We start from the raw sequence: 57,671 nt of genomic DNA, 5'->3' as shown, positions 1-57,671 counted from the left end.
CCTACTTTCATATACCCGGGCTTTGAAACCTAGCTGAAATGCGTATACGCCTTCGAAACGAGCAGAAACCACTTGTTTCTGCGAAGTCTATCTTCTAAATAGCTTTCCTTAGAGCCCAAGAGATTTCAAACATAAGACATGCTGGCAGAAAGGTTGTCCTTTTACCCTTTTTGTCGGATTGGCTTATGAATCGGCCCCTAGGTGCAAAAGCTAGACACCGTCTAATTCATCGCTATACGAATTCCAAATTTCTCACTATATTACTAAATCAATTAAAGGCAACAAAGTACGAATCCTTTTTCTATTTATTATAACGGTTTCAGTAGAAATTTAAAACAAAGAGCCATTAGAAAATCCCCAATGGCTAATAGAAAAAATATAATTAGTTTTTAAAACCAACTTTTATACTGAAACTTTCACCTCTTGATAAGAACGAATGACTTCCTCCGTTTGGCATTCAAATACTCGATGGATCTCTCTTAACTCTTTTTTCATATTAGCTATTTCCATTTGTAGACTTTCCAGCTCTGTCTCCTGCTGGAGCAATTTTAGCTCTTCTTCGATTTCTTCACAACGCTCCAGCTCACTTTGCAAATATAATAGTTTTTCCATTGTTTGCATTTGTTCTGTCACTAAAAGGTCAAAGCTTTTCATCATTCAAGTATCACCGTCCTGTTTGTTTTATCTGTATTATGTATTCTCTCACTTATGCACGATTCCTTTGACTACTTCTGTTGAGCCAAAGGAAGTTTTGTCGAAAGGAATGTGGATTTTTCACATACTCATTATTGCCCTAATCGATAAAACTAAACGAATAAATAAAAAAAGGCACCCTTCCGAATGAAGAGCGCCTTTTTGGTATTACTGACCTTGACGGCCTGAATTTTTCGCTTTACGAGCTTCTGCTTGTTGGTTTTGTTGTCTTACCTCTTGTGCATTTGTTTCGCTAGCAAATTCTGTTCCGAATTGACCAGCGCCAGCTCCTGCACCTGCTGATTGAGCATTTTGTTGTCTTACTTCTTGAATGTTCGTTCCAGCTTGAGTTTGGTTTGGTTGTTTTGCCATTGTTATCACCTCCACGCCTATTAATTTGTCCAAGCGCAGAGGAAATATCCACAAATTTTTAAAAATTAATTTCGAGTTAACAGTGCAAATTCCTGCAAGCATCCGTATTTCTCATGAATGTATAAAGCCTGCTCTGCTGCCGGTTTAAGTTCGAATTCGGTTGCTGCTGATGCCAGCTTGACTCGTTCAGACTTGATTCCTCTTAAGTCCGCGAGAGACTAATTAAACAAGCAATGATATTCCCCCGTCAACAATAATAGTTTGGCCGCGAATCATGCTTGACTCATCTGCTAAGAGGAACATAACGGCATTGACCATATCATCAATTTCAACCATTCTTCCTGCTGGCGTTTTCTCTCTTGCCTCAGCCAGCAATTCTTCACGGTTAGGAAAATGCTTTAATGCTTCTGTATCAACTGCTCCACCTGAAACAGCATTCACCGTAATGTTTTTAGAGGCTAATTCGACTGCTAAATATCTCGTTAACGCTTCTAACGCTGCCTTTGATACCCCAACAACTGTATAATTTTCTAAATATCTGATTGAACCTAAAGAGCTGATGCTGACAATTTTTCCGCCATTATTTTTTTCCATTAGTTTTGCCGCTTCCTGCGCACAAAACAAAAGTGCTTTGCTATTAATATTCATTGTCCAATTCCAGTGAGATTCTTCAAGCTCCATCACAGGCCTTTGAACGCCTGATGCTGCATTATTAACAAATACATCCAGTCTGCCAAACTCACGCTCAATTTCCTCGAATAGGAATTTAATTTTTTCCACATCACCCACATTCGCTTTTACTGGTAACGCTTTTCTGCCAAGTGCTTCAATTTCCGCAGCTGTTTCTAACGCTGCCGTTTTGCTTCGCGCATAATTTATAACGATATCATACCCTTCTTTTGCCAGCCTTAATGCCGTGGCCTTTCCAATACCTCTGCTGCTGCCTGTTACTAAAGCTACTTTTTGTGTCATGTAAAAAATCCTTTCTATCGCGATCTCATTATTTAAACTCTCTTTTGCCCATTTTATCTTTTCCATGTATACCAAGCAATCCAGTTCATAACAATAAGAGTAACATTGTTTTGAAAGGAAGTTGCTTATGTATAATGGGCGAGATATGACTGAATTATCGATGATGGCAAAGGCGGATTGGAATAATGATGAGCTTGCTTTCTTTCATCATTCTTTCCAGCAAATTGTCCCCTATTTGAATGCGGAAGGTCAAGCCATTCAAAAAGAAATCGTTGAAGAAATTCAAAATCGGGGTGGATTAAAAAATCTTAAGAACGAATGAAAAGGGGGTAACACCCTTTTCATTCTGCTTCACTTTCAAGAAACTGCTGAAGGATTTTTTGATGGGATACCGAAAACGTGAATTCCTTCATTTCTTCCGCAGTAACTAACCTTAAATCCTCTGCTTCCTTTTTCATAAAATGAACTTTTCCTTTGTAAGCATTAATATTCCAAGTCAAATGTGAAAATACATGCTCAATTTGTCCAATCATTTCACTAATCTGTATGTCCGTTTTGTATAATTCCTTTACTGCATCCTGTAATTGTTCTTTTTCATTCATATGTGGCAGGAGCACCTCTATATTGGGAAACTCCCAAAGGTTTGCTAGCAGCCCTTCACTCGGTCTTTTATGAATTAGAAATTTTCCTTCGCTATTTGTCAGCACCGCAGCTACAATCTGAACATGCCGATGTTTTTTTGTTCTCGTCTTCACAGGCAGTTCGTTTTCTGTTCCTTCATGAAAAGCATGGCAATGCTCTCGAACCGGGCATAACAAACAGCTAGGGGATGTGGGTGTACAAATTAAGGCACCCAACTCCATTAGTGCCTGATTAAAAAAGGATGGATTGCTGCGGGAAATTAGCTTTCTTACTGCCTCTTCAAAAACCTTTCTTGAGGAGGCTTTAGCAATATCCTCCCAAATAGATAAAATTCTTGAAAGAACACGCATCACATTTCCATCAACAGCTGGTTCAGGAATGCCGTATGCAATGCTTAAAATAGCACCGGCTGTATAGGGTCCTACACCTTTTAAAGATGAAATCTCTTTAGGATTATTTGGCACTTTCCCATCGTATTTTTCATGAACCTCTTTTACCGCTGATTGGAGGTTTCTGACCCTTGAATAATAGCCAAGTCCTTCCCATGCCTTTAAAACCTTCTCTTCATCTGCATTCGCAAGGGCCTCAATCGTTGGAAATTGTTCAATAAAATTGAGAAAATAGGGTATAACAGTATCAACACGTGTTTGCTGCAGCATGATTTCAGATACCCATACTTTATAGGGATCCCGGTCCTTTCTCCATGGAAGATCCCTTTGTTCAGCTTCAAACCAGCCGATTAAGTCTTGCTGAAATCCTGCTATATCTATCTTGTTCAACTGGCTTATTTCGTTTTTTATCAAAATTTTGCTCCTCCATCTTTCTTTGGATATCAATTTAAAAATTACTCTTTTCTTCACTAGTGTTTCATGAGAAACACAGCTAAAATTATAAATAAGAGTTGAAAAGTAATTTTTCGGTCCCTTTTAGTACATCCTTTAAATGAAGGAGGTCATTCCCCTTGGACACAGGTACACATATTGTTATGGGACTTGCACTAGCGGGCATTTCGACATTAGATCCGGTTGTTGCAGAAAGTACTGCCGCAACAACTAGCGTCATGATTGGAACGATTATCGGTTCACAAATACCTGATATTGATACAATTTTAAAATTAAAAAATAATGCTGTTTATATTCGAAATCATCGTGGGATCACCCACTCTATACCAGCTGTTCTCCTTTGGCCGATAGCCTTAACAGCAGCCATATATCCATTTTTCCCTGAGACAAATTTACTCCATCTTTGGATATGGACCTTTATTGCTGTTTTTCTTCATGTGTTTGTTGATATCTTTAATGCGTATGGCACACAAGCATTGCGGCCATTTTCTTCAAAATGGGTCGCACTAGGTGTCATTAACACATTTGACCCGTATATTTTCGGGATTCATATTATCGGCCTGCTCATATGGGCACTTGGCGCAAATCCAGGATATACCTTTATTTCGATTTACGCCATTTTATTTATCTATTATATCTTACGTTTTATCGCACAGCGTAAAGTTTTGAAGGAAGTTAAAAAAATGATTCCTGACGCAACTGAAATAATCATTGCGCCGACAATGAAATTTAAACAGTGGCGTATTGCAGTGATGAATAAACATCAATTTTTTGTCGGACGTGCGATCGATAGCAAGGTTTGTATTTTAGATCAGTTCAATCGTGTTCCCGTACCAGAAACACCTGTATTAGAAGCCGCAAAAAAAGATAAAAACTTATCCGCCTTTTTATCATTTTCACCAGTCTATCGCTGGGAAATTGACGAATATGATGACTATTATGAAGTTCGATTCATTGATCTTCGCTACCGAAGCAATGATTACTATCCATTCGTTGCGGTCGTCCAATTAGATCATCAATTAGAAATATTAACGTCGTATACTGGATGGATTTTTAGTGAAGAAAAGCTGCGGAAAAAACTAGAAATCATTCCGGGTTAAATAGAGCAGGCTGTCTCGCTTGAGACAGCCGGTTTTAATGCATCAGAAAGTATAACTTTGAAGTTAGAGAATTGTCTAGCACAAACGTCCTATCGCCTATCAAACTTCAGGCTCCCTCCGCAACGATTGCGTCAACATCGGTTCGCTCTCGCTCACCGTGTTTCCTTTATCGAAAGAACCGGTCCTTCCAGTTTGCACGGCGATGACCAAGGCGCCTCCGCTTTTCTCAATGCAGCTTGCTTTGATCCTCTGTAAGCAAATGCTTATACTTCGGATTTTGAGCCACAAATTCATGAAGCTTATCCCCATAATACTCAATCCATTGCCTTACTACCTTTTCAGTCATCTCGCTCCCTTTATACTCCCTGCCCGCTTTTGCATGCGTCGCCTCAAAATCTTCCCATAAAAGCTCCACCCATGTTTGTGCTTGATTCGCTGAAAGCTGATCGTTTAATTCAAGCAAACGTTCGAATAATCTCTTCTGATACTCATTCATTGCTTCCACCTCATTTCCATTAACTATCTATCATACCTTTATAAGAACAGCAAATACTATATTTACGTGAGATGCATGAATGCTTTCACGGTTTTAAAGAAGGTCTAGGAGGTGCGTATATGCGAAACAAAGCAAAGAACTTCCCAAACCAAAACAATAATAAATTTGAGGGCGAGCCCCGTGCAAAGGCAGAATACAATTCCCTGCGGGCAAATGGGACCATTAATACCCATCCACAGGAAAGAATGCGGGCTTCAAACAACCGCGACAGCGATACACCTGATTTTTAACCATTCGTCTGTAGCACACAGAAGGTTCTTTTAAAATTGAGGAGGAATGATGATGGGAAAATTTACGAATTATTTGGATAAAAGTAAATTCACCTCTCCGCATTTCAACCCAAAGCATTCGAATTCACAGGCTAATGGCGAAACGACACAAACGCAAAACCTGATTATTTTAAAACGGCAAATAAGAAAGAATTCTTAGTGAGATAAGGGGATGGCTCCAGTCATCCTCTTTCTTATTATTTTTTTAGCATCGAGATCGGAATCGCCTCTTCCGCTTTATCTCCATTTAAGCGGAACCCCCACGCAAATACTCCGTTCATATAGTCGATCTTAAAGTATGCGCCTGGATCACCTTCAATTTCATAAAGCTCTCCTGGTTTATAATCATCTGGATCTAATAAATAGGATTTTGCCATCACTGCCTTTCTTTCCATAACAGCAAACTCATTTACCATCCCCATTTGTTCGGCTTTTCTTGCCTTTTCGTTTAAACGGGCTATCTCCTGCTGCAGCTCATATTTTGACATTTCACTATATCTCTTTTCAGACATGACTCATCACCCTTTCCATCTTTTCCTTATAGGTGTAACATTAAAATTGTAAATATACTTTTCATGAACATATTAAGTATATTGAATTGTGAGCGCTTAGAAAAGCCTTAAGTTATTACATAAAGGAGCAAACAAATGAAATCAATTATCATCACAGGTGCAGGGTCTGGTTTAGGAAAAGAGCTGGCATTAAGATACAGCAGACAAGGATACCATCTTCTATTAATAGGAAGAACATTAGAAAAATTAAAGGATGTGCAAAAACAAATCCAAGCTGAAAATGGACAGGCTGATTCCTTTACAGTGGATGTTAGCAGCCCTTCTGAAATTCAAGCATTTATTAGCAATGCAGCAGAAGAATTCAGCCTTTACGGTGTAATCAACAATGCAGGAATCGGGCATTTTGGACCATTGGAAAAAATGTCCCATGCGGAAATAGAGGAAATGCTGCACATAAATGTACTAGGTACGATTTACATGTCGCAAGCAGTCTTGCCATACCTTGTTAAAAATAATGAAGGATTAGTAATGAATATTGTTTCGACTGCTGGTCTTCGCGGAAAAATAAATGAATCCGCTTATGCTGCTAGTAAGTTTGCTGTTCGAGGATTTACGGAAAGCTTACAGATCGAGTATGCGCATACAGGTATTCATGTAAAAGCGGTCTACATGGGGGGAATGGATACGCCATTTTGGGATCATAATAATTTCATTAAGGATAAATCCGGGCTTCGTTCCCCAGCTGAAATTGCCGATAAGATTTTGGCGAATATTGAAAAGGATGCCATTATCATTGAATCGGATAAGTAGTTTTTAGAAATATAAAATCACATGGCGCAACCATGTGATTTTATATTTCTTTAAATTCGGTTAAAACCTGTTCAATTAATTCAAATGCAAAACCTTTTCGGAACAGCGTTTGTTTCATCTTCTGCTCATATTCGAAGCCTTCCAGGCTAGCATATTTACGATGGGCTTTTTCTGCATGTTTGCGCAAAGCTGCCATTTCTTCATCCTCAGCTTTTTCCATCTCCATTTCTGATAGAGCAGTCTGAATGGTACTTAAAGAAAATCCCTTTCGAAAAAGCATTTGTTCAAGCTTTTGTTTCATAACGCGTGAAGAATCGCGTGTATTTTTTTGGACAAACTTCTCGCAAAGCTTAATCGCTGTTTCTAACTCTTGTTCAAAAGGATACTCCTTTAAAGCACGTTCGATTAGATTTTCCGTTATTCCCTTCTCTCTTAATTCCCTTCGAATTAAGTCTGTCCCTTTATCTGTCGTATTCATCGCTGTTCTTACAAAGGCAATCGCAAATTCTTCATCATTTAAAAAGCAGTACTCATACAATTTATGAATCACCTCTTGAATGATGCTTTCATCTACCTCTTTATCCTTTAGCGCTTTTCTAACCTCTGCTTCAGACCGCATTCTTCTCGCTAAATACTGAATCGCTAAGTTGTATGATTTTCTAATATCATCTTGATAGGAAATTTCAGAAAGTGAAAAGTCATCCAGCTCCATCCCTTTTTTGAGCTGATGCTTAATCAGCACATCCTCATCCACACTAAATGCATATTTTTCGTCTAAAAAAACATTGTAACGGTCCGTCTTTTTCTGCTGAACTGTAATTTTGGTTATCGTAGGCATTTTCTTCACCTCCTCTTTAATGTATCACATTTGAAAAAGGGTTTCTGACTTAACCTATCGAAAGTATATAAACAAATTAGTCAGAGCTGTAAGGAGGAATAGAAATGAAAATAGCAGTGACCGGTGGTACAGGTTTTGTCGGTCGTGCGTTAACGAAGGATTTTATCCGGAATGGACACGAGGTATATATTTTAACGAGAAAAATAAATGCAAATGAAAATAAAAAACAGTTAACCTATGTTCAGTGGCTTAATGAAGGGGACCGGCCGTGGGAAGTTCTAGAAGGTGTAGATGTGTTCATCAATCTTGCGGGCGAATCGATCAATAGTGGCAGATGGTCAGAGAATCGAAAGAAAAGAATTTTGGAAAGCAGGATTTCAGCAACAAATGAAGTTGAAAAAATACTTAGCAGGCTCAAAAAAAAGCCTGACGTATTCATACAGGCGAGTGCTGTCGGCTTTTACGGCATATCAGATTCGGAAATTTTCACCGAATACTCAAGCGAAGCAGGCGATGATTTTCTTGCAAGAACGGTTCAAAAATGGGAAGCAACCGCTTGGAAAGTTGAAGATTTAGGCATTCGAACCGTTTATTGCCGATTTGGCATTATTCTCGATAATTTAGACGGTGCCTTGCCACGAATAGCCCTGCCTTATAAAGCTTTTATTGGCGGCACGGTCGGAACCGGGAATCAATGGGTTTCATGGATTCATCTGAAGGATGTTGTAAATGGAATGATGTTTGCTGTTTCAAATAAACAAGTGAAAGGCCCTGTTAACTTTACGGCACCAAATCCAGTGAAGATGAAAGAATTTGGACGGACACTAGGAAAGGTTTTACATCGACCTCATTGGATGCCAGCACCTCGTTTGGCATTAAAAATTGCACTGGGGGAAATGAGTATTCTCGTATCCGAAGGACAAAAGGTGCTGCCTCAAAAGCTTTTAGCAAATGGATACTCATTTTTATACGAAGACTTAAAACATGCATTAGAGGATATTTATTAGTTCGAAAAATTTCAATTGGCTGTATCAATCCTATTTAATAAGGGAAAAATAAGGAAGATGTGAAAAAAACCTTATTTAGAAAGGATGATCGCAGTGGATAAAAAAACAAAAAATAAAAAGAAACGCACATTATCAAGCATGCAAGAGGTCCTCTATGAACGCGAATTTCAACGTGCCGACCGTGCAGGCGGGTATGTCGACAATAAAGCAAAACATTAATTGCCAATCATAAAGTCCCTTTTTACGGAAAAAATAAACGTACGGAATCAATAAGCATTCCGTACGTTTATCTTTGAAAGGGGTTTTTATGAATGGGTCGTTCACGTGGACAAAGATCTCGGGATAAAAACAAAGCATCGCTTCCACAAGTTCCACAAAATATGAAATCTGATGGAATTGACGAAGAATACTCAGCCGAGTTAGCCGATCAAGCCGATCTAGAAGCGCAAGCTCGCGCCAATGCTGCCAATCAAAGAGTAAAAGGAAAGCAAAGAAGAAGTTGAGTGCTGAAATAAAAAAAGAAGCAAGTTCCCTTTGCCAGGAGCTTGCTTCTTATCTATTAGTGATTATGTGCAATTTCTTTATTCCCTTTTTTTCCAATAAGGTTCTTCACATATGGGATAGCAAAGCGGTCAACACCCCAGAAATATGCTCCGCTGCCTGTAAAGAGTAGGATAATTGCTGCTGTATAAAGGATTGGATTAGTGCTGACAGTTCCTGCTAATAAGAAGTTAAGGTTCATAAATGCGCCTGCAATTAAAGCAGGGATTGTTGCTGCTCCAAGAATTAAACCGAGTCCTACTAAAACTTCACCGTATGCAACTAATGTGCTAAATAAATCTGCATTTGGTAATGCAATGTTTTCTAGAAATCCAGCATACCATCCTTGCACTGCGGGATTTTCACCAGCTGCTTTTGCAATCGCGCCTTGCATAAATCCACTGGCATCAAAACCGTCAACAACCTTATGCCATCCTCCTTGAATCCATTGAATCCCTAGCCAAATTCGCAAAATTGTCCATGCTACCGCTGCTTGAGGAGTTTTCCACCATTTCATATTAATCATCTCCTGTTTTTGTGAATTATTTCACAATTCAACTTAAAAATTTTTACCCCAACTTAGGGTTCAAGCCGGCCAGCTTCTTTTGTAGAAAGCTTTTAAAAACCTTCGCCTATTTGTGAAGCATTTCACTTTCTTTCTACACTTTTAATATACGCTATTCTTACTCAATTGACAATCTACTTCACCAATTCTTCACAAAAGGTTATGAGAATTTGAATAACTTGTGAACAGGCATGTGTCCACAATCATGTGGATACATGCAAAAATAGTCTAATTTATCTTTTATTGTTAATAAGTTTGTGGGTAAACCAATACAACCTGTGAAAATGAACAATTTCACAGGTTTTTTATCTTTTATCGAGATGCTTTTCATTTAGCGGGCAGCTATTACAAATTTATCGAGCATTTGCATCGATTTATCTTGCATTTCGATCGATTTATCTAGCATTTACATCGGTTTATCTTGCATTCTAGCTTTTATCTAGCAGTTCGATCAGTTTATCTTGCATTCTAACTATTTTATCTAACAGTTCAATCAGTTTATCTAGCTTTTACATCGGTTTATCTTGCATTCTAACTTTTATCTAGCAGTTCGATCAGTTTATCTAGCATTCTAACTATTTTATCTAGCAATTCATTAAATTTATCGAACAATCTAATCATTATCTTGCAGCTCGATCAGTTTAATTTGCATTCTTCGTTTATATCCCTGATGTATATGCCTTTCCATGCAATTGATAGTAAAATCCTTTTTTCTCTAGTAAGGTAACATGATTGCCTTCTTCAATAATCCTTCCTTCGTCTAGGATAAATATCCGATCTGCATTTTGGATTGTGTTTAATCGATGGGCAATGACAAAGCTTGTTCTTCCCTTCATTAATTTCTGCAAAGCGGCTTGTATCTTCAATTCTGTGACCGTGTCAATACTGCTCGTTGCTTCATCTAAAATTAAGATTGAAGGATTGGCAAGAAAGGCTCTTGCGATGGATAGCAGCTGCTTTTGCCCTTGGCTGATGCTGCTTCCCTCCTGGCTCAAAACAGTGTCGTAGCCATCTGGAAGCCTCACAATAAAGGAATGGGCATTGGCCAGCTTGGCTGCTTCGACAACTTCCTCATCGCTCGCATCCAGTCTTCCATAGCGTATATTCTCGCGAACCGTTCCCTGAAACATAAACGAATCCTGCAAAACAAAGCCCATATGTTTACGCAGGCTTTCTTTTTTCACTTTTGAAAGATCATGCCCATCAATATAAATACTCCCGCTGTCCACATCATAGAAGCGTGAAAGCAGATTGATCATCGTTGTTTTTCCTGCACCTGTAGGTCCGACAAATGCGGCGGTTTCACCCGGATACACATGGAGGTCGATATTCTTAACTGTTTTGCTTTTCTCTTCATAGGAAAAGGTCACATTCCTAAATTCTACTTCTCCTTTTATTTGCGGGAGCTCCTGTAGCAAGCCTTCATTTTTGAATTCTTCCTCTTCATCTAAGATCTCAAATACTCGTTCTGCACCTGCTATAGCGGATAAAAGGGTATTAAATTGATTCGCAAGATCATTTAAAGGACGGGTAAATTGACGCGAATACTCAACAAAAATAACAATCACACCGATTGAAATCATCTCATTTAAAGCGAGGATTCCTCCAATCCCTGCAATAATGGCAAAGCTCAAATTATTTAAGACATTCATTAGCTTTGGAATATAGCCAGAATAGGTTTGTGCCCAAAAGCCTGCCGATTTTAATCGTTCACTCTTTTCCAAAAATTCAACGGTGACCTTCTTCTCTTGTGAAAACGTCTTAATAATTCGCTGTCCTGAAATCGTTTCTTCAATAAATCCATTCAATTCACCCAGATTTCGCTGCTGTTCTTTAAACAATGGGCCCGTCCGTTTCGTAATCCACTTCATGCCGAAAAACATGAGAGGAACAATCATCAAGGTTAATAAGGTCAGCAGCGGGCTTAGCCAAAGCATGACAGCCACTGTTCCAATAAGGGTAAGTAGGCTTGAAAAAATTTGAATAACAGAGCTATTCAGTGTGGAACTGACATTCTCAATATCATTTGTAATCCTGCTCATCAATTCGCCATGCTGACGTTTATCAAAAAAAGGAATCGGCAGCTTATGCAAATGCTGAAATAGCCGCATCCTCATTGTATAGACGGTATGCTGTGCGATCCCAATCATCCAGTAGTTTTGAAACCAGATGGATAGGGAGTAGAAAACATAAATCACTCCGAGACTAACTAGTAAAGTAAGGAACCCATCCATCTTTCTCGTAACAATATAATCGTCAATCGCCATGCCAACTAAATATGGGCCAAGCAATCCTAAGGCAGAACTAATGAAAACCATAAATAAAACAAGAAATAATAGCCCTCTATTCGAAGAAAGAAACTGCCAGATTCTTTTTAAAGTAGCTAAGTAATTCTTTGACTTTTGTTTTTTACTTTGTGTTCCCTTGACGTTCAAATGACTAATCTTTTTATATTGAAAAGGTCTGATTATCTCTTTAAGCATGGTTTCTGCTCTCCTCTCTCGATTGGGAGCTGAAAATTGCATGATAAAGTTTTGAGGTTTCAAGCAAAGAGTCATGTGTCCCTTTAGCTAATAATCTTCCACTCTCTAAAAGGAGAATCTGATCCGCTTCCATTGCCGTACTAATTTTCTGTGTGATGATTAGTGTTGTGCATGTATAAGCTTTTAACGCCTGAAGCAATTTTGCCTCTGTTCTTTGATCTAATGCACTCGTGCTGTCATCCAGCAGAAGTATTTTAGGCTGTCTAACCAGCGCCCGCGCGATAGAAAGCCGCTGCTTCTGCCCGCCTGAAAGGTTAACCCCTTTTTGTCCTAGATTAGTTTCAAACTGATTCGGTAATTTCATAATCGTGTCATATATTTGTGCATCTTTTGCTGCTTCCACAATATCTTCCATAGAAGCATCCTCTTTGCCCCACTCGATGTTTTCCTTTACACTCCCGGAAAATAACAAAGCTTCCTGCGGGACAAATCCGATTTGCTTTCGCAAATTCTCCATCTTCATCTCGCGAACATCTATGCCATCGATTAATACTTGTCCGCTACTCACATCATATAGCCGCGGGATAAGCTGAAAAAGCGAGGTTTTCCCTGATCCAGTCGCACCAAGAATTGCGACCGTTTGGCCCGGCTGAACAGTAAAGCTCAATTCATCAATCGCAGCCGTTTCGGTTCCAGGATATTGAAACATCACATTCTTAAACTCAATTTTTCCTTCCTTCACAGCTAACGCATGATCAGCATCCTTTCGATCAAGAAGATCAACCGGCGTTTCCATTACCTCCACTATTCGGTTGGCAGAAGCCCTAGCACGTGAAAAAGCCATAATGATAAAAGAAAAGATGGAGAAGGCAGCCGTCATCCGAGTAGCATAATTAACAATCGCAACTACTTCCCCTACCTTTACCTCGCCTGTGTTCAGCTGCATATTCCCAAACCAAAGAACGCCGATAATGCTTATATTCATAATCAATAACAATACTGGCATCGTTACTTCCATAATTCTTAGTGCTGTAGCCGTCCGATCCTTTAAATCTTTGTTTGCCTTCGCAAAACGGCTCACTTCATATTTCCGCCTGATAAAAGCCTTTATGAGACGAATGCCTGTCAGCGTTTCCCTCATCACACCATTCACTGAGTCTAATTTTTCCTGAACATTTTTAAATAATGCTCCCCCTTTATTCATCACCCAGATTAGAAAAACAAATAAAAAGGGAATCACTGCAGATAAAATCAATGCAAGCTTCACATTCACAATGAACGCCATCAGCAACCCACCAATAATTAGCAAAGGTGCGCGAAGCATAATCCTTAAACTCATAAAAACGGTGTTTTGAATTTGCGTAATATCATTGGTCATTCTTGTAATTAAGGAGGATGCCGGGAAGTGATTAAAGTTCGCAAAAGAAAAGGATTGAACTTTGTCAAATAACGCCTTCCTGACATCAAATCCAAAGCTTTGACTTACATGGGCTGCATAAAAGGAGTTCATCACCCCTGCTGCAAAAGAGAGAAATGAGAACCCTACCATTAAACCGCCCCATTTCATTACAGCGGACAAATCGTTCACTAGGATGCCGTCATCAATTATCTTTGCCATAAAAAGCGGCTGAACGAGCTCTACCCCAAGCTCTGTCAGCATTAATATAAGTGCAGTGATGACCGCAATCCGATATGGTTTTAGATAGGTAATGACCTTTAACATTTGTTATCCTCCAAGCTGTTTTTCCTTCGAATCCCTAAATAAATGATTAGTATTATCATATCCCTTTTTACGGAATTTTTAAATAATTTATTTAAAGACAGGTGAAAATAAGAAGGGCTGCTTATTTCCAAATAACCTGCTCGCCTATTTGATTCATATTTTTCTTTACATTTATAGCATAAGAAGTCGCTGGGACAAAAGGTTTTCAGCAAATGAAAAAACCGAACTATTATTTGAAACTCTATTTTAGAGCTTCAGAGTAGTTCGGTTTTTATTGTTTTTTACGTGTTTAGTAAATTATTCGGATTTACAAGTGGATCATTTAGTTTTGTCCCAACCCCTATACACACACCTATTATTAACCAGACTTCTTCCCCAGATATGCTTCCATAATCCGTGGATCATTCAGCAATTCTTGCGCTTTTCCATCTGCAACAATTTTTCCGATTTCCAATACATAACCGTAATCCGATATTTTTAACGCTTGTCTTGCATTTTGTTCAACAAGCAGGACCGTTGTGCCTGTTTCATTAATTTCTTTAATAATTTTAAAAATATCGGCGACAATGAGCGGTGCGAGTCCCATGGATGGCTCATCAAGCAGCAACAGTTTCGGCCGGCTTAGGATGGCTCTCGCAATCGCCAGCATTTGCTGCTGACCGCCTGATAATGTTCCTCCGAGCTGTTTTTCTCTTTCTTTTAAAATTGGAAATCTCTCTAGTACTTTTTCTAGGTCTTGGCCAATCTCGTTATCCTTCCGGTGGTAAGCACCCATTTCCAGATTTTCCATGACTGTCATGCCTGCCAATATTTGCCGGCCTTCTGGGACAAGGGCAATGCCTTTCCGTAAAAGCTGATCCGGTCTTAATCCAGTTACATCTTCCCCAAGAAATTCAATCTTTCCTTGCTGTGGTTTTAATAGTCCAGCAACAGTCTTCATCGTCGTTGTTTTCCCTGCACCATTCGCTCCAAGAATGGTCACAATGCTTCCCTCTTCCACTTGCAGGTCAATATTTTTTAATACCTGGATATTTCCGTAATAGGCATGAATGCCGCTTACTTTAAGCATATAGCTCATCCTCCTCACTGCCGAGGTATGCTTCAATTACCGCAGGATTATTCTGAATTTCAGCAGGCGTTCCTTCTGCGATTTTCTTTCCAAAATTGAGAACAGCAATCCGGTCGCATAGCTTCATCACAAGCGGCATATCATGTTCAATAAGCAGCACCGTAATCCCCTTGGATTGAATTTTTTTGATAAGCTGGAATAAATCACTTGTTTCCGTTTCATTCATCCCTGCAGCAGGCTCATCAAGGAGAAGCAGCTGTGGATCGCTTGCCATCGCTCTAGCAATCTCCAATCTTCTTTGCTGCCCGTATGCCAAATTTTCAGCGGCCACATTCCCGTAATCCATCAAGCCAACAAATTCGAGCAGTTCATTCGCTTTCGTACGAATTTTCGCTTCTTCCTTCCGCTGAAATTTCGTCCCAAAAACGCTGCTGAATACACCTGATTTTGTCCGGCAATGCTCCCCTACCATGACATTTTCTTTGGCTGTCATTTGTGGGAACAGCCTTATATTTTGGAATGTCCGGCATATTCCCTTTTTCGTGATTTGATGAGATTTAAGCCCCTTAATATTTTCACCTAAAAAAATAATATCACCTGAAGTTAATGGAAACATGGATGTAATTAAGTTAAACATCGTCGTTTTCCCCGCACCGTTCGGTCCAATGAGCCCAAATATTTCTCCCTTTTTGATTGAAAACGAGACATCAGACACCGCACTAAGACCGCCGAAGTTTTTACATACTTTTTGTATTTCCAGTACCATGCTTTTGCCCCCTTTTCCTGCCTTTTGACTTTACCCAATTAAGAATATTTACATCGATTAATCCTTGTGGGCGAACAGCCATCAAAATGATTATAATTAGACCGTAAATCATATAGCGATACTCGCTAATAAATCGCAGAACCTCAGGCATTAACGTTAAAAAGAACGCGCCAAATATTGGTCCCCAAATCACTTCACTGCCCCCAAAAACAACAAAGATCAAAATTTCAACAGCCCTATGGTAAGCAAAATCAGCAGGGCTTATGTAAGCAAGAACATGTGCATATAGTGCACCCGCAAATCCTGAAAGCAATGCGCCTTGCGCAAAAGCAAGGACCTTATAATACGTAATATTAATTCCCATCGATTCTGCCGCTTTTTCGTCAAGCTTAATTGCTGCAAAGGCACGTCCTACACGTGATCGATGCTGTCTCCTAAAGAACCAAATAACGCCAATTGTGATGATGAATAAAAGGAGAAAAATCGATAAAAAAATAAATTGGTTATTTTGCAAACCAAGTACCTTTGGGTCAAACCCAAAGCCTTTTAACACTCTTAATATTTCCCGACCAATATGTGGAATGCCTGATATCCCTACTGATCCTTTCGTTAATGATTCCCAATTGATAAAGACCACTCGGATGACCTCTCCAAATCCAAGGGTCACAATTGCCAAATAGACACCTTGCAGTCTTAACGTTGGGATGCCGATTAATATCCCTAATAATGCCGCCACCAGTGCCCCGGCAATAATTCCTAATACAATGGGCAAATCAAAATGAATGGTTAAAAGAGCCGATGTGTACGCCCCTATTCCCATAAACCCTGCATTTGCAAGTGATAGCTGTCCAGTTGATAAAGTGATATAAACACTGATTCCTAGAATGATATTGATCAAAATAAAGGAAGCAACTTGAAAATGATATGGATTAATTAGTTCTGCTAGCATTGGCTCACCTTCTTACGTTGAAATTTTTTGGCCAAATAATCCTTGAGGCCGAATCAGGAGAATGACGATTATGGCCAAGAAGGCAATGGCATCTCGGTAGCCAGAATCTCCGTAAACAACGATGAAGGTTTCTGCCAAGCCAAGGATCAGTCCTCCTGCCATCGCTCCTTTCACATTGCCCATGCCGCCAAGGATGATGATCGCAAGTCCCTTTAATCCCATTGATAATCCCATTTGCGGGGTAACAGAATTAAAGGCCATCCCCACAAGAATACCGGCAATTCCACCCATTGCTGATGCAATGATGACGGTCATTGTAATAATTCTTTTCGTATCTACACCAAGAAGGCTTGCTGTTTCAAGATTTTCTGCTGTCGCTCGTAAAGCTTTGCCTGCTTTCGTTTTTCCTAGCCAGAAAGAAAGAGACATCATCAAAATGACTGAAATAACAAAGATAACAATTTGAACTAAGTAGATCGTAATGGACCCAATTTGAAAATTGATTTCAGCGAATGACGCACGAAAAGGATGATTTCCTGCACCAAATAGATGGTGGGAGAGATTTTCCAGTAAAATAGAGACCCCGATTGTACTTATCAAAGGTGCCAGATGCGAAACCCCTTGCTTGTGTCGAAGCGGTCTTAAAGCAAAGCGCTCCAGCATATAGCCCATGACAGCTGTGATCAGAATGGCTGCTAAAAATCCCAGCCAAAGCGGCAATTGCAGAGAGGTTGTAACAAGGACACCGATAAACGCACCAAACATAAAGATTTCGCCATGTGCCATATTTATAATGCCAAGTACTCCGAAAACAAGGGTAAAGCCTAAGGCAACGATCGCATAAATACTGCCTAGCGTTATGCCATTGATTAATTGTTCTATTAGCATGCTGTCTCACCTTCTTACACTTTTTTTATCCATCACTCGAATATGGAAAAATGACCATCAGCGAAGACTTTATTAAGACTCGCTGATGGTTTTCTTAAGAGAAATGACTACTCGAAAATTTTAAATGCACCATCTTCAATTACTAATACAGTAGGCTCCATCACGACATCTCCATCTTTATCAAAGGAGATCATGCCTAGAATTCCATTGAAGTTTTTCACCTCTGCTAATGCATCACGAAGAGCATCCCGATCAGCTTCACCTGCATTTTTTAACGCCTCAGCCATAATATAGAGCGCATCATAAGCTTGTGCAGCGAACTGGTCAGGCTTTTTGCCATATTCTTTTTCGAAATTGCTGACAAATTCTTTTACTTTCGGATCATCCTTTTCTCCATACCATGGTGTGGCAACGATTAATCCATCTGCCGCATCCCCTGCAATTTTGATGACCTCTGGAGAGTTAAAACCATTCCCGCCAACAAATGGTACATCAATGCCCATTTTTCGGGCTTGATCCATAATTACAGCTCCTTCGTTGTAAAGAGCTGAACAAAGAATCATATCTGGATTTAAGCCTTTAATTTTCGTTAATTGGGCATTATAGTCAGATTGGCCTTTTTGGAACGTTTCGATTGTTAAAACTTCAAGTCCCATATCTTCTGCCGCTTTTTTCATCGTGTCAAAGCCCGACTTTGTAAATACATCATCATTCCCATATAAAATAGCTACCTTTTTCGCATCATATTTCTCAACAGCTTTCTTCATGGATGCTGGAATCGCCAATGCTTCTGGAATCGAATTACGGAAGACATAATCACCAATTTGCGGAATTCCATCTGCTGTTGTTGATGTACCCATAATGGGCACGCCGCTTAAATCCGCCTCCGGTCCGACCACATTCATTTCCGTGCTCAGGGTAGGTCCGATAATTGCCGTAACATTTTCAGAGTTCATTAGCTTTTGCGCTGCAGTTAATGCTTGATCCTGCTTGCCGGCAGAATCCTCAATGATTAGATTAATATCCACTTCTCCCTTGGCATTGATCTCCTCCTGTGCTAGTTTCAATCCGCCTGTTATGGCCTCCCCATATGCTGCACCAGGGCCGCTGATATAAGAAACTACACCAATGTCAGCTTTAATCGCTCCACCGCTTCCGCCTTTTCCCTCTTTCTCACCTGCTGTCTGTTCTCCCCCGCCGCTGCATGCTGACAAAACGAGCATGCTGGACAATACAGAGAACTGGAACCATTTCTTCATCTTCATTGTCAAACCCCCTAGTTTCGCAAATAGTATAAATTTTCAAAATCATATAACTATTAAAGTACAAAACTAGTAAAAAGTAAACAAATTATTCTATCACTTATTGAAAGTAAACCTTCAATTGCGGTGTAAAAAGGAAAAGAAGGATATTCTTTAGACGAACTTTTTCAATTTATCGGGGACGTGCAAACGGAATTGTATGTGGATGGCCCTATTTCAATGTCTCCTGCAGCTTTGGAGCATAAAGGGGTTGTTGCCAATTTAATAGGAGAGATGGGCTCTGCCCTAAAAGAATGCCGGGCTATTAACGAGAGAATGGCCTATAAGCCTAGCATTTTCAGTGTAAAAATAACTTGTTGGTCTGATTAATTGATCAAGCCTTTATAACCAGCATAGCGAAATTAAACAGACCAACATTTACATACTTGGTTTTGAGCAGTGGCTCATGAATGTTTATTGCTGTTTAACGTATCCGATTTCCTCAACAATCTGCTGCCCCTGCGGACCAGTCATCCACTCAAGAAAGGGGGAAATCATCGGATTAGGATTATCCTTTAAGGTGATGGCATACAGAGAAGCAGTGAATGGGTATTTTCCACTTGAAATATTTTCGGGACTTGGCTCGATGCCATTGATGGCAAGCAGTTTAATGTCAGGATTGGGATTCATTCCAGTTGCAAAAAAGCGGAAGGAAAACCCAATCGCATTATCATAATTCCGATAATCAGCCACCTGCTCCAGTATTCCACCCATCCCTGCAGGAACTTCTTCTTTTAACGGCTTCATTATGGCTTTATCACCCATTATCTTTTCCAAAAGGGTTTGACTCCCAGAGTTTTTAGGCCGTTGAAACGCGATGATTCTTTCTTTTTTCCCTTTCAATTCTGACCAATTCTTAATTTCCCCAGCATAAATACCTTGAATCTCAGTCACACTTAAATTGTCTATTTTATTATCGGGGTTAACAAAGAACACAAACGCTTCTTTTCCAATCGGTGTCATGACTAGTTCCTTTCCTGCCCTTTCAGCCATTTTCAGCTGCTCCGCAGATGGCTCCGCACCGAAGTATATATCTACCTCCTTTGATAGCAGTCGTTCATATGCATAGATCGTATTTGTAAAGGTGACTTTTTCTCCGCTTACATTGCTATTACTGATATTTTCATAGGCAGCATTTGCAAATGCGGAGTAAACAGGAAAGGCAGCTTCAGCACCATCTAAAACCGGCATATCCTTTTGATTCTTTATCGTAAACGTAGAAGCGGAATCGAGTTGTGGCAATCTATTATTTGGGTTTGTTACTTCATATGGCGTTAAATCTGTACTTGAATATCCCCCGCCATAGTCAAAGCCATAGGATGGCAAAACCGTTTGACTTCGCTTCCATTGAATGGCTCCACCCGTTCCGAAGCCTAGGAATAAGATGACAACAATTACCAATAATTGCTTTTTATTAAATACTGGACGTTCTTTTCTTAAAATAGCAGCCAAAAGGGCTCCTAATAAAAATGACAGCTCATATGCTAATGGTGCCCAAATAAATAAACCGCCTATCCCCATAAAAGAGGCCATAAAATAGATGGGAGCAAAAGCGATGTGGGAAATCGCAAAAATAAACCAAGCATCCGCTCCATAAAAACCACTGCTGATCACCATAAAAATAGCCCATAGTATAGCTGTATAGGCAATGGGAATAAAAAATAAGTTTATTCCTGCCCCTAGATGATCCCTTTGTTTTTGTTTATTTATAACTAGATAACCGATAACCCCTCCGCCAATCACAAGAGGTAAAATGGATGTGAGCATTACCTCATCCAGCCCCACGCTCATTAATGCAAATGTTAAAAACGATAATCCAAATGGGATGAAGCCAAAATACGCAAGCAAAAACCAAGCTTTTTTCATCAAACCAGACTTCCTCTCCTTCGACTAATTTAGTGTAATATTACACTAAATAAACGTTAATTACAATATATAATGGATATTGATCCAACAAAAGGGAAATTCTTGAACAAAAAAATTGCCACAGATGAGATCTGTGACATTTTCTTAATTTATTGAAATTATAGTAAGTTTTTCCTTAATTCCTCTGCTGATTTTGGCGACAAGTAAACAGGAGGAACTTCAAACACAGATTTCGCACCAACCTGTCCTTCTTTATTTAAACGATACGCCGCACGTGCATAAGCAACGAGCACACTTGAAGTAAATTCAGGATTGCTGTCTAGATTTAATGAGAATTCAATTATTTGCTTGTTTCCTTCTCCAGATTGCCCTCCGCGAATAACAAACCCGCCATGTGGAAGCTTAGAATGCTTGTCTTTTAATTCCTCTTCAGAAATAAAATTCACTTCTGTCTCATAATCAGCAAAGTAGTTTGGCATGGTTTTAATCTCTTTTTCAATCTCTGCTTGATCATAGCCTTCTTCAGTTACTACATAGCAAACACGAAGATGCTTTTCCGCTGTGGATAGTTCAGGGTTCATCCCGCTTCTAACTTTTTCAACAGCTTCTTTAATAGGCACGGTGTATTGCACAGCACCCTTTACGCCTTCAATTCTGCGAATGGCATCCGAGTGGCCTTGACTAACTCCATTTCCCCAGAAAGTATATGTTTCACCCACTGGCAGAATAGCTTCAGCCATTAAGCGATTAATCGAGAATAGGCCTGGATCCCAGCCGACAGAAATAATGCTTGTCTTTCCATTTTCTCGTGCTTCTTTATCAACCGAATCGAAATATTCAGGAATTTTCGCATGCGTATCAAAACTATCCACCGTGTTGAAATCCCTCGCAAATTGTGGACCCTGCTCTGGCAGATCTGTAGCTGACCCGCCGCATAAAATCATGACATCAATCTCGTCCTTATACGCCTCTGCTTGGGAAATATGCAAAACTTTCAAATTAGGATTATTAACAGAGATACTTTCTGGTGATCTTCTAGTAAATATACCTTCTACGATCATGTCGCTGCTTTGTTCTATTGATGAAACTACGCCTTTCCCAAGGTTTCCATAGCCAACAATCCCTATTTTTATTTGTTTATTCATTGTTTTCCCCCCGTATCTCGATTCATTCTAGGATACTTGTTTCCTATTTTTCTATGTTACCTTTTTTTAATACGTTACTCAACAAAAGAAATTCGAAATTCTCAGCAAAATTTATTATATTTCTATTATTTAGTTACAAAAAACTTTCATAAGCATCTACTCACAGCCAAGTATGTAAATGCTGGTCTGCCTCATTTCACTACGCTGGTTATTGCTTCGTACACAAAGGCTCAGACCGACAAATTCCTTTATACATAGAAAAAGAGTCTGCCTATTGCCATACATTTTTGTATAGCATAGACAGACAATGGGATCTACAATAGCAGGTAAGCAATTGGAGTAACTATTATAAGTGTCAGTATAACTCGCTGTACCCAAATAATAATCAGCTGCGAAATCGTAAGTGGTATTTCTGTTGACACGATACATGGGACAACAGCTGAGAAGAAAATAATACTAGAAACAGAAACAACTGCGATAACGAACTTCACTACTAATACTGATTCTGTTACGAGCATCGCTGGCAAGAACATTTCTGCAATTCCAAGTGAGCTTGCTTTTGCTACAAGCATCGGATCTGGTAGCTGTAGCACCCAAGTAAATGGATAGAAAATATAGCCAATCCAATCAAAGACCGGGGTAAATTCTGCAAGCACTAGCCCTAATAGCCCAATCGATAATATTGAGGGAAGAATAGCCATTGCCATTAGAAGCCCGTCTTTACTATTCAGCCACATATTATCAATTAATTTTGGCGCATCAGCAACGGTTTCCTTTGCTTCCTTCCAGGCTGCGATCAACAGATTTCCTTTCACTTTCTCCTCTGGCTGCGGAGTGGAGCCTTCGTAATATTCATTTTTAATTTTAGATAAAGGCCAGATTCTGACGGTTACTGCAGTTACAAGGAATGTCACAATCAATGTAATCCAAAAATAAGTATTCCAAATATCCATTAATCCTAAGGTTTTTGCAACAACGACCATAAAGGTAGCCGAAACGGTAGAAAAACCAGTGGCTATAATAGCCGCTTCTTTCGCAGTATACTTTCCCTCTTTGTAAATACGATTTGTAATAAGCAAGCCCAAGGAATAACTGCCAACAAATGAAGCAACGGCATCAATAGCCGACCGTCCCGGTGTTTTCCAAACTGGTTTCATAATCGGTCTCATTAAGACACCGATAAATTCTAGCAATCCATATCCGACCAGTAATGCGAGGAAAATTGCCCCAATTGGCACGAGCAAGCCCACAGGAATAACGAGCTTATTAAATAAAAACGGTCCCATATCTGGATCAAACAGCCATGCTGGGCCGAAATTAAAAACCAGCATGATCCCAACAATTAATCCAATTGCTTTAAAAATAGAAAATACAATATCAATTGCTGACTTTTTCCACTTTCCCGATAAAAATGGGTAAACCGCACCTGCTGCAATCACAGCCAATGCATAGTATGGAACAGTAGATGCCGCATTTTCCTGAATATAGGAAACGATATGATCAAGCATTATGGAATTTTTCCCACTAATCGTTACAGGTACGAAAAACATAAATGCACCGATAAAACTATAAATAAAAAATTTCCACGTCCCTATAGATTGCTGGGTACTTATCTTTGCATCAGACTGAATCTCAGGCTTATTTTCTATTCCCATTTCATTATCCTCCCCTTTAATTACTCGTAATTACTATCTATATATTCATTTTATATAAAAAATTCAGAAAATAAATTATAGAATATTGATATTCTTATAAATATCAATCAATTAAATTCACTCATCATTAAAAATTATAGATTGTTTCAATAAAAACACATAAAAATATACCACCTTCACCTATTTCTGACATAAACATAAGACTATCGCTTTATTTTAATCTTTTAAAATGAATTCCTGATCAAAACCATGTATAATAGGAAACTGCAAGATACTAGATTCAAGTAAGGAAGTGTCATAAACAGATGGGTTGGATGTTAGGTATTATATTTGTGGCAGCTATCGTTCTGCTAATATTGTCGTTTCTTCAAACAAAGCAATCCGAAGCAAAATTAGAGCAGCATATAGATCAGGTTTCCTTTTCATTAATGAACGAAGTGAATCAGCTGCAGGAGCAAATTCGCAATGTGGAGTTTGATACAGAAATTATTGTTCATGAAACAGGAATTTTAGCGGATTCTCCTGAGCATCGAACGTTATTGAAAGAGATGCTTGATCTACATAAGCGCGGATATTCATTTGAGAGTATCGCAACAGAAAAGCAGCGAACGATTGAAGAGGTAGAGAACTTCCTTTCTCCTTATATAAAAACAAAGGATGAAAGGAGCACTGATGTAAATGAAGGCTGAGAAAATGCGCAGCTTAGCAGCAGGTTTAATAATCGCAGCAAGTCTGTGCGGGGCTGTTTATTACTTGGGATCAAATGAAACAGCAAGCAAGACTGTTACTGAAAAAATGACAGAAGACGAAATGAAAAGCTCATTAGCATCAAAAGGGTATGTCGTTCATACAGAAGAGGAATGGAATAAGCAGCTTGCTGCTGCTAAACCAGCCGAACAAAAACCAAATGAAGAAAAAATAGTTTACCGGACCATGCTGACAGTCACTTTAGGGATGACAAGTATCGATGTTGGCAAAGCGCTTGAAAAAGCTCATATCATTAAAAGTGCCAAGGATTTTTTCAATGAAGTTGAGAAGCGCGGCGTATCAACCAAATTACGACCTGGGACCTATGATTTAGAAAGTGGAATGACGACAGATGAAATAATAAAAGCTATATTTAAATAAAAATGCAGCGGAAATTCAGCTGCATTTTTTTTTATGGGTTTATATATTATTACTTGGCTAGAATTAATCGAATGGGAAAAATTAATAAATATGCTGCACCTATGCTGCACCGTGAAATGGAGGATTACTTAGTGGAAGTATCTTGGATAGCCTTTATGATGATTGTCTTAGCCAGTTATCGATTAACACACTTAATTGTTTTTGATAAAATTGCTGAGCCTTTGAGAGATATTTTTTTAAAGAAAACAGAAACGGAAGCGCATGAGATTAAAAAGATTCCTACCTCAATGGTTGGATATTTATTAACTTGCTACTGGTGTACGGGGGTTTGGTCTGCCATTCTTCTCGGCTTAATGTACTTATTGTTTCCTACCGTTGCTAAATACGTTATTTTTATTCTTGCGATAGCAGGTGGTCAAGCAATAATAGAAACATTTGTTGGAGTGAATATAAAGAAAACAGAAATGTATAATGAAAAAATTAAACAAAGCAAGAAATAGTATTTGCATATATTTCCATTTTGGTCTATGCAAATGACAGAATATTCATTATAATTATTCGAATACCGGAATTTGGAAAGAGCACGAAAGTATGACTACTACATGAAGCTGTAGAATAGGAAAGGCTGGTGACTGAGAGAAAGCATGTTGAAAGGAAATTGGAACTTTCGTTCTACAACAAATGGGAAGACATTGTTAATGGTTGGGATTATCTTTATTGCTTTTACTTTGAGACCTGCTATTACTGCCGTTGGTCCTTTAGTAGGCTCCATTCGTGCGGATACTGGCATATCGAATGGGTTGGCTGGTTTACTTACCACACTCCCGCTAATTGCTTTTGCAATCATGTCGCTTTTTACTCCTAAGTTTGCCGAGAAAATCGGCAACGAATGGTGTGTACTTATTGGTTTAATGACTCTAGGTACTGGCATGATCATGCGCTCCATTGGCATACTTGTCTTTTTATTTACTGGAACTGTTTTAATCGGATTAGGCATCGCTATATGCAATGTTCTTTTACCTGGTATTGTTAAACTGAGCTTCCCTCAAAAGGTGGGATTATTAACAGGAATCTATACACTCTCTATGGGATTATGGGCAGGAATGGCTCCTGGACTCAGTACACCGCTTGCTGAAGGAATGAACTTAGGATGGCAAGTGTCACTTGGCGTTTGGACTATTCTCGTGTTCATTGCTATTATTATTTGGCTTCCACAATTAAAAAACAAAAGGATTTCTGCAACTCTTCCTCCCTTAGAATCAGCAAATTCATCCATTTGGCTCTCACCTATAGCCTGGCAGGTCACTTTTTTCATGGGTCTTCAATCAATGGTCTATTTCAGCTTCACCGCTTGGCTGCCTGAAATTCTTCACAGTGAAGGCATGAGTATTTCTACAGCCGGCTGGATGGTCACACTTCTTCAATTTTCTGGCTTACCTGCAAACTTTATTATTCCTGTTCTTGCTGACCGGCTTCCTAACCAAAAAGGGATCGCACTTGGAATTGGTGCCTTTTGTCTCATCGGCTTGGCTGGTCTTGTTTCAAGCGGGAATATAATCATTTCTACCATTAGTATCATTTTTCTGGGGATTGCCCTTGGTGCTGCCATTAGTCATTCCTTAACCCTTATTGGTCTTCGGGCAGCAAATGCGAAACAGGCTGCTGACCTATCAGGTATGGCCCAAAGTATTGGTTATTTGCTTGCCGCCCTTGGTCCATTTGTCATTGGCTTCCTATTCGACTTATTCCATTCATGGACGATTCCTTTATTCCTATTGGGCGCTGTATCCTTATTAATGACCATTGCTGGTTTTGGCGCAGGCCGTGATCAATACGTTCTTCAGCAAAAAAGCAAAGAAGCCTCGACAACGATCGCTTAGTCAAGGCTTCTTTGCTGTGTAAAAGGTGGTTAAATGATTATTAATATATGTTTTTTACATGCATTCAATAATCGTTTTTGCTGTCTTTTCGCCATTCTCAATACAGTCAGGAATGCCAACACCATAGTAAGAACAGCCTGCAAGGGCAATTCCAGGATAAGCAGCTTCCAAGTTCTTCTCTAAAGCTTCAACGCTTTGACGATGAGTGATCAAATAGTTCGGCATTTGATCGGACCAATTTGTCACTAGACTAGAAACGGGCACCGCATCAATCTGCAAACTTTTTCTAATATCTTCTAGCGCCACTTGAAGCAATTCCTCTTCATTCAGATCCTTTAACGAGTCAAAGGCAGGGTGAACACTTTTATAAAATAGTCTGACTAAGAGATTGCCATTTTCCGAAGTATGCCCCCACTTCCTGCTTGTCCATGTACAGGCATTACACGTAAGTTCATGATCATCCGCAGCAATAAAACCTGTTCCATCCTCTGGAAGAACATGATCAGGTACATCAAACCCAACATACACACTAATAAGCGAACTATTCTCTAATGTGGAAAATTCTCTTTTGATCGCTTCATCATCAATCAAGTTTTCTGCAGCTGAATGCGGAATAGCCAGTACAATATGGTCAGCTTCAATGATCTCTTGATTGCTAAAGGTTACTTGGTAACGATTGTTGGCCTTTTCAATCTTTTTTGCTTCCATCCCTTTAAGGATTTCAGCTTGTTCAATTTTTTGTTCAAACGCATCGATAAGTACGCCTAAGCCATTTCTAAATGAAATAAATTTTTGTCCGCCACCGCTTTGGAATTTCTTTTTATTCGCTTCAAAGCCTTTCATAATGCTTCCGTATTCTTCCTTATAATCAAACACATACGGGAGAGTAGAGGCAATCGTTAAATCGCTGAGTTTCCCGGAATAAACACCCGAAAGCACTGGAGCAATCTGCTTTTGAACGATTTCCTTTCCAAGGAAATACTCCAGAAATTCACCTATTGAATCATTCTTCGTAAATGTTTCATTTTTCGTGTAAAGATCCTTTAATGCTTCCACTTTTCCTTCTGCAGAAATAAGCGTGCTTTTTGCTAAAGATTCTATACTGGCCGGAATGCCAAAAACGGCATCCGAAGGGATCGGCTTTATTTCTCCATCCGTATAGATGAACGAACGGCCGGAAGCATTATAAACGATTTCGTTTTCTAAACCAAGTTCTTCTATGAATGACATCATCTTTGCTTTTCGGGTAACGATTGAGTCTGCTCCCGCTTCCATAAGAAAGCCATGTTCATTCACTGTACGTATTTTTCCGCCAAGGTCACTTGAGGCTTCTGTAAGAATCAGTCTTACATCTGATTGGTTAGCCTTTTTCCACTTATGCAATTCATACATCGCGGATAAACCAGTTACACCTCCGCCGATGACTAAGACTGTTTTCATTTATGCACACCTCTATTTATATACTGAGTTCAACCGCTTCATTATACCATAAGATGCTGGATACCCTTCGTGGACATTTTTTGACGATTTCCTTTCGAGCACCATAAGAAATCCAGTATTGTTTGTCCCAGTTCATGCATACAGTTGTAAGAAGGAGGGATGTACTTGAATACCGCATTATCAGCGATTCATTTCATTCGCTATTCGGTGGCATATGTGTTTATTACTTCCGGGGTGATGAAATTAGTTAGTGATGAGCTAGGCAATTATTTTAATAGTTTAGGGCTGCCTTTTCCCCTTTTTCTAATGTATTCCGTCTCACTTATTGAAATTATCTGCGGCATTCTTATCTTGGCAAATAAACAAGTGAAACATGCGACCGTTCCTTTAATCACCATTATGATTGCAGCACTGCTATTAACTAAGATTCCAATTCTGCACACCGGATTCATGTCATTTGCTTTTAATGCCAGGCTGGATATCATTATGCTCGTCTTACTATTCATCCTTTACAAACGTCCATAAAAATGTCCACGGCCGGTGCCTGGCACCGGCCGTGGACATTTCCTCCTATTGTGTTTGTTTGGAGTGGACACTTTGTATCCCTCAAGCATTCACATTTGTTGCGCGGTCTTTTTGTTGATGCTATCAAATAGCTGCTTCTCGCCTTCATTAACGACAAAAAAGACTCAGTTCTATAACTGAGCCTTTCTCATATTTGTCCTAATTAAATATAGGCAACGTAACAATCACCATCATAACAAATAAGATTGTTATATAATTAACCGAATAAAGGAAGTTCACCTGTGCCCACTTCATATCATCTTTTGTAAAAAATCCGCTGATACTCACAGCAAGCCAGCCGAGATTAATTAATGTCGCAATTACCATGAACACTGTTCCAAGGGAAGCAAGGAAAAATGGCAATGGGAGCAAGCAGGCAATATAAATAACCATTTGCCTTTTTGTCATTTCAAACCCATAAACAACAGGAAGCATGGCAACCTTAGCTGCCTCGTATTCTTTATGCTTCTTCATGGCGATAGCAAACGTATGCGGCATCTGAAAAATGAAAAGGATAAGAAATAATACGATTGGAACTAAATGATATCCAGAATCGATAGCAGTCCAGCCGATCAGGGGCGTAACCGCTCCTGAAACACTGCCGATAACCGTATTTAATGTGTATTTTCTTTTTGACCACATTGTATATAATACAATATAAACAAACCAGCCAATAAACGCATAAATGACCGCTTCAATCGTTGTAAAAAGCAAACAGATAAAACCAATTATCGAGAAAGTAATCCCCATGGTCAAAACTACTTTTAAAGGAATATTCCCCGTCACTGTAGGCCGATGTTTTGTTCTGTCCATAATGGTGTCAATATCCACATCATACCAATTATTAATAATGAGGGCACCAGCCATAACTAATGTACTTCCGATCATCGTTAACAAAAATAATTGCCAATAATCTATAAAAGAAACACCCGTAAAATAAAGCGCTAGCCAAAACCCGCTAAAAACTGGGAGAACATTAGCAATTAAAACGGGCGCTTTAAAAAGTGCTCTTAGATCAGCAAGCATCGAAGATGTATGTTGATGATTTGATAGTGCAGCCTTCTGTGGAGATGGTGCAATTTCTTTATTCATCTATATCCTCCCCAAAGAATTTGTTTTAAAAGTCCATATACAATGTTACTTCATTTTCAATGAAAAGTCATTTCTATTCGGCTAAAATGTTGTTTTTTCCATGTGTTTTTTCATTCATTACAACTCTGATGCCATTCACTAATAAAAAAAGTGGGTTAATCGCCCACTTTCTTCATTATTATAAGTTGTAAGCATCTTCAAGTGAACAAACAAATGTTCCTTCAAAGTTCACTTTTTTCACACATTCTTCTACTTGTTTTTTTAAAACCTGGCATTTGGGATTAACAATTACCAGCTTTTTAAACTTTGCTCGTATATAGATATTTAAGACTGCAACAATATCCGCCAATACATTCTTATCAACCGCTTCTTGTTCGCGTGCATCCACGATTAATTTATAGCACGATGGATCTATCGTATTTACCATTGTTTGAAACTCACTTAAGTATACCTTGGCATCCTCTTCTTTAAAGAAACCACGCGCTTTTACATATAACGTATCTTTCTCATCCTCTAAAGTAATATCATACAATTTACCCAAGTTTTTTCCTCCAAAGATCACGCTTTTTGAAATAATTAATATTATTATACATAAAACTGCAAGTTTCGACAAATTCCCCTAAGCAAAAAAGACCCATCAGCTAATGACGAGTCTTTCTAAAATAGTTATTCCGTCCCAAGTGTAACTCCAAGTTTTTTTAGGTATTGACGATAAGCAATACTCATTCGATCACATTTCAAAGATAACTCCACTTGCAAATCTAGCGGCAAGTCCTCCGGTTTCTGATTTTCAACAATCGGCTTATCCTGAGCAAAAATCATATCTTGAAAATCAATAATTTCTTGATCAGTCGTACCTGTTTCATAGTTAAATGACATAATTCCATAGGCGATTGATTTTCCTTCTGCAACCGGAAGGATCGTAAGTAAAATCGTCATTTTATTGTCCGTATCAGGATCCCTTTTTGTGAAACGAACAGTTAATGGACGAACAATTTCATATGTGTAGTAAACATCCTTCGATTGCCCTGTTCCATCTGGATCCGGCTGAAATACAGCAATTTCATCGGAGAAAATCCGATCTTCGGCTACATTTACATTGTAGTCACTAATTACCGGATGCTCTTGTACACCTAAAAATCCTTCATGTATAAAAGATAAATGACCAACATCAAGAAAGTTTTCAACAATTCTTGGCGGATTGGCATTTACCTCCTGAGGTCCCCAAAGTACATTTCGATAGCTTTCATCCGAAAATTCTGGATATGAAAAGAATGTTGGCTGATTATTATTAAAATTTACCCAAACAAATCCATAAGCCTCTTTGCAAGAATATTTAATTGCCTTTGCCTTTAATGGAATCGATCTTCCCTCTGGCAGCTGAGGAATTTTTGTACATGTTCCTTCAGAATTATACTCCCATCCATGATAGGGACATACTAGATTTCCATCTTTTACACATCCAAGCGAGAGTGCAGCTCCTCTGTGAATACATAAATCTTTGAAAACATGAATTCCTTCATCATTTCGAAAAATGACCATTCGTTCTCCCATTAATATAACCTGCACAGGCTCGTCTTTAATATCTGATGATTTACAAGCAACAATCCAATCATTGCGCAAAGCATTATCTTCTAAAATCATATTTTCCTTCCCTCCGTTACTATCATTATCTCTATTGTATGAAGGGCAACTTCCAAAGTCAACAAAAACACGAACGTTAAAATATTTTTTAAAATAAATGTACGTAAATTATATTTACATTTTTAAATTCCTTATTTATAATTCAATTATGATTTTCAACATACAAACAGTGTTTACTTTTCGAACATAAGGTAATCCGCTGTTATTCAAGGAATTCTACAACTTTACTACATTTTGTTATTCTTTATTCTTTTCATATATTAACCAAGACTAGTAATGGAGGAGATTCATACAGTGGAACAAAACACAAAAAACACGAACAATTTAATCGGAGTAGATGAAAAAATCAGTTGGGGAAAAGCATTTCTGCTTGGCATGCAGCATGTACTTGCGATGGATTTATATATTGCACCTATTATCATTGCTGGTTTACTCGCATTAGATTCAATGAATACCACTTTTTTCATTCAAATGTGTTTCCTTGCAGCAGGACTAGCTACACTTATTCAAACCATTGGAGGTCTTCGCCTGCCCGTAGTCCAAGGTCCATCCTATGTCCCGATTGGGGCTTTAGCTGCGATTGGCGGCAAGCTCGGCCTCGGCGCAGTATTTGGAAGTCTGCTCCCAGGAGCATTGATTATCGCAATCCTCGGATACCCGCTAAAATGGTTCGCAAAAGCTGTACAGAAAATAATTCCACCTCTAGTGGGCGGAACAGTCATTGTTATTGTCGGAATCTCCTTAATGCCTAGTGCATTTAACAGTATCTATAGTGCACCAGGAAATATCGGACACAATGTGTTAATTGCATTTGTTTCTGCAGCAGTGTTAATCATTTGTATTCTTCTTGGCCGTAAGAAAAAAGGATATGGCACATTCTTCCGCCTAGTATCCGTTATCCTTGCTATTATTGCTGGAACAATTACAGCTTCCATTTTCGGCTCAGTCGATTTCTCTTCTGTTAAAGAAGCAGCTTGGTTTTCACTCCCTAGCTTCTTCCCATTCGGGAAACCAGTATTTAATTTGCAAGCAATCTTAACGATGGTATTTATTTATTTAGTTATTTTAATTGAAACAACCGGAACATGGTTTGTAGTCTCAACTGTAACCGACAGTAAATTAGATGACAAAAGATTGAATCGTGCATCTTTCGGAGAGGGAATTGGCTGTTTTGTAGGTTCACTTTTCGGAGGAACACCGATGACTGGCTATTCCTCTAATGCTGGAATTATCGCTATCACTGGTGTGGCAAGCAGAATGGCAATTATCAGTGCCGGGATTATTCTTGTGGCATTAGGCTTAATTCCAAAATTATCCGCTGTGATTACATGTGTTCCAGAGCCAGTCATCAACGGTATATTCGGTGTTGTTTGTGTGGCCATTGTTATGAATGGATTAAAGGTCATTCAGAATGTAGTTATCGATGACCGTAATATGATGGTGATCGGCGTTCCGATCCTACTAACAATTGGCACAATTGTTCTTCCGAAGGAGCTTTTAAATAGCGTACCAGACTTTGCAAATTATATTTTATCTTCAGGAACTGCAGTTGGTGCAATTGCTACCGTCATCCTTAATCTAATCATTCCAAAAGAACGTGAAAAAACAGTTGCATCAGGTGAAATACATTAGTATCAACTATATAAGAAAAGGGTCATTCAAAAGTCAGAAAAAGACTTTTGAATGACCCTTTTTATTTCATCTTACATCTAGATCCAAATCTGTTAGGATCATAACATTCGGGTGCTGCAAAATACTTGTTACTGGTATGTCTTCAGTTATTTCCCCTTTTAATAAAGCTTCCATCGCATATCTTTTTTTCTCGCCAGTGGCTATTAGCAGAATACACTCTGCGCGCAGAATAGTGGAGATGCCCATCGTAATAGCCATTTTTGGTACCTCTTCAATTGAATCGAAAAATCGTGCATTCGCTTCTCTAGTTGATGCAGCCAGTTCAACAACATGTGTTTCACTATTAAACGGTGTTCCCGGTTCGTTAAAACCAATATGGCCATTTTCACCAACACCAATGATTTGCAGGTTAACTGTTAACGTTTTTAGTAATTCTTCATAATCATTTGCTTCTTTGTGTATATCCTTCGCTTCCCCGTTAGGTATATTAATCACTTTAAACGGTTTCGCATGAAAAAGCTGTCTATTCATATAAGAATGATAGCTTTCAGGATGCTCCTTCGGAATGCCAACATATTCGTCCAAATTAACGCTTTGGCAAGTAGAAAAATCTAAATCACTATTCCTTAAACGTTCATAAAGGGGAAGCATGGTTCCTCCAGTTGCTAATCCGAAAGTCTTTGCCCCATTCTTTAAAGAATTCGAAATAATGTCAACTGCCCGATTGAACAGTTCCCCTTGATTTTGAATGATTTCTAGTTTTATAGCCACCCTTCTCCTTCCATTATCTTGAAATAATTCATAATAGTGCTGCATATGATTCCATACTAATACAATAAAAAGGATTGAGCAATCAAACATGTGCTCAACCCCCTTGCTCATCAATCATCAATTTTTACAAAACGAAATGATTCCCACGGTTGGATTTGATCTAGTAAATCATGTTCTTCAGGCACTACTTTTGCTACAACATTTGTACAGCCAGCATTAGGCATGGCTTTTAAAGCAATTTGCAGTTCCCCTTTATAACGGATGTCTAAATCATTATCGATCGTAACATCTCCTCGTTCTATATTTCCTGTATCATGGGCAGGAAAAGAGTCGTTCTTATATTTTACTCGAGGCTGTGTGCTCCGAATGACATATTCAGATACATCGCCACGATTAAAATGATGTTCCTCAAATATTACCTTTTCTTCCATAGAACTTGTCAGGGATGAAGTTTTAACTCGTAACTCCAACTTATTGCGATTCAAGCTGCCCAATGCCTCAAGCTCTTCTTTAGAAGCATACATATTCCCAATAATTAAATCATCAATTAAGCCTGTATGCCATAAATCCTTTGCTTGAACGACGATTGGCAGATGACGATGCTCCTCTAATGTTGGCAAGCCAAATGGTGTTTCTTCCCAAGGTCCAAATTTCGCAGCCTGTGATGAAATCATTGCAGCCGTCCGAATATGATTCTTCTTAAAAAGCATTGAACTGCTCATAAAATGACTGCGTGAAAGTCCTGTATACTTCCTTGGATAAAAGTTATGACAGCCAACAATATTCTCTAAATTCGGCTTATAGGACAAAACATTTTCCACATATTTTGTTCCATTGCTACTATTTAATTCGATTTTCATATTTGAAGCATCCAATGACATGAATGCTTCCTCCTGCCCTGAAAACCCCATGTCTAACCGCAATCCATCAAGATGATACGATTCCTTCAGCTGAGAAATTTCTCGAAAGCTTAATCCTAATTCCTCTAAAACAGGAGGAGCAACATCTGCATAAATGTCAAATCCAAGTGTATGCGCAAATTGATTTAGCTGCTGAAGCTTTTCTCTCTCCTCATCATTTTTTAAAGACATTAAGCAGGTAAATATTCGATCAAAACCATTCGCATGCGCCAGCTTGATATAATCCTTTATCTCATTTAACGTCCCATGTTGAGAATAAATAGAAATTCCTAGTCTCCTCATCCTATACCCTCACGTTCGTTGACGTGTCAGCATGGCTGCCTTTTGTTTTCCCTGTTTTGGCTGCTTTATTTGCCATTGCAACAAACGGCGATGGCCTTGCGTGAAGGCCTTCCGGTGCAGTAATTTTAAATCTTTTTTCCATGATAAAACCTCTCCCTATTTCATTATTCAAAGTTAATACGGTCTTTATATTGATCAATTAGGGCAATATTAGCAGTTTGGTTGGTCGAGACATTAGCACTCTGAAAAACTGGCAATCTATCCATATCAAGGGATTCTATCACTTGGCTAAATAAGGCATGCAAGATTGCAGAACCAATCACAGTTGAAGCCGGCCCATATTGAACACCATGAAGGTTTAATATTCCATCGCCAACTGGTATATGTGTATTTAATACGAGGTCTGCCACTTCTTCCAGTCTATGCCCGCTTTCGTGTCTCGTCTGCTGCTCCTGATACTCTAATGACTGGAGGGATATAACGGTTATTCCGGCTTTTTTCCCTAATAGGGCAACATCGATTGGTACAGGATTACACCCGGAGGTTGATATAACGATAAGAACGTCTCCTTGCTCGAACTCAAAGTTCTCCAAATGATTTTTTATAAATGAGGGATCCTTTTCATTTTTCGAAGAAGTTAGCGCACCTGCATGAAGCATTAATGGTTCGATTGTGATTGGGCGAATTGGAACAAGTCCTCCTGCCCGATAATAAGCATCCTGCGCCAAAAGATGGGAATGGCCACAGCCAAATATTTGGAGAATTCCCCCGTTTTGAATACACGCTGCAATGATCTTTGAAGCGCTTTCAATTTGTCCTTGCTCCTGCTCGAATACTTTATTCAAGAGGCGTTGAATCTCTACGAAATATGACTGCATGCTCCTCACCTCTTAATTTCACTTATAAATTTATATCGATCTGCACGATACGTGCTGCGTACCAATTCAAAAGGAACACCGTCTGTTAGAAAACTAATCCTTTTAATAATAAGCACAGCTTGTGAAGTACTAATTTGCAAATATTTGCTGTCTTCCTTTGTAACAATTGCTGCCTCCATTTGCTGAATTGCATTTCCAATTTTTTGATGAGATTGTGCTTCAATTAATGCATAAAGGGAACCCATCATTTTCTTCTCATCTAATTCTGGGAAAATCTTTACAGGAATATAGGTTCTTTCAATAGCCATCGGCTTTAAATCTGCATTCCGGATACGAATGACATGAAAAACGAGTTCATCCTGTTCTAGCTGAAGTTCTCTTGCGATATCAACAGGCGGAATCATTTTCTCAAAGTTGATTAATTTACTGCTAGGTTCCATTCCTCTTGCCCTCATATCCTCCGTAAAACTGGTTAATCCATTTAAAGGCTGCTCTAGCTTTGGGTTAGCAACATACGTGCCTTTTCCCTTTTCCCGATATAAAAGTCCATTGTTCACAAGGTTTGTTATGGATTGCCTCACAGTCATACGACTCACTTTTAACTGTTCAGATAACTCACGCTCTGAAGGGATATTTTCGCCAATTTTATATTCTTCTAGATAAATACGCTGCTTCAGCAACTCTTCAATTTGGAGATAGATGGGCACACGAGATTCTTTATCTATCAAGCCTTTCTCATTCCTTTCCATTACCAATTATTTCTCAAAAACAATACGACCGCGGCAGATGGTTTTTTGTACATTCAACGACTTATCCAATATAACTAAGTCAGCATCAAAGCCTTCTGCAATATATCCTTTATTTGGAAGGCAAAGCTGTTTAGCTGCGTTAGCAGATGACATGGCGACCAGTTCCTGTAATGTGCAATTTGTAGCCTTTTTCATGTTGCGAACCGCTTGATCCATTGATAGCACACTCCCGGCTAAAGCTCCATTTGCGAGATGGGCACCACTTTCTGTTACCGTTACCGATTGTCCTCCTAAATCATATGAGCCATATGGCAGCCCTTTTGCACGCATAGCATCTGTTATTAAGATAATCCCTTCTGCCCCTTTTAGACGAAAAGAAAGGTTTAAAGCATCTGTGTGACTATGCAAAAAATCAGCAATCACCTCTGTCTTTACCCTTTTCTCAAGCAGCACTGCCCCAACAACACCTGGATCACGATGATGAAAAGGGCGCATCCCATTAAATAAATGTGTTGCTTGTCTTGCTCCTAATTCAACTGCCCTTTCCACTTCTTCTGCTGTTGCATCTGAGTGGCCGATCGATGCAAGTACCCCCTTCTTACTGCACGCTTTAATAAATTCAAATCCTTTCCTAATCTCTGGTGCAATCGTAACTTGCTTGATCCGATGCCTGCTAAGCTTTTGCCATTGGTTAAATAGTTCAATGGATGGTTCAATAATATGCTCCACAGGCTGGGCACCAGCCCATCTTCTTGATATAAAAGGCCCCTCAACATGTACACCTAACAGCTCTGCTCCATCCATATCGCTCTCGTAATGACTGATACTTACTAATGCATCCTCTATCGCATGAATCGATTGTGTCATCGTCGTTGCTAGAAAGCCAGTCGTTCCTTCCTTCACTAAGGAATGAGCCATTCCACGGATTGCCTCATCTGTCGCGTCCATCGCGTCAAAGCCTTCTGAGCCATGAATATGCATATCAATAAAACCAGGAAACACTACCCATCCTTTCGACGTCCCGTCTAGATGTTCATTTGCATCAACTTGTAAGTCTTTACCTATTTTTTCGATTTTGCCATCCTTAAGAAATATACTGCCAATACATTCTGCTTGATCATAGTTAACAATTGTGACATTGGAAATGAGAATCTTTCTTTCCATTTAAACAGCTCCTAAAAGGCCCAAATAGATAATGAAAATTTTTTTCCCTTAGATGTTTCAACTTTCCTTAAATTAAATTAATTGGTATAGTTGTCTATACCAATTATAGAGTACGTATAATAAAAAGAAAAGTCTAAATTTTTAATTATTTAATCTTTTTTTTATAAAATTTATATTGGATTTGCCGCTTAATGGTTATAATGAGTGTTGTACGATAATGATGATTTTAGAGGAGTGGTGATGTTGGCAGTAGAAGTTTACTTAACTTTTAATGGAAATTGCCGTGAAGCTGTAGAATATTATGCAGATGTTTTCGGTACTGAAAAACCGCAAATTATGGCATTTGGTGATTCACCGCCAAACCCAGAATTTCCGCTTCCAGAGGAAGCAAAAAATTTAGTTATGCATGCCCGCCTAACTATAAGCGGGAGTACCGTTATGTTTTCTGACACTTTTCCTGGATCGCCTTTCACCCAAGGAAATAACATTACCCTTGCCATTGTCAGCAAGGACATCGACGAAATTAAATCTTTATTTAATAAATTGAAAGAAGGCGGGACTGTCGGCATGGAGCTTCAAGAAACCTTCTGGAGCAAATGCTATGGTCAAGTAACTGATAAATTTGGCATTGGCTGGCAATTAAGCCATGACAGTGGACAAACAGGCATGTAATCTTAGAAAAGCGCAAGCGCCTTGGCCATCTTTCCGTGCAAACTGGAAGAACCGCGACTGGGATAAAGAAAACACGGTGAGCGAGAACGAACCGATGTTGACGCAATCGTTGCGGAGTGGGCCTGAAGTTTAATAGGCGAGGACGCTTACGCTAAACAATTCTCTCATTCTAATGTTACACTTTCTGATAATCAAAAAAGGAAATAGGTTCTCTCATCGAGAACCTATTTCCTCTTTTTATTATATGTTTTTGCTTATCCTGCTATTTGAATTCTTCACCTGAAGCAATCCCTTTATAGATGGCCATATGCCGATAAACAGAAAAAGGATTCCTGCAAGAAGCGAGAGCAGTGTCCAGAATGTCATGCCAAAACCAATTAATTCATGTGCCCCTTCATAATAAGTGACCTCTGGCGTATTAATATAGGCAGACATTAAGGCAGCAGTTATATGTTTCGCCACATACAAAAAAGCAGCAATTGCGATAAAAAAACATCCGAGAGCAGCCATCCCCTTTTTCACCTGAATTCACCTCGACTAAAATTCCATTTTCAAATGTAAAGTAATTATACAGGAAGAAAAAAGAAAAAAGTCGACTCTTTAAGTTTTTAGTTCTTTTTCCTTATACGGTTTCCACTCTTTGCTTTGGCTCTTTCCCATCGGAAAGTTCTGGATGTACCTTTCTAACGATAGCTGGTCTGGCAAGTATAAGGACTACGCCGATTAAAAGGATGGCTGTAATGATTAATATCCACTGTGCCGGCAACACATCGTATAAGAAACCATACAATACCATTCCAAGAGGCATGAGGGCCATTGCTGCTGTTTCAAATAAAGAAAAAACGCGACCTTTGTAGTCGTCATCTATTTGTTTTTGCATCATTACTTGCAATGGTGTGTTAACAATCATAAGAATGATACCGAAACCGAACATAAGTACAATATAATAAGCAAAAATAGCATTCGGTGATAGTGAAATCATTAGCGGGATTGAAATCCCTGCAATCATTGCTCCCATTCCTATTATCCCCCTTTTTGAGACCAGGAGTGGGAATTTCACTTCTTTCCTTACTGAAAAATAAAGCGACATTACTAGCATACCTACTGCAAATGAACCTTGTGTAAGCCCGAAATGCTGTGAAGTCATTTTTAACTTTTCAATAAGAATATAGGAATAACCCACTTCAAATGCGCCGAAGAGGAAATTAATAAGAAGGGCAACCCAGATGACGATGATTAATAATGGCTGCAATTTTAAATAATTTAATCCAGCTTTCATGCTTTGCCACATCGTTTCTTTTTTCTCTCCTTCAATTTTTTCCTTCCTTTTCGCAAACAGCTTGAAGTTCATCGTTGACTCAAGAATGATGGCTATACTGGAGGCAAACATATAGATAATAAGGAATACCGGCATAGAAACAGCACCGTAGAGAAGCCCCCCTACCGCCGGACTACCAATGGAGGCCAAGGAAATAGACATCTGGTTTAAAGACATTGCTTTCTGGATCCGCGCTTCATCAACAAGGCCAGTAATCGATGACGAAAATGTAACGCCAGAAAACGTGGACGTGATAGACAAAATACAAGTGGTTGTATAAATAGCAATAAGAGAAAGACCTATGTTTAAACTTACGATCAGAAGACCTCCAATTGCCATCGTTGTTGCAATCTGTGAACAAATGACAATGGCTTTCCGTGAATAATTATCTGCCACATAGCCAACAAATGGTGCCGCAAGCGTTCGAGGCAAAATACTGCAAATCAGATTCGCTGCAAAGTTTGTTGCAGATCCTGTCATTTGTAAAATATAGAAGCTAATTGCAAATGAATATACATTTGCCCCAAATGTAGAAATAAGTTTACTTATCGTAAATGTCCATAAATGATAGGTTGCCTTTTTCAGCTTCAATGCATCTTCCAAAATAACACACCCTTCAAAATGTTTAATTTAATTAAACAAATCATATCACCTTTCCTCTTTCTTTACAAGCGAAAGTTTAATATAATTAAACTAAAGTGAAATTAGGAGTGTATATAAGCCATGTTAGGAGAACGCATACGTAAATTACGAAAACAAAAGAAAATGACATTAGAAGCGTTAGCAGGTGACGCACTCACAAAAGGGATGCTTAGTCTCATTGAAAATAATAAGGCCAAGCCTTCGATGGAAAGCCTAACATATATTGCACAGCAATTAGGTGTAGAGGTAACTGATTTATTAGAAGAAATCAGTTCACAGGAACTTCGGGAGATTCTTGAAAAGGCGGAAAAGATATATAATCAAGAACCAGAAGAAGCAAATGACCAATATAAGCAGCTCATTTCCCTCATTGAACCTTATGCAGGCAGGCTTGCCAATGGATACGAATCAGCCCGCTTGTTAGATATATACAGCCGCTCCCTTTACTATGAAAAAAAGGATGGCTGGCACGAATTAGTAAATAAAGCTGCACAAATCTATGATCAGATGAACCTTACTTCACGCAGGGCATCACTTGGTGTTTTCCGTTCAGTAGACAAATTTTTCGCCCATGACTATACCGAATCATTGAACATCCATTTAAGTGAACGCCGGAAAATTGAAGCAACTCACGCTTACATCGATCCAATGACAAGGCTGTCATTAGATTATCATGAAGCGGCCTTATACTTTGCCGTCGGTGATACCGATTCTGCCACACGCGTAATGAATGAGGCACTAAACTTTTCAAAAGAGAATCGAATATTTTACTTAATAGATGATTTATATCGGCTTGCTGCCGGATATGCGATGATGTCAAAAAATATTGAAAAGAAAGCATATTATATGAAGAAGCTAAAGCAATATGAGGAGTTTGCTGATGATATGAACTCTAAATGGTTTTGCGAGCTGATCCATATTGATTCACTCATTTCAGAGAAACATGAATATGCTAAAGCCATTAAATGGACTGATAAAATCCTTGAGAGTGATGAAAAGCCAGGAAGCTATCAAGCGTATTTCTTGATTGAAAAGGGACGAGCCTTATATAACCTTGGTCATTTTTCTGAAGCTCTTCATTGCCTTGAGCAAGTCAGCATCCCTTCTTATATACATCATCCGTTCGATTTATCCATATTTTATATTGCAGATTCCTATAAGGCCCTTTGTTATTTGGAACAAAACGATTTAAAAGCAGCTATTCAATTTGCAGAAATGGCGATTAAAAACTTCGAATCGCTTCCAGATACTTCCTTTAAAGAGTTCTGCCTTGCCACCTATCAAAAAGTAAAATTGAAAAGGCAAGCAGAAGAGTAACTCTCTTCTGCTTGCCCCACTTATGTTTCCAACTGCTTTGTATTTTTATGAAGCGGGAGAGAAACGGTAACCTGTGTCCCTTTATTGATCTCTGAATCCACAATGATCTCCCCTTTATGCAACTCGGCAATTTGCATCGCAATGCTCATCCCTAATCCAGAGCCCTCCACCCGTTCATCTGTATTCGTTCCTCGATAGTAGCGATTAAATAGGTATTTTCTTGTCTCCTCATCCATCCCTATTCCATTATCTTTAATCATGATTTTGAGCAGTCCGCTTATTCTATCTTCTTCCATTATAATTTTAATAGCCGTTCCAGACGGGTTATGAATAATTGCATTATAAATTAAGTTATCCATCATTCTTTCAAACCACCTTTTGGCAATTTGAAGAGATACGCGATGATTTAATGGACTAAACGATAGCTGATAGCCTGCCAACGTCCGATCCTCATTGAACTTACTTACAATGCTTAATAGCAGTTGATTTACTTCAATCAGCTGAAAATCAACAAGCGAAGCATTATTCTTTAATCGGAAGCTTAAAGAGAAGTCCTCAATTAGTGTTAACATATAGGCACTTTTTTCGCCAATTGTTCTCCCTATATCCTCAAGTTCTTGTTTAGACCAATCATACTGGCCGCTTTCTAATAGCGATCCGTATCCTTGCATCGTTGTCAATGGGGTACGAAGGTCATGAGAAATGCCGGTCATCCATTCCTCCCTAGTTTTCTCAAGCTGTTCCCTCTCCTTCGTTGATGCAGCTAATTTTTCTGCCATTGCATAAAATGCTTGAAAAACCTCCGCATATAAGCGGTATTTTAGCCGAACCTTCCCGTTTTTCCGGAAAATAAGCTTCTTTTCCTTTTCCGTTAATACCTCATTGTAATTGCCCGTTCCCATCCGGCTAAGCCAGCTAGTAAAAATAAAAAGCGGATTCCCATAGCGGAAGCCATTCCAAAAAGAGATGATAATGGTAATCACAAGAACGATTACACCAGATGCAGCAAACGCAATAATAATGTCTTTCATTGAATCGAGCTTGATCTCCTGCTTATTTTCATTTGGTGTATAGAGAACCCATAAAGCTTGCGTTTGCGGATCCTTCACTATCGTTGTTTTTGTCGAATAAATATCAGGTGCCATCTTTCGGACAAATATATCTAGCGGAAGCTCTTCATCAATATCTAGCGCGCTGCCAAATGACTGGACTAAATTTTCATTTGCGTCATAAATTTTTAAATATCCATCAATGGATAAGAGTCTATCCTCCACCTGTTTCAAATGTGCTTTCGGAACCATGCCATCTTTTCCAAACTCAGCAGCAATTTGCTGCAGCAATTTACGCGCTTCATCTTCATATCCTAAAACGAATAAATAAGGCTCATCATACAGAGTTTCTAGAAAGAAGGTCAGGGAATAGCCTTGGAGCTCGTTTGTTTCCTGCATTTTATGTAAATCATGCTCGCTATATTGATTCGGAATCGTATCTGGAACATTGCCTGATTCAATGACTTCCCCGTTATGATTAATAATCTGCACCCAGATCCCGTCCCTAGCAAAATCCTTATCCCATCCATCTACCATAGAAATTTCTTTCAATGAATTGCCTGTATTCATCGAAATACTTTCAACTTTCGTCTGATAATAGTTGTACTTAGATTCATCCTTCGTTATCCACAGGACTGCAATGAGTAAAATAAAAAGGAATAGAATAATTATTGCAACTGCCAGTGAAATAAATTGTAAGGAGAAATGGAGGAATAGCCGCCTTCTTAAACGATTCATAATGGTCTTCCTTTTACAAGCTTATAACCAAGCCCTCTGACCGTAAGTAAAAATTTAGGATTGCTCGGGTCTTCCTCAATCCGCTCTCTAATTCTTCGAATATGGACAGAAACTGTATTGTCATCGACAAAGTGTTCAAATCCCCAAACTGCTTCTAGCAGGGTCGCTTTAGAAAGCACGATATTCGGATGTTTACAAAAGTACAGCAGCAGTAAATATACTTGTGTAGGACATGGGACTTGTTTTCCATTAACGATTAATTCTCCAGCACTTTCGTCTAAAATAAATCTTCCAAAATCATGTAATTTAGTAGCAGTAGAAATTGGTTGACTCTTGGCAGCAGGGATCCTCCTTAGATACGCTTTTATTCTCGCAGCGATCTCAAGCGGATTAAATGGTTTCGTAACATAATCATCCCCGCCTGTTGCAAACCCCGTCAGGACATCAAGATCAGAAACCTTGGCAGTTAAAAATAAAATATATGCATTTGTTTTCTCACGGATTTTTGGACAAAGCTCAAATCCGCTGCAATCTGGAAGCATGACATCAAGAATAATAATATCAATGCTTGCCTTCTCTACTATTTCAAGGGCCTCACTGCCTGAATGGGCCGTATAAATATACTGAAACCCTTCCTTTTTCAACATTAGCTCCAGCATTTTCACGATTGCTTTTTCATCATCTACAATTAAGATGTTCTTTGTTTCCATGAGCATCCACCTCCCTCATATCGTAGCATAGTAACTTTACGAACAGTTGAACGAAATGGAAAAAATTAATCCAATAGTAAAGTTTTGTTCATTCCCATGAAAGCTGAAAGAAGTAGAGTAGGAGTATGCTGATATGAATAAAGGAGAAGATAAAATGAAACAAAGGTTAGGAATTATTGATGGGATTAGAGGGTTTAGTTTAATCGGTATTTTAATGGCAAATTTGCTTATTTTTCAATACGGCATGTGGGGAAAAGATGAGCTTAAGCACTTCAAATTATTTACAGGCGATGAAGCGGCGAATATTTGGCTAAAGGTATTCGTGGAAGGCAGCTTTATGCCCATCTTTATGTTTCTATTCGGATATTCGATGATCAAAATGAAGGATAAGCTTGAAGAGAATGGCGGAAAGGTAAAACGGCATTTCGCCCGTCGTTTTTTCCTGTTGATCGTTCTTGGTTTGCTGCATTCCACTTTTGTGTGGGAAGGCGATATTCTTTTTTCATATGGCTGTTTAGGCCTACTTATGATGATTTTCTTAAACCGCAAGCCAAAAACAATCTTTATTTGGGCGGTTACTTTGCTCATTTTAACATCATTTATTGGGTTTGGAACGATGACAGCTACACCAGAAGAAGCTGAACGAATAGACTCGTATGTTCAAAAAGCAAATCTTATTTATGCAGATGGCAGCTATTCTGAGATTAAAGAATTTCGGAACAGCGGGGAAGAACCGCTTGCCCTCACACCTGGCGCCTATCTGTTTATCATTCTATTTACACCTTTAATGCTTTGTCCATTATTTTTACTAGGAATGTATGCGGCAAAAATACGCTGGTTTACCCAGCCAAAGGAAGAGCAGAAGCTGTATGTACGGTGGGCAAGTTTACTCGTCCCAATTGGCTTACTTCTAAAGAGCATTCCATATTTACTGCCGAATACTTCTTGGGCAGGGGTGGCACAAATGTTGGGAGCGCCATTATTAGCTATTGGTTATATATTTGCTTTTGCCCTTCTTTATGCAAAAGGAGTTAACCCCGTTTTTCTAAAGCTCTTTGAAAATGTTGGCCGTCTCTCCATGACCAACTATTTACTTCAAAGTATTATTTGTACAACCATCTTCTATGGGTATGGATTCGGGCTATTTGGACAAATCGGCGTTATTAACGGCATATTATTAGCCATTGCCATTTATGGGATTCAAGTCATCACCAGCCACTTCTATTTAAAGGTTTGGAAAGTAGGACCTTTTGAAAAATTGATGCGAATCGGTACGTATTTAAAATGGAGCGGAAACACGAAAAAGAAGACGGAAGAATCAGGAAGTGTTCAACCCGTTCAAATAGAAAAGCAGGCCTAACATTGGAGAAGATATCCTATTAGAGTTTGGGGGTATCTTCTCTTTTCATTAAGCCTTCTTCCTTATGATTTCCCGGGATATTGTTCATTCTTATGAATCATTACTTGATGAGGGTATGGAATATCAATGCCATTTGCATCAAAAGCAGCTTTGATCGCCTTGCGAATTTCACGTTCAACTGCCCATTGTTCGCCATTCTCCGTTTTGGCAATCACCCGCAGCACGACATCTGATGCACCTAATGCTTGAACACCAATGACATTTGGACCTTCTACAATAACAGGATTCTCTGCAGCTATTTGATCACAAACAGCTTGAGTTACTTCAATTGCATGATCAATATCTTCATCATACGCAATCCCAATATCGACAAGTGCGCGCATGCTTCCTCGAGAATGATTTCTTACCGTTAAAATATCCCGATTTGGGATATAGTTTAATGTTCCATCAAAGCTCCTAAGCTGGGTAGTGCGTAAACCTACTGCCTCTACAACCCCATCGATATTGCCAATTGTTACGTAATCATTTACATCCAGTTGTTTCTCTAACAATAGGAAAAAACCTGTAACTACATCACTCACAAGTCCTTGTGCTCCGAAGCCGATCGCTAATCCAACCACTCCTGCCCCTGCAATTAAGCTTGCAACAGGTAATCCAAGTGCATTAAACAATGAAGCTGCAAGGATGAAGATTAGACTGTACGATAAAATATTTTCAGCTAGCCTATGAAGTGTAAGTGCCCTGCCTTCTGAGATATTTTTTCGCTTACTAATATTTAGAAACGTTCGATCTAAAATCTTTCGCCCAATTTTTTTTACAATTATATATGCAATGAATATCCCAATAACCTCTAAGACCTTTTCCCCTGAATCTATTAGCAACTTTTCCCAATCAAAAGTCTTAAATTTAAACAAACTGATTCATCCTTTCTTTTAATGCATTTTCACATTGTTTATCTTAATTGGTTTGCCCTTTTCATTCAATGATTTTCTATTAAGAAGGAACAATCTCTTAAATTTAAAGCCATTTTCTATTCTACTTAACTAAAATGTAGTATTAATTATGAAACCCATTCGTGTAGTATAGAAAATGTAGAGTTTATTTTGATAGACTTTTTACGATCTTCCCAAAAAAATATAAAGGAAATTATTCAGAGAATGATGAAACCAATCAATAAAAATAAATGGATCGCAATTATTATCCTTTTTGTTATTTTCATTACAACTTTTCGCTTTAGCTGGATGACCTTCTTATCCACGCTTGATTATGATGACAATCCAACAGCTGAACACGGCGTACTTGATTTACGCGGAATAAAGTTTACATCTACTCAAACACTTACACTGAATGGGGAGTGGGATTTTTACCCTTCCACATTTCTAACACCTGGTCAATCGAATGATGAAATGGATGAAAAAAAGAAAATATTTCAACATGTCCCTGAAAACTGGAACGATGCATTCCCTAAGGATCATCATTCTTCTTTTTACCATGGTACATATAAATTACGGATATTGCTTGATGACAATCAATACCAAGTTTATGGGCTCAAGTTAGACAATCTCTATAATGCATCCGCCGTTTACGTAAATGGCCAATTAATCGGACAAACTGGAAAGCCAGCAACAAATCTAGAAGATCATTATGGCAATAACATGCCCTACATCGGTACATTTAAACCAGTTGATAATGAAATAGACGTAGTTATCCATGTTTCTAGCAACGCAAAAAAGGGCGGTATCATTAAATCTATACGCATAGGGACAATTGAAGCCATTAATCTCAGAACCTATCTTTCAATCGGATTGCAGCTGTTGCTATGTGTTGTTTTTCTATTACATAGTGTCTATGCAATCATAGCTAATTTTATCGGTTCCAAGCTAAACAAAGGATTGGTTTACTTCTCCATCTTGCTCTTATTTGCTATTCTCAGTGTGTTAGTATCTGATGATAAATTACTATTTAAATTGTTTTCAATTGAATACGAATGGTCATTAAAGATCATTTATTTTGCCTATATTGGTGTGAGTGCATTTATTCCATTGGTTATTAACAGCCTCTACCCTTTAAAAAACAAAAATTGGATCGTACTTGGCTATTCCTGTTTTTGTATACTTTATTCCTTTTTTATTCTATTAGCAGAACCTGAGTACATTATTATGACTTCTAAAGTTTTGCTTAGATTAACTTTAATTCTCTCAATCTTCGTTTCAATTGTAACAATTATGCTGCAAAAGACACAAAAGAATTACGAAGAACTCATTTTTTTGCTGCTTGGATGTATAAGCGTTGGTGTAAATATTTGTTGGACCATTTCAACACCAATCAGTCTGCATTATCCTTTTGATCTTATTTTTGCCGTTCTCGCATTTACTGCCTTTTGGTTTAAGCGTTATTTCTTGGTAACGACCAAAGCTGAGCGGCTGGCTAAAAAGCTGCAGCTTGAAGATAAAAGGAAGGACGAGTTTTTAGTTAATACCTCCCATGAACTGAGAAATCCATTACACGGGATAACAAATATCATCCAAATAATCTTGGAAGATCAAGGTACCCCCATAAGCAAAGAGCATAAAAAACGCTTAGAAATATTGATGGTTGTCAGTAAACGGATGTCATTGATGCTGAACGATTTACTTGATGTGACAAGACTGAAAGAAAAGACACTTCAATTAAATGTTGAAAAAATTAATATTCATGCCATTGTAACTGGTGTTCTCGATATGACAAAACTGATGGCAGATGGGAAACCTATTCAGTTTCATGTGGACATCCCTCATTCTTTTCCTGTTATTAGAGCAGATGAGAATCGGTTAATTCAAATTCTATTTAATTTAATTCACAATGCAATCAAGTATACGGATGAAGGATCTATCTCTATTCGGGCTGAAATAAGCGATGGCTTAGCTTATATTCATGTAGAAGATACCGGCATTGGGATAGCTGAGCATGCTTTGCCAAAAATCTTCTATCCTTATGAACAAGCAGCAGTAAATTCTTCAAGGGCTAGCGGCGGTTTCGGACTTGGGTTAAGCATTTGTAAGGAATTAGTAGAGTTACAAGGAGGGACATTAACTGTTCGTTCAAAACTAGGGGAAGGATCTATATTTACTTTCACCCTTCCAATCATAGATGATTTGTTTTTCGAAGAAGAAATGAATCATTTCTCTTATACGAATAATCCATTAGATTTGACTGCTGCAACAATCGAGCCACTTGATCCTGTTCAGCCATATTTTCAAAAGACAAATGCATCAAAAATAAAAGCAAAAATTTTGGTTGTCGATGATGATCCGATTAATCTAAATGTCATCAAGCAAATTCTTGAAGCAGAAGATTATGAGATAACTGCAGCAACAAGTGCTTATCAGGTTATGGCTGAACTTAAAAACAAGCTTTACGATCTCGTGATCTCTGACGTAATGATGCCACAAATCTCAGGTTATGAATTAACACGTATGATCAGGGAAAGATTTTCTATCTCAGAACTGCCTGTCCTGCTATTAACGGCACGCGTCCGTTCTGAGGATATATTAGCAGGTTTCCAGTCGGGAGCAAACGACTATGTAATGAAACCTGTTGATGCTTCCGAACTAAAAGCACGAGTAAGAGCATTAACGGAATTAAAATTATCCATTGGAGAGCAGCTGCGTATAGAAGGTGCTTGGCTGCAATCGCAAATCCAGCCGCATTTTCTCTTTAACACCCTTAATTCAATCGCAGCTCTCAGCATGATCGATCTCTCTAAAATGCAGGAGCTTCTAGAGGAATTCAGCAATTATCTGCGTTTAAGTTTTGATTTTGAAAACACGAATCCGTTGGTCTCCCTAGATCATGAACTGTCTCTTGTTCAATCCTACTTATTTATTGAAAATGCACGGTTTGGCGAACGGCTAAATGTACAATGGGAAGTCGATACAACGCTTGATATCTATTTACCCCCTTTAACGATACAGCCGCTTGTTGAAAACGCCGTAAAACATGGGATTTTGCAACGAACTAATGGCGGGACAATTACTATTCGAATAAAAAAACAACGGAGTTATGTTGAAATATCCATTGAAGACGATGGAATAGGTATGAGCGAAGAGAAACTAGAACAGCTTTTCACAAAAGATGCTGGGTCACAGAAAAGAATTGGTGTGGGAATACGCAATACCGATCGCCGATTAAGAAAGCTTTTTGGAGAAGGTTTACGAATTCACAGCACACTTGATCACGGAACAATCATTACCTTTCATGTACCACATAAATAAGGAATGAACCCGTTTTTGGTTCATTCCTTATTTTTATTCTTCCAGTTCATATACCATTCCGTAATCGCAGGACTTGGCTCTACATTCAATTCTTCCATTAATACTGTTTTTAAACGATGAAAATGATAATGAACCGACGAGTGGTTATTTTCATTTTCAGCATAGATCTTCATAAGTGAAAAATATGCTTCTTCCACTAATGGGTACCGATTACAAATATCCAAGCCAAGGATGAGTGCTTTTTCTAAATCATTGTTCGTATGATACCAAGATAACATCTTTAATGAGGTACCTACCCACAGGTGCTGCAGCCTTTGGCGTTCACCTTCTGCCCATAAATAGTCATAGCCTTCCAAGTAGTCCCCTTTAAACAAACTCATTTCTCGTTCAAAAACTTCTATTGTTTTATTAGATATGGTAAGACCTGACTGAATAAAATCATTAAACCTGTCAACATCTACTGTGACATTCTTTAATGTCATGACATAGCCTTCTGAAGAATTTCTGATGATAAAATAGTTTCCAAATGACTCAAGTGTTTTGCGAACATGATAGATAGAGGTATACAATTGAGCATAAGCTTTTTTCGGTTCGTATTCCCGCCACAGTAATTCGATTAACTCTGACTTACTGACAATCTTGCCTCTAAAATGAACTAAGTACAAAAATAATTGCTGAACCTTAGTCGTTCGCCAATGAAGCGGGATATGCTGCTGATTTTGAAAAATAGAGACCTGCTGCAATAAATTCATTTCAAGTACAGCCAACTCTTGTATATTGCCATCAGATTTAATATCTATTCGATGTTTAATCCGATTCATCGTATTCAATAACCGTTCTTTACGCACTGGCTTTAAAATATAGTCTAAGGCATTCAGTTCAAATGCTTTAATGGCAAAATTATCATACGCAGTCACAAAAACAATTTGTAAATTAGGTTGTCCTTCCAAAAGGAATTCAGCTAATTCGATTCCGCTTATCCCCGGGATATGTATGTCTAGAAATACAATATCTACTTCTTTCTTTTCAATCGCTTCTTTTGCAAGCATCGGATCTGTATATTTACCAATCACTTTTACATCTGTAATAGCTAATAGTTGATGCTCTAAATAATTTAACGCTAAAAGTTCATCGTCAATTAATATAGCTTTCATGTTTATACCTACCCTTTTGGAATACAAACTGACTATATGAAACATACTTTTGTTCCATAGCTATTGTACGAGCAATTCTAGCTTTCCTTTATCTGCTAGTAGCTATATATATATCATATCATTTATTTTTATATAGCCCTATAATGAAATGCTCTAGGTATTACATCTGTATTTGAAAGCAGTTGATATTTTCTCCACTTAATTAACGGCTAAACCTTCAAACTTTTTCACTGTTTCAGTAAAATCCTCCTGCGAATTTGCAACTGTTTTTTGTAAGCGATCCGTTATCTCATTAACCTGTACTACTTCTTTTGCTATCGTTTCTACATGTCTATTTATCTCGTTAATTGCCGCATCCACACTGCCTGCCAGCCTTCTCACTTCATCAGCGACCACTTTAAACCCTCTGCCATGCTCTCCGGCACGTGCTGCCTCAATTGCCGCATTCAAAGCAAGCATATTTGTTTGTGCAGAAATTTTATGAATTAAATTAGTCACTTCGCGAATAGATAATGTCTGAACCTTTAATTCTTCAAGAACCTGTATATTTTCTTTGATATTTTCTCTGACATCATCAACAAGATTCACAGGTACATTCTTTAATTCAGTTATCAAATTCATCGTTTCATTTTCGCGCTTCGTAATATTCGTAGCTATTTTTAGAACAGCATTTACCTCTCCTTCTTCAGATAGGATTGGCATATAGGTAGCCTCGAGGAGAATGATCTCTCCACTTTTACTTACTCTCCGGATTTTATCTTGGAACTTTTCTCCCTTGCGAAGGTTATCCCATAATTCGGCATATTCCTTGCTTGTTCTATATTCAAGTGTACATAACTGTTTGTGTTTCATGCGAATCATTTCGTGTACATGGTAGCCTAATGTTCGGGCAAAGTTTTCATTCACCCAAATAACTTCCCCATCAGGTTTAAATACAATCATCGCTAGATTTGTTTCCAGTGCAGATAATAGATCTTTTGGCACCAATACATGTGTTATTTTATTCATAGGAATCACGTTCACTCTCATTACCCTCTTTTATATATTCAAGTTTGTACAAACATATTATCTTTGACCCATTCATCAATCTCTTCACTACTCATTGGCTTCCCATAGTAATATCCTTGCATGACATTACAGCCTAATTGTGTTAACGACTCTATATGCTCCAGATTTTCTACTCCTTCTGCAATAACATCCAATTGCAGGTTTTCTGCCATCAAAAGAATCGCATGAATAATCGCGCGTTTACTTTCAGTTTCTAAATCGTTTGTAAACAGCCGATCAAGTTTCAAAGCATCTAGCGGCATTCGATCTAATAATCCTATCGAGGAATAACCTGTACCAAAGTCATCCATCGAAATTTTCACTCCAAGTGAACGAATCCCCTGGAGTTGACGAATAATTTCATTTATATCAAACAATACCATGGATTCTGTAATTTCCAGCTCTAGCAAATGGGAATCTAATCCTGTCCTAATTAATGCTCCTTGGACATATTCAAGCAAACTATCCGTTTGAAAAAGCCTGATAGATATATTTACAGAAACCGGTTGTGTATTCCCTTGCAATTGCCATGCCCTGCATTGACGACAAGCCTCTTCTAAAGTCCATTTTGTAAGAGAAACAATGATCCCGGTCTCCTCTGCAATTGGAATAAATTCGCCCGGAGAAATGATTCCTAACCGAGGATGCTTCCAGCGTAATAACGCCTCAAATCCTACTAAATTATTCGTTTTCACATTCCATTTCGGCTGATATTCAATATAAAACTGATTGTCCTCCAATGCCCATTGCAAATCCTTCTCCAATTCCATTTTTCGGACTTCTTTCGTACCCATAAGCTCGTTATATACACAGTATTGGTTCTTTCCCAACCCTTTTGCCTTATACATGGCCGTGTCTGCCGTCTTAAGAAGCATCGACCGAGCTGAGTCTTTGATAGAGCTTATACTTATCCCAATACTCCCAGTGATGTACAGCTCATTTCCTCCAATTAGATATACATTTTTTATGCTTTGCAAAATTTCTTCTGCTAGTTGTTCCGCTTGTCCCTGCGTGCAGTTTTTCACAATAAATAGAAATTCATCTCCGCCAATTCTAAACGCTTGCTGTCCCTTGCGGATAAATTGACGCAGTCGAAGTCCAACCTCTCTAATGAGTAAATCTCCCGTGTCATGGCCTAGTGTGTCATTTATTACTTTAAATTGGTCCAAATCAATAAATAATACACCGATAGTCTCATTCCCTGTATGCATATCAAAGAACCGATTCATTTCATTGCGGTTCGGCAATCCTGTAATCGTATCTTGATACGCTAATTTTTCTAATACATGACGGTCAAAATAAACCGCTCCCCATGAAATGAATAAAATGATAAATATGGTAACAGTTACCCCATATAATAAGAAAAAGTTCGTCGTTGTATCAGAAGTCCCCATCGCCATCCCTGGATGGTGGTGAAATTTTGTAGCTTTCATTCCTGTATAATGCATTCCGCATATAGCAAATCCCATAACAATTGCCGATAGCCACTTTAGCCAGCTGAAAGATTGCTCATTTCGAAAGCGCAGGAATAAAAATAAGGCAGCATACGATGCAACGAATGCAATAACAGCAGATAAGACCCATAAAGTCTGATCATAAGACATTTCAACAGGCATAATCATTGCTTCCATTCCTATGTAGTGCATCGTGACAATCCCACTGCCCATGATGAATCCGCCAATCGCTAGTTTAATTACATGTATATCCTTTTCCTTCGTGATATAGAAAGCAATAAATGAAGAAATTAAACTGGCTGCCATAGAAAGAAAGGTTAGTCCCCAATCATACTTCACTGGCATTTGAAAATGAACTGCCAGCATTCCTACAAAATGCATGGACCATACACCGCTCCCCATGACAAAAGAACCTGCCAATAGCCAAAAGAAACGGTATTTTCCGCTTGCATATGATATTTTCGAAGTAATATTTAGTGCTGAATACGATGCTAATATCGCTATCATTACTGATAAGGCAACAATATAGTAGTTATACGTTCCTTCCATATACATCATTGATCTACCTGCCTTTAATAATTTTTTATTAAAGTCTTAAAAGAGCTATGCTTCTTTGTTCGTTTTTTAGCATTTCTAAAAAGCAATAATAGCAAAGTTATTACTTTGAGTATTTTGAATATATTATTATGCCATGCCCAACTATACATTTTCTCTACAAGTAATAGGATGCTTGAATAAAGATAAACAGCCACAGGCATCTAACCTGTGGCAAGAAAAATTTACTATTTTACTAATGTGAATGCGTATTCCTTTACCCCTTCAATTGCATTTACAACATTTTCATATCCTAGACTTTCCAGTTGTTTTGCAGCCTCCGAACTCTTCGTGCCAGTATTGCAATATAAGGCTATCGTCTTATCTTTCGGTAATTTAACAAGATTTTCTTCTACAGCATCGAATGGAACATTTATTGCCCCTTCCATCATCCCCTCTTCTTTCACTTGCTTTTCTGGTCTAACATCTACAAGAATAATATCTTTATCTTCATCAATTATTTTTTGGAATGCTGCTCCTCTAACATCTTTGTAATGGACTAAATCATATTCAAATTCTTTCACACCTTGCGCATTTGTTACATCCTTAAACCCATTGCTTGCTAGGATTTCTGCTGCCTTGCGACTCCTATTCCCTGTGTTGCAATAGAGAATGATTGGCTTATCCTTATAATCCTCTATTTCATCAAATCGTCCTTCCATTTCATCAATAAAAATATTGATGGCATGTGGAATATGACCAGCATTATATTCTTCTTCCGAGCGTACATCAATAATAAGGACCTGATCCTTTTCTGTTGCTGAATTTTGCTTAACAAGCTCTTTACCTGACATGGATTTTATTTCTGCTTCTCCTGATTCTGAACTAACAGGTTTTGCATTGTCCTTTGAACATCCTGCAATCAACATCATTGATAACGTTAAAAGGAATATGATAGACATAAATGCTAGCTTCCTATTTTCCACTTAGTTACCTCCCAAAAATTGTATTTCCCCCATATAAAAGCTAACATAGCCCATTATCCTTTTCAACGACTGCATTGGACTAAAAAAAATGAAAAAGAAAGAATAATTAGACAAAATATTCATTTTATAGTTAGATATTAATAATTGAACAAAAAGGGAGGCAATTGAAAATGTATACAAATATATTACGGCACCCAGGACCGACACCCATACCTAAAAAAGTTCAACTAGCAATGGCACATGATATATACAGTCACCGCAGCGGTGATTTCGTGGAGTTATACCGTGAGATAAACAAACGAGTGAAGCCATTGTTCGGGACGAAGCAAGACATTATACTTTTACCATCTGGCGGAACCGCAGCGCTAGAGGCAGCAGCAGTCAATACCGTATCACCGGGTGAAGATGTGGCCGTTATTACTATCGGGGCATTTGGTGACTATTTTGTAGGAATATGTGAAAAATATAACTTCAATGTACATAAACTAGCGATTGAATGGGGGGAGGCATGCACAGAAGAGATGCTTGCAGATTTCCTCAAGCCTTTAAATAATATTAAAGCTGTCTTTGCTACATACAACGAAACATCTACCGGTATTCTCAATCCGATAGACAAATTAGCAAAGGTTGTTCACGCGCATACTGATGCATTATTTATTGTAGACGGAGTCAGTTGTATTGGCGGTGCACCAGCAGAAATGGATGAGTGGGGTATTGATATTTTAGTGACTGGCTCACAAAAAGCAATGATGCTCCCTCCTGGTCTCTCCCTTGTTAGTGTCAGTGAAAAAGCATGGAGGGCGATTGAGGAAAATAAGACTCCTTCATATTATCTAAACCTATTAAGCTATCGCGATTGGGCAGAGAAAGGAATGACACCAAATACACCAGCTATTACGCTAATATATGGTCTAGCAGCTGTTTGTGACTTAATTGAGGAAGAAGGGTTTGACCAAACCATTGCCCGGCATGCTCTTATGAGAGATATGGTCCGAGCAGCTATGAGATCTTTAAACATCGGACTTCTTACTAGTGATGAATTCGCTTCACCAACCATTACAACGATACTTACTCCGGAAGGATTGGACCTTGACGATTTTCTAAGACACCTGAAAAAAGAATACCATCTGGATTTTGCTGGCGGACTCGGTCATTTACAAGGGAAAGTCTTCAGATTTGGACATATGGGCTATTGCTTCCCGAGCGATGTTCTTCAAGCCGTTTCATTAATAGAAGCCGGACTGCAGGACTTCAACTATTCGTTTGAACCAGGCGCAGGCATCAAAGCTGCCCAAAAAGTATTTTTAGAATGGGACAGGGGGACAGGTCCCTTGTCCCAATAAAAAATGAAATCCGAGCCTCGACCATGAGACTCGGATTTCAACTTTTAATTGTATTGGGTTGTTTTCAGCATCCAATGAATTGGTGTTTCTTTTAAAATGGGTTTGTTCCAATAAGCGTTGCATTCTTCACATAAATGCGCGGATGCAATTTTAATTGTGATACAACAAATTCAGCAATGTCTTCTGGCTGCATATATTTTTCTTCGTTTCCATTGATTAAATTGCTTTGGACAGCAAGTTCAGTAGCAACTGTGCTTGGAGCCAATGCCGTTACACGGATGTTATTTCTGCGCACTTCTTGTGCCAACGATTCAGTTAAACCAATCAGCCCAAATTTTGATGCACTATAGGCACTTGAAGTAGCTGCCCCATTTAACCCATTTGTAGAAGAAATATTAATGATGTCTCCACCATTTTTTTCAATTAATTGCGGAAGAACCGCACGTGTAACATAATAAGGACCCATTAAATTAACATCAATCGTTCTTTTCCACTCTTCTGGATCCATATCTAATAGGGATGCAAATTTCCCTGTTCCCGCATTATTTACAAGGATATCTGCTGTACCTAACTCGTTTGTCAATTCCTTAACTGCTTGTTCTACCTGTTCCATTGAAGAAACATCAACAGCAGCATATGCTGCCTTAACGCCTAATCCTTCAAATTCCGCAGCTGCCTCTTTTAATGCATCCTCACTTCTTGCAAGCAACCCTAGGTGAACTCCTTCTTTTGCTAATGCAGTTGCTATTGCTCGGCCGATTCCTCTGCCAGCTCCTGTTACAATCGCTACTTTTCCTTTTAATGATTGTGACAATATGAACATCCCCTTTACATATATATCTTGCTCTTCTATTTCAACATTCATTATAAAATATAAAAGAAGATTTATATATTTTATTCCTTTAATTGTATGTAATCAAGAATGTTGCTTTAGGGACACGGGACCTGTCCCTTTGTCCCGAAGTTACTTTGGGGACAAGGTTCCTGTCCCCTTGTCCCCTGTTATTGTACTGTATATCCTCCGTCTACTAGCAAGCTTGCTCCGGTTACGAATGAGGCATCGTCACTTGCTAGGAACAATACGGCTTTGGCAATTTCTTCAGGTTTGCCGAGTCTGCCAATTGGATGAAGGGAAGCAAGATATTCCTTCACCTTCGGATCAACCCCACTGATTAACGGTGTATCAATATAGCCCGGGCACACTGCATTTACACGAATCCCATGCTTTGAATAGGCAGCGCTCAGATTCTGCGTTAACAGCTTGACTCCACCCTTAGCAGCTGAATAGGCAGTAACATTCGGTAAACTCACGTGACTATGAATAGAGCCCGCGTTAACAATCGCACCGCCTGTCCCTTGTTTTAGCATTTGTTCAATCGCATATTTA

At 38.7% G+C, this 57,671-nt stretch carries 59 protein-coding genes and 1 pseudogene; 20 read left to right on the top strand and 40 right to left on the bottom strand.

Annotated features, from left to right (window positions below; genetic code table 11):
• Nucleotides 1-402 precede the first annotated feature (402 nt).
• From RUH74_RS15655 to fabL, 3 genes are all read right to left on the bottom strand, one after another.
• Entirely contained in the window at nucleotides 403-654 is a 252-nt protein-coding gene (locus RUH74_RS15655) for a YgaB family protein (RefSeq protein ID WP_313801636.1), read from the bottom strand.
• A gap of 207 nt (nucleotides 655-861) precedes the next feature.
• Nucleotides 862-1,065: a gamma-type small acid-soluble spore protein gene (locus RUH74_RS15650; RefSeq protein ID WP_313801606.1), complete on the bottom strand. Its 204-nt coding sequence runs from the start codon at nucleotides 1,063-1,065 to the stop codon at nucleotides 862-864.
• A 222-nt stretch (nucleotides 1,066-1,287) separates the two neighbouring features.
• Nucleotides 1,288-2,037, bottom strand: a complete 750-nt coding sequence (fabL, locus tag RUH74_RS15645; RefSeq protein ID WP_313801604.1) for an enoyl-[acyl-carrier-protein] reductase FabL — start codon at nucleotides 2,035-2,037, stop codon at nucleotides 1,288-1,290.
• 127 nt (nucleotides 2,038-2,164) lie between these two features.
• Between fabL and RUH74_RS15640 the strand changes: the two genes are divergently transcribed.
• Entirely contained in the window at nucleotides 2,165-2,359 is a 195-nt protein-coding gene (locus tag RUH74_RS15640; RefSeq protein WP_313801602.1) for a hypothetical protein, read from the top strand.
• 19 nt (nucleotides 2,360-2,378) lie between these two features.
• On the opposite strand, the gene mutY is transcribed toward RUH74_RS15640, so the two are convergent.
• Nucleotides 2,379-3,482, bottom strand: a complete 1,104-nt coding sequence (mutY, locus tag RUH74_RS15635) for an A/G-specific adenine glycosylase (RefSeq protein WP_396230064.1) — start codon at nucleotides 3,480-3,482, stop codon at nucleotides 2,379-2,381.
• A 158-nt stretch (nucleotides 3,483-3,640) separates the two neighbouring features.
• On the opposite strand from mutY, the gene RUH74_RS15630 reads away from it, so the two are divergent.
• Complete coding sequence (locus RUH74_RS15630; protein WP_313801600.1) at nucleotides 3,641-4,621, top strand: metal-dependent hydrolase; 981 nt, start codon at nucleotides 3,641-3,643, stop codon at nucleotides 4,619-4,621.
• 226 nt (nucleotides 4,622-4,847) lie between these two features.
• On the opposite strand, the gene RUH74_RS15625 is transcribed toward RUH74_RS15630, so the two are convergent.
• Nucleotides 4,848-5,117, bottom strand: a complete 270-nt coding sequence (locus tag RUH74_RS15625) for a YfhJ family protein (RefSeq protein WP_313801598.1) — start codon at nucleotides 5,115-5,117, stop codon at nucleotides 4,848-4,850.
• A 119-nt stretch (nucleotides 5,118-5,236) separates the two neighbouring features.
• Here RUH74_RS15625 and RUH74_RS15620 point away from each other — a divergent pair, with 119 nt between their 5' ends.
• Nucleotides 5,237-5,407, top strand: a complete 171-nt coding sequence (locus tag RUH74_RS15620; RefSeq protein ID WP_313801596.1) for a small, acid-soluble spore protein K — start codon at nucleotides 5,237-5,239, stop codon at nucleotides 5,405-5,407.
• 52 nt (nucleotides 5,408-5,459) lie between these two features.
• Nucleotides 5,460-5,606, top strand: coding sequence for a YpzG family protein (locus RUH74_RS15615; protein ID WP_313801594.1), 147 nt, complete (start codon nucleotides 5,460-5,462; stop codon nucleotides 5,604-5,606).
• Between the two features lie 37 nt (nucleotides 5,607-5,643).
• Here RUH74_RS15615 and RUH74_RS15610 read toward each other — a convergent pair whose 3' ends face one another.
• The gene (locus RUH74_RS15610) at nucleotides 5,644-5,958 is read right to left on the bottom strand and encodes a YfhH family protein (protein WP_313801592.1); all 315 of its coding nucleotides are present in this window, start codon (nucleotides 5,956-5,958) and stop codon (nucleotides 5,644-5,646) included.
• 135 nt (nucleotides 5,959-6,093) lie between these two features.
• On the opposite strand from RUH74_RS15610, the gene RUH74_RS15605 reads away from it, so the two are divergent.
• Nucleotides 6,094-6,768 (top strand): SDR family NAD(P)-dependent oxidoreductase, encoded by a 675-nt coding sequence (locus tag RUH74_RS15605; RefSeq protein ID WP_313801590.1) that lies wholly within the window; start codon nucleotides 6,094-6,096, stop codon nucleotides 6,766-6,768.
• 40 nt (nucleotides 6,769-6,808) lie between these two features.
• On the opposite strand, the gene recX is transcribed toward RUH74_RS15605, so the two are convergent.
• Entirely contained in the window at nucleotides 6,809-7,606 is a 798-nt protein-coding gene (gene recX, locus RUH74_RS15600; RefSeq protein ID WP_313801588.1) for a recombination regulator RecX, read from the bottom strand.
• Nucleotides 7,607-7,710: 104 nt separating this feature from the next.
• On the opposite strand from recX, the gene RUH74_RS15595 reads away from it, so the two are divergent.
• From RUH74_RS15595 to RUH74_RS15585, 3 genes are all read left to right on the top strand, one after another.
• Nucleotides 7,711-8,613, top strand: a complete 903-nt coding sequence (locus tag RUH74_RS15595; RefSeq protein ID WP_313801586.1) for a TIGR01777 family oxidoreductase — start codon at nucleotides 7,711-7,713, stop codon at nucleotides 8,611-8,613.
• 84 nt (nucleotides 8,614-8,697) lie between these two features.
• Entirely contained in the window at nucleotides 8,698-8,832 is a 135-nt protein-coding gene (locus tag RUH74_RS15590; RefSeq protein ID WP_313801584.1) for a YfhE family protein, read from the top strand.
• A gap of 92 nt (nucleotides 8,833-8,924) precedes the next feature.
• Entirely contained in the window at nucleotides 8,925-9,116 is a 192-nt protein-coding gene (locus tag RUH74_RS15585) for a YfhD family protein (RefSeq protein ID WP_102273176.1), read from the top strand.
• A gap of 56 nt (nucleotides 9,117-9,172) precedes the next feature.
• On the opposite strand, the gene RUH74_RS15580 is transcribed toward RUH74_RS15585, so the two are convergent.
• From RUH74_RS15580 to RUH74_RS15545, 8 genes are all read right to left on the bottom strand, one after another.
• Nucleotides 9,173-9,670: a DoxX family protein gene (locus RUH74_RS15580; RefSeq protein WP_313801580.1), complete on the bottom strand. Its 498-nt coding sequence runs from the start codon at nucleotides 9,668-9,670 to the stop codon at nucleotides 9,173-9,175.
• 707 nt (nucleotides 9,671-10,377) lie between these two features.
• A complete protein-coding gene (locus RUH74_RS15575; protein ID WP_313801578.1) occupies nucleotides 10,378-12,201 on the bottom strand; it encodes an ABC transporter ATP-binding protein in 1,824 nt (607 codons plus the stop codon).
• Entirely contained in the window at nucleotides 12,194-13,924 is a 1,731-nt protein-coding gene (locus tag RUH74_RS15570; RefSeq protein WP_313801576.1) for an ABC transporter ATP-binding protein, read from the bottom strand. The genes RUH74_RS15575 and RUH74_RS15570 overlap by 8 nt, the downstream gene beginning before the upstream one ends.
• Nucleotides 13,925-14,282: 358 nt before the next feature.
• Nucleotides 14,283-14,993: an ABC transporter ATP-binding protein gene (locus tag RUH74_RS15565; protein WP_313801574.1), complete on the bottom strand. Its 711-nt coding sequence runs from the start codon at nucleotides 14,991-14,993 to the stop codon at nucleotides 14,283-14,285.
• Nucleotides 14,986-15,759 carry an ABC transporter ATP-binding protein gene (locus tag RUH74_RS15560; protein WP_313801572.1) on the bottom strand — a complete coding sequence of 258 codons (774 nt, stop codon included), beginning with the start codon at nucleotides 15,757-15,759 and terminating at the stop codon, nucleotides 14,986-14,988. Before RUH74_RS15560 ends, RUH74_RS15565 begins: the two co-directional genes overlap by 8 nt.
• Nucleotides 15,731-16,708: a branched-chain amino acid ABC transporter permease gene (locus tag RUH74_RS15555; RefSeq protein WP_313801570.1), complete on the bottom strand. Its 978-nt coding sequence runs from the start codon at nucleotides 16,706-16,708 to the stop codon at nucleotides 15,731-15,733. The genes RUH74_RS15560 and RUH74_RS15555 overlap by 29 nt, the downstream gene beginning before the upstream one ends.
• 12 nt (nucleotides 16,709-16,720) lie before the next feature.
• On the bottom strand, nucleotides 16,721-17,596 hold the full coding sequence (locus tag RUH74_RS15550; RefSeq protein WP_313801569.1) for a branched-chain amino acid ABC transporter permease: 876 nt from the start codon (nucleotides 17,594-17,596) through the stop codon (nucleotides 16,721-16,723).
• A 107-nt stretch (nucleotides 17,597-17,703) separates the two neighbouring features.
• Nucleotides 17,704-18,861, bottom strand: coding sequence for an ABC transporter substrate-binding protein (locus RUH74_RS15545; RefSeq protein ID WP_313801568.1), 1,158 nt, complete (start codon nucleotides 18,859-18,861; stop codon nucleotides 17,704-17,706).
• Between the two features lie 180 nt (nucleotides 18,862-19,041).
• Here RUH74_RS15545 and RUH74_RS15540 point away from each other — a divergent pair, with 180 nt between their 5' ends.
• The gene (locus RUH74_RS15540) at nucleotides 19,042-19,227 is read left to right on the top strand and encodes a hypothetical protein (protein ID WP_313801567.1); all 186 of its coding nucleotides are present in this window, start codon (nucleotides 19,042-19,044) and stop codon (nucleotides 19,225-19,227) included.
• An 84-nt stretch (nucleotides 19,228-19,311) separates the two neighbouring features.
• Here the strand turns inward: RUH74_RS15540 and RUH74_RS15535 are convergent, their stop codons facing one another.
• The 3 genes from RUH74_RS15535 to RUH74_RS15525 all read right to left on the bottom strand — a co-directional run bounded on the left by RUH74_RS15535 (nucleotide 19,312) and on the right by RUH74_RS15525 (nucleotide 23,563).
• On the bottom strand, nucleotides 19,312-20,763 hold the full coding sequence (locus tag RUH74_RS15535) for a PstS family phosphate ABC transporter substrate-binding protein (RefSeq protein ID WP_313801565.1): 1,452 nt from the start codon (nucleotides 20,761-20,763) through the stop codon (nucleotides 19,312-19,314).
• A 158-nt stretch (nucleotides 20,764-20,921) separates the two neighbouring features.
• Complete coding sequence (locus RUH74_RS15530; RefSeq protein ID WP_313801563.1) at nucleotides 20,922-21,908, bottom strand: diaminopimelate dehydrogenase; 987 nt, start codon at nucleotides 21,906-21,908, stop codon at nucleotides 20,922-20,924.
• A gap of 314 nt (nucleotides 21,909-22,222) precedes the next feature.
• Nucleotides 22,223-23,563: a YjiH family protein gene (locus RUH74_RS15525; protein WP_313801561.1), complete on the bottom strand. Its 1,341-nt coding sequence runs from the start codon at nucleotides 23,561-23,563 to the stop codon at nucleotides 22,223-22,225.
• A gap of 305 nt (nucleotides 23,564-23,868) precedes the next feature.
• On the opposite strand from RUH74_RS15525, the gene RUH74_RS15520 reads away from it, so the two are divergent.
• From RUH74_RS15520 to RUH74_RS15505, 4 genes are all read left to right on the top strand, one after another.
• Entirely contained in the window at nucleotides 23,869-24,252 is a 384-nt protein-coding gene (locus tag RUH74_RS15520) for a hypothetical protein (RefSeq protein WP_313801559.1), read from the top strand.
• Nucleotides 24,242-24,691, top strand: coding sequence for a hypothetical protein (locus RUH74_RS15515; RefSeq protein WP_313801557.1), 450 nt, complete (start codon nucleotides 24,242-24,244; stop codon nucleotides 24,689-24,691). Before RUH74_RS15520 ends, RUH74_RS15515 begins: the two co-directional genes overlap by 11 nt.
• Before the next feature lie 116 nt (nucleotides 24,692-24,807).
• Entirely contained in the window at nucleotides 24,808-25,191 is a 384-nt protein-coding gene (locus RUH74_RS15510; protein WP_396230067.1) for a DUF1360 domain-containing protein, read from the top strand.
• A 144-nt stretch (nucleotides 25,192-25,335) separates the two neighbouring features.
• The gene (locus RUH74_RS15505; protein ID WP_313801553.1) at nucleotides 25,336-26,571 is read left to right on the top strand and encodes a CynX/NimT family MFS transporter; all 1,236 of its coding nucleotides are present in this window, start codon (nucleotides 25,336-25,338) and stop codon (nucleotides 26,569-26,571) included.
• Between the two features lie 54 nt (nucleotides 26,572-26,625).
• On the opposite strand, the gene hemG is transcribed toward RUH74_RS15505, so the two are convergent.
• Nucleotides 26,626-28,011: a protoporphyrinogen oxidase gene (hemG, locus tag RUH74_RS15500; protein WP_313801551.1), complete on the bottom strand. Its 1,386-nt coding sequence runs from the start codon at nucleotides 28,009-28,011 to the stop codon at nucleotides 26,626-26,628.
• Nucleotides 28,012-28,176: 165 nt separating this feature from the next.
• On the opposite strand from hemG, the gene RUH74_RS15495 reads away from it, so the two are divergent.
• Complete coding sequence (locus tag RUH74_RS15495; RefSeq protein WP_313801549.1) at nucleotides 28,177-28,536, top strand: DoxX family protein; 360 nt, start codon at nucleotides 28,177-28,179, stop codon at nucleotides 28,534-28,536.
• Between the two features lie 198 nt (nucleotides 28,537-28,734).
• On the opposite strand, the gene cyoE is transcribed toward RUH74_RS15495, so the two are convergent.
• From cyoE to RUH74_RS15480, 3 genes are all read right to left on the bottom strand, one after another.
• Nucleotides 28,735-29,667: a heme o synthase gene (gene cyoE, locus RUH74_RS15490; RefSeq protein WP_313801547.1), complete on the bottom strand. Its 933-nt coding sequence runs from the start codon at nucleotides 29,665-29,667 to the stop codon at nucleotides 28,735-28,737.
• A 178-nt stretch (nucleotides 29,668-29,845) separates the two neighbouring features.
• Nucleotides 29,846-30,208: a hypothetical protein gene (locus tag RUH74_RS15485; RefSeq protein ID WP_313801545.1), complete on the bottom strand. Its 363-nt coding sequence runs from the start codon at nucleotides 30,206-30,208 to the stop codon at nucleotides 29,846-29,848.
• A gap of 125 nt (nucleotides 30,209-30,333) precedes the next feature.
• On the bottom strand, nucleotides 30,334-31,311 hold the full coding sequence (locus tag RUH74_RS15480; protein ID WP_313801543.1) for an aromatic ring-hydroxylating dioxygenase subunit alpha: 978 nt from the start codon (nucleotides 31,309-31,311) through the stop codon (nucleotides 30,334-30,336).
• 294 nt (nucleotides 31,312-31,605) lie between these two features.
• Between RUH74_RS15480 and RUH74_RS15475 the strand changes: the two genes are divergently transcribed.
• Entirely contained in the window at nucleotides 31,606-32,943 is a 1,338-nt protein-coding gene (locus RUH74_RS15475; RefSeq protein WP_313801541.1) for a uracil-xanthine permease family protein, read from the top strand.
• Between the two features lie 66 nt (nucleotides 32,944-33,009).
• On the opposite strand, the gene RUH74_RS15470 is transcribed toward RUH74_RS15475, so the two are convergent.
• From RUH74_RS15470 to nagA, 6 genes are read right to left on the bottom strand one after another with little or no spacing between them, the layout of a single operon-like run.
• Nucleotides 33,010-33,804: a glucosamine-6-phosphate deaminase gene (locus RUH74_RS15470; protein WP_313801539.1), complete on the bottom strand. Its 795-nt coding sequence runs from the start codon at nucleotides 33,802-33,804 to the stop codon at nucleotides 33,010-33,012.
• 20 nt (nucleotides 33,805-33,824) lie between these two features.
• Nucleotides 33,825-34,916, bottom strand: a complete 1,092-nt coding sequence (locus RUH74_RS15465) for a DUF871 domain-containing protein (RefSeq protein WP_313801537.1) — start codon at nucleotides 34,914-34,916, stop codon at nucleotides 33,825-33,827.
• Between the two features lies 1 nt (nucleotide 34,917).
• Nucleotides 34,918-35,058 carry an HPr family phosphocarrier protein gene (locus RUH74_RS15460; RefSeq protein WP_313801535.1) on the bottom strand — a complete coding sequence of 47 codons (141 nt, stop codon included), beginning with the start codon at nucleotides 35,056-35,058 and terminating at the stop codon, nucleotides 34,918-34,920.
• 22 nt (nucleotides 35,059-35,080) lie between these two features.
• Nucleotides 35,081-35,794, bottom strand: coding sequence for a sugar isomerase domain-containing protein (locus RUH74_RS15455; protein WP_313801533.1), 714 nt, complete (start codon nucleotides 35,792-35,794; stop codon nucleotides 35,081-35,083).
• A 5-nt stretch (nucleotides 35,795-35,799) separates the two neighbouring features.
• Nucleotides 35,800-36,543, bottom strand: a complete 744-nt coding sequence (locus RUH74_RS15450; protein ID WP_396230060.1) for a GntR family transcriptional regulator — start codon at nucleotides 36,541-36,543, stop codon at nucleotides 35,800-35,802.
• Between the two features lie 6 nt (nucleotides 36,544-36,549).
• Nucleotides 36,550-37,707, bottom strand: coding sequence for an N-acetylglucosamine-6-phosphate deacetylase (gene nagA, locus RUH74_RS15445; protein ID WP_313801531.1), 1,158 nt, complete (start codon nucleotides 37,705-37,707; stop codon nucleotides 36,550-36,552).
• Nucleotides 37,708-37,950: 243 nt separating this feature from the next.
• Between nagA and RUH74_RS15440 the strand changes: the two genes are divergently transcribed.
• Complete coding sequence (locus tag RUH74_RS15440) at nucleotides 37,951-38,379, top strand: VOC family protein (RefSeq protein ID WP_313801632.1); 429 nt, start codon at nucleotides 37,951-37,953, stop codon at nucleotides 38,377-38,379.
• Nucleotides 38,380-38,619: 240 nt separating this feature from the next.
• Here RUH74_RS15440 and RUH74_RS15435 read toward each other — a convergent pair whose 3' ends face one another.
• Together RUH74_RS15435 and RUH74_RS15430 are read right to left on the bottom strand one after the other, a co-directional pair.
• Entirely contained in the window at nucleotides 38,620-38,901 is a 282-nt protein-coding gene (locus RUH74_RS15435; RefSeq protein ID WP_313801529.1) for a hypothetical protein, read from the bottom strand.
• Between the two features lie 100 nt (nucleotides 38,902-39,001).
• Nucleotides 39,002-40,300: an MFS transporter gene (locus RUH74_RS15430; RefSeq protein ID WP_313801528.1), complete on the bottom strand. Its 1,299-nt coding sequence runs from the start codon at nucleotides 40,298-40,300 to the stop codon at nucleotides 39,002-39,004.
• Between the two features lie 120 nt (nucleotides 40,301-40,420).
• On the opposite strand from RUH74_RS15430, the gene RUH74_RS15425 reads away from it, so the two are divergent.
• Nucleotides 40,421-41,656: a helix-turn-helix domain-containing protein gene (locus RUH74_RS15425; protein ID WP_313801527.1), complete on the top strand. Its 1,236-nt coding sequence runs from the start codon at nucleotides 40,421-40,423 to the stop codon at nucleotides 41,654-41,656.
• Nucleotides 41,657-41,676: 20 nt separating this feature from the next.
• Here the strand turns inward: RUH74_RS15425 and RUH74_RS15420 are convergent, their stop codons facing one another.
• Together RUH74_RS15420 and RUH74_RS15415 are read right to left on the bottom strand one after the other, a co-directional pair.
• Nucleotides 41,677-43,443, bottom strand: coding sequence for a sensor histidine kinase (locus tag RUH74_RS15420; RefSeq protein WP_313801525.1), 1,767 nt, complete (start codon nucleotides 43,441-43,443; stop codon nucleotides 41,677-41,679).
• Nucleotides 43,440-44,153, bottom strand: a complete 714-nt coding sequence (locus tag RUH74_RS15415) for a response regulator transcription factor (RefSeq protein WP_313801523.1) — start codon at nucleotides 44,151-44,153, stop codon at nucleotides 43,440-43,442. The genes RUH74_RS15420 and RUH74_RS15415 overlap by 4 nt, the downstream gene beginning before the upstream one ends.
• 133 nt (nucleotides 44,154-44,286) lie before the next feature.
• Here RUH74_RS15415 and RUH74_RS15410 point away from each other — a divergent pair, with 133 nt between their 5' ends.
• Nucleotides 44,287-45,513, top strand: a complete 1,227-nt coding sequence (locus RUH74_RS15410) for a DUF418 domain-containing protein (protein WP_313801521.1) — start codon at nucleotides 44,287-44,289, stop codon at nucleotides 45,511-45,513.
• A gap of 62 nt (nucleotides 45,514-45,575) precedes the next feature.
• Here RUH74_RS15410 and RUH74_RS15405 read toward each other — a convergent pair whose 3' ends face one another.
• Nucleotides 45,576-46,427, bottom strand: coding sequence for a mechanosensitive ion channel family protein (locus RUH74_RS15405; RefSeq protein ID WP_313801519.1), 852 nt, complete (start codon nucleotides 46,425-46,427; stop codon nucleotides 45,576-45,578).
• 243 nt (nucleotides 46,428-46,670) lie between these two features.
• Here RUH74_RS15405 and RUH74_RS15400 point away from each other — a divergent pair, with 243 nt between their 5' ends.
• Nucleotides 46,671-49,766 (top strand): ATP-binding protein, encoded by a 3,096-nt coding sequence (locus RUH74_RS15400; RefSeq protein WP_313801517.1) that lies wholly within the window; start codon nucleotides 46,671-46,673, stop codon nucleotides 49,764-49,766.
• A 20-nt stretch (nucleotides 49,767-49,786) separates the two neighbouring features.
• Here the strand turns inward: RUH74_RS15400 and RUH74_RS15395 are convergent, their stop codons facing one another.
• From RUH74_RS15395 to RUH74_RS15380, 5 genes and pseudogenes are all read right to left on the bottom strand, one after another.
• Nucleotides 49,787-50,920, bottom strand: a complete 1,134-nt coding sequence (locus RUH74_RS15395; RefSeq protein WP_313801515.1) for a response regulator — start codon at nucleotides 50,918-50,920, stop codon at nucleotides 49,787-49,789.
• 198 nt (nucleotides 50,921-51,118) lie between these two features.
• On the bottom strand, nucleotides 51,119-51,541 hold the full coding sequence (locus RUH74_RS24180; RefSeq protein WP_396230066.1) for a methyl-accepting chemotaxis protein: 423 nt from the start codon (nucleotides 51,539-51,541) through the stop codon (nucleotides 51,119-51,121).
• A 12-nt stretch (nucleotides 51,542-51,553) separates the two neighbouring features.
• A pseudogene (locus RUH74_RS24175) lies at nucleotides 51,554-51,928 on the bottom strand (PAS domain-containing protein); the annotation flags it as partial.
• Nucleotides 51,929-51,966: 38 nt separating this feature from the next.
• Nucleotides 51,967-53,970: a bifunctional diguanylate cyclase/phosphodiesterase gene (locus tag RUH74_RS15385; protein WP_313801631.1), complete on the bottom strand. Its 2,004-nt coding sequence runs from the start codon at nucleotides 53,968-53,970 to the stop codon at nucleotides 51,967-51,969.
• A gap of 233 nt (nucleotides 53,971-54,203) precedes the next feature.
• Entirely contained in the window at nucleotides 54,204-54,941 is a 738-nt protein-coding gene (locus RUH74_RS15380; protein WP_313801511.1) for a rhodanese-like domain-containing protein, read from the bottom strand.
• Between the two features lie 170 nt (nucleotides 54,942-55,111).
• Here RUH74_RS15380 and RUH74_RS15375 point away from each other — a divergent pair, with 170 nt between their 5' ends.
• A complete protein-coding gene (locus RUH74_RS15375; RefSeq protein ID WP_313801509.1) occupies nucleotides 55,112-56,284 on the top strand; it encodes a pyridoxal-phosphate-dependent aminotransferase family protein in 1,173 nt (390 codons plus the stop codon).
• Nucleotides 56,285-56,375: 91 nt separating this feature from the next.
• On the opposite strand, the gene RUH74_RS15370 is transcribed toward RUH74_RS15375, so the two are convergent.
• Nucleotides 56,376-57,098, bottom strand: coding sequence for a 3-ketoacyl-ACP reductase (locus RUH74_RS15370; protein WP_313801507.1), 723 nt, complete (start codon nucleotides 57,096-57,098; stop codon nucleotides 56,376-56,378).
• Nucleotides 57,099-57,286: 188 nt separating this feature from the next.
• A partial coding sequence (locus RUH74_RS15365) for an SDR family NAD(P)-dependent oxidoreductase (protein WP_313801502.1) occupies nucleotides 57,287-57,671 on the bottom strand: 385 nt, incomplete at its 5' end.

It is taken from the genome of Cytobacillus sp. (assembly GCF_032154635.1).
Lineage (GTDB): Bacteria > Bacillota > Bacilli > Bacillales > Cytobacillaceae > Cytobacillus.
This window is presented reverse-complemented; position numbering and strand designations above follow the sequence as displayed.

Excerpts from the sequence above, each read along its gene's own strand:
- nagA (WP_313801531.1), bottom strand. The coding sequence starts at position 37,707 with ATGGAAAGAAAGATTCTCATTTCCAATGTCACAATTGTTAACTATGAT.
- RUH74_RS15375 (WP_313801509.1), top strand. The coding sequence starts at position 55,112 with ATGTATACAAATATATTACGGCACCCAGGACCGACACCCATACCTAAA.
- RUH74_RS15520 (WP_313801559.1), top strand. The coding sequence starts at position 23,869 with ATGGGTTGGATGTTAGGTATTATATTTGTGGCAGCTATCGTTCTGCTA.
- RUH74_RS24180 (WP_396230066.1), bottom strand. The coding sequence starts at position 51,541 with ATGAATTTGATAACTGAATTAAAGAATGTACCTGTGAATCTTGTTGAT.
- RUH74_RS15530 (WP_313801563.1), bottom strand. The coding sequence starts at position 21,908 with ATGAATAAACAAATAAAAATAGGGATTGTTGGCTATGGAAACCTTGGG.
- RUH74_RS15480 (WP_313801543.1), bottom strand. The coding sequence starts at position 31,311 with ATGATTTTAGAAGATAATGCTTTGCGCAATGATTGGATTGTTGCTTGT.
- RUH74_RS15640 (WP_313801602.1), top strand. The coding sequence starts at position 2,165 with ATGTATAATGGGCGAGATATGACTGAATTATCGATGATGGCAAAGGCG.
- RUH74_RS15590 (WP_313801584.1), top strand. The coding sequence starts at position 8,698 with ATGATCGCAGTGGATAAAAAAACAAAAAATAAAAAGAAACGCACATTA.
- RUH74_RS15395 (WP_313801515.1), bottom strand. The coding sequence starts at position 50,920 with ATGAAAGCTATATTAATTGACGATGAACTTTTAGCGTTAAATTATTTA.
- RUH74_RS15525 (WP_313801561.1), bottom strand. The coding sequence starts at position 23,563 with ATGGGAATAGAAAATAAGCCTGAGATTCAGTCTGATGCAAAGATAAGT.
- RUH74_RS15510 (WP_396230067.1), top strand. The coding sequence starts at position 24,808 with ATGGAGGATTACTTAGTGGAAGTATCTTGGATAGCCTTTATGATGATT.
- RUH74_RS15425 (WP_313801527.1), top strand. The coding sequence starts at position 40,421 with ATGTTAGGAGAACGCATACGTAAATTACGAAAACAAAAGAAAATGACA.
- RUH74_RS15555 (WP_313801570.1), bottom strand. The coding sequence starts at position 16,708 with ATGCTAGCAGAACTAATTAATCCATATCATTTTCAAGTTGCTTCCTTT.
- RUH74_RS15505 (WP_313801553.1), top strand. The coding sequence starts at position 25,336 with ATGTTGAAAGGAAATTGGAACTTTCGTTCTACAACAAATGGGAAGACA.
- RUH74_RS15385 (WP_313801631.1), bottom strand. The coding sequence starts at position 53,970 with ATGGAAGGAACGTATAACTACTATATTGTTGCCTTATCAGTAATGATA.
- RUH74_RS15565 (WP_313801574.1), bottom strand. The coding sequence starts at position 14,993 with ATGCTTAAAGTAAGCGGCATTCATGCCTATTACGGAAATATCCAGGTA.
- RUH74_RS15415 (WP_313801523.1), bottom strand. The coding sequence starts at position 44,153 with ATGGAAACAAAGAACATCTTAATTGTAGATGATGAAAAAGCAATCGTG.
- RUH74_RS15455 (WP_313801533.1), bottom strand. The coding sequence starts at position 35,794 with ATGCAGTCATATTTCGTAGAGATTCAACGCCTCTTGAATAAAGTATTC.
- RUH74_RS15515 (WP_313801557.1), top strand. The coding sequence starts at position 24,242 with ATGAAGGCTGAGAAAATGCGCAGCTTAGCAGCAGGTTTAATAATCGCA.
- RUH74_RS15545 (WP_313801568.1), bottom strand. The coding sequence starts at position 18,861 with ATGAAGATGAAGAAATGGTTCCAGTTCTCTGTATTGTCCAGCATGCTC.
- RUH74_RS15450 (WP_396230060.1), bottom strand. The coding sequence starts at position 36,543 with ATGGAAAGGAATGAGAAAGGCTTGATAGATAAAGAATCTCGTGTGCCC.
- hemG (WP_313801551.1), bottom strand. The coding sequence starts at position 28,011 with ATGAAAACAGTCTTAGTCATCGGCGGAGGTGTAACTGGTTTATCCGCG.
- RUH74_RS15605 (WP_313801590.1), top strand. The coding sequence starts at position 6,094 with ATGAAATCAATTATCATCACAGGTGCAGGGTCTGGTTTAGGAAAAGAG.
- RUH74_RS15470 (WP_313801539.1), bottom strand. The coding sequence starts at position 33,804 with ATGTTTGATTGCTCAATCCTTTTTATTGTATTAGTATGGAATCATATG.
- RUH74_RS15535 (WP_313801565.1), bottom strand. The coding sequence starts at position 20,763 with ATGAAAAAAGCTTGGTTTTTGCTTGCGTATTTTGGCTTCATCCCATTT.
- RUH74_RS15550 (WP_313801569.1), bottom strand. The coding sequence starts at position 17,596 with ATGCTAATAGAACAATTAATCAATGGCATAACGCTAGGCAGTATTTAT.
- RUH74_RS15460 (WP_313801535.1), bottom strand. The coding sequence starts at position 35,058 with ATGGAAAAAAGATTTAAAATTACTGCACCGGAAGGCCTTCACGCAAGG.
- RUH74_RS15410 (WP_313801521.1), top strand. The coding sequence starts at position 44,287 with ATGAATAAAGGAGAAGATAAAATGAAACAAAGGTTAGGAATTATTGAT.
- RUH74_RS15625 (WP_313801598.1), bottom strand. The coding sequence starts at position 5,117 with ATGAATGAGTATCAGAAGAGATTATTCGAACGTTTGCTTGAATTAAAC.
- RUH74_RS15610 (WP_313801592.1), bottom strand. The coding sequence starts at position 5,958 with ATGTCTGAAAAGAGATATAGTGAAATGTCAAAATATGAGCTGCAGCAG.
- RUH74_RS15595 (WP_313801586.1), top strand. The coding sequence starts at position 7,711 with ATGAAAATAGCAGTGACCGGTGGTACAGGTTTTGTCGGTCGTGCGTTA.
- RUH74_RS15400 (WP_313801517.1), top strand. The coding sequence starts at position 46,671 with ATGATGAAACCAATCAATAAAAATAAATGGATCGCAATTATTATCCTT.
- RUH74_RS15585 (WP_102273176.1), top strand. The coding sequence starts at position 8,925 with ATGGGTCGTTCACGTGGACAAAGATCTCGGGATAAAAACAAAGCATCG.
- RUH74_RS15655 (WP_313801636.1), bottom strand. The coding sequence starts at position 654 with ATGAAAAGCTTTGACCTTTTAGTGACAGAACAAATGCAAACAATGGAA.
- fabL (WP_313801604.1), bottom strand. The coding sequence starts at position 2,037 with ATGACACAAAAAGTAGCTTTAGTAACAGGCAGCAGCAGAGGTATTGGA.
- RUH74_RS15575 (WP_313801578.1), bottom strand. The coding sequence starts at position 12,201 with ATGCTTAAAGAGATAATCAGACCTTTTCAATATAAAAAGATTAGTCAT.
- RUH74_RS15620 (WP_313801596.1), top strand. The coding sequence starts at position 5,237 with ATGCGAAACAAAGCAAAGAACTTCCCAAACCAAAACAATAATAAATTT.
- RUH74_RS15650 (WP_313801606.1), bottom strand. The coding sequence starts at position 1,065 with ATGGCAAAACAACCAAACCAAACTCAAGCTGGAACGAACATTCAAGAA.
- RUH74_RS15420 (WP_313801525.1), bottom strand. The coding sequence starts at position 43,443 with ATGAATCGTTTAAGAAGGCGGCTATTCCTCCATTTCTCCTTACAATTT.
- RUH74_RS15615 (WP_313801594.1), top strand. The coding sequence starts at position 5,460 with ATGGGAAAATTTACGAATTATTTGGATAAAAGTAAATTCACCTCTCCG.
- RUH74_RS15465 (WP_313801537.1), bottom strand. The coding sequence starts at position 34,916 with ATGAGGAGACTAGGAATTTCTATTTATTCTCAACATGGGACGTTAAAT.
- recX (WP_313801588.1), bottom strand. The coding sequence starts at position 7,606 with ATGCCTACGATAACCAAAATTACAGTTCAGCAGAAAAAGACGGACCGT.
- RUH74_RS15560 (WP_313801572.1), bottom strand. The coding sequence starts at position 15,759 with ATGGTACTGGAAATACAAAAAGTATGTAAAAACTTCGGCGGTCTTAGT.
- RUH74_RS15580 (WP_313801580.1), bottom strand. The coding sequence starts at position 9,670 with ATGAAATGGTGGAAAACTCCTCAAGCAGCGGTAGCATGGACAATTTTG.
- RUH74_RS15570 (WP_313801576.1), bottom strand. The coding sequence starts at position 13,924 with ATGTTAAAGGTCATTACCTATCTAAAACCATATCGGATTGCGGTCATC.
- cyoE (WP_313801547.1), bottom strand. The coding sequence starts at position 29,667 with ATGAATAAAGAAATTGCACCATCTCCACAGAAGGCTGCACTATCAAAT.